Annotated in this window: 59 protein-coding genes and 1 pseudogene (1 of these 60 running past the window's edge); 27 read left to right on the top strand and 33 right to left on the bottom strand. The window is 65.8% G+C overall.

Annotation, left to right across the window (positions count from 1 at the left end; all coding sequences use genetic code 11):
- Positions 1-85: 85 nt before the first annotated feature.
- A pseudogene (locus GXN78_RS12305) lies at positions 86-693 on the top strand (nucleotidyltransferase family protein).
- A gap of 93 nt (positions 694-786) precedes the next feature.
- On the opposite strand, the gene GXN78_RS12300 reads toward GXN78_RS12305, so the two are convergent.
- A complete protein-coding gene (locus tag GXN78_RS12300) occupies positions 787-1,602 on the bottom strand; it encodes a hypothetical protein (protein ID WP_106560847.1) in 816 nt (271 codons plus the stop codon).
- A gap of 53 nt (positions 1,603-1,655) precedes the next feature.
- Positions 1,656-2,330, bottom strand: coding sequence for a hypothetical protein (locus GXN78_RS12295; protein WP_146163200.1), 675 nt, complete (start codon positions 2,328-2,330; stop codon positions 1,656-1,658).
- 602 nt (positions 2,331-2,932) lie between these two features.
- On the opposite strand from GXN78_RS12295, the gene GXN78_RS12290 reads away from it, so the two are divergent.
- The 3 genes from GXN78_RS12290 (at position 2,933) to GXN78_RS12280 (ending at position 5,070) form a co-directional block, all read left to right on the top strand.
- On the top strand, positions 2,933-3,343 hold the full coding sequence (locus GXN78_RS12290) for an SgcJ/EcaC family oxidoreductase (protein ID WP_106560854.1): 411 nt from the start codon (positions 2,933-2,935) through the stop codon (positions 3,341-3,343).
- Positions 3,344-3,427: 84 nt separating this feature from the next.
- Positions 3,428-4,402, top strand: a complete 975-nt coding sequence (locus GXN78_RS12285) for an ABC transporter substrate-binding protein (protein ID WP_164255434.1) — start codon at positions 3,428-3,430, stop codon at positions 4,400-4,402.
- A gap of 74 nt (positions 4,403-4,476) precedes the next feature.
- A complete protein-coding gene (locus tag GXN78_RS12280; RefSeq protein WP_106560844.1) occupies positions 4,477-5,070 on the top strand; it encodes a c-type cytochrome in 594 nt (197 codons plus the stop codon).
- A 15-nt stretch (positions 5,071-5,085) separates the two neighbouring features.
- On the opposite strand, the gene GXN78_RS12275 is transcribed toward GXN78_RS12280, so the two are convergent.
- Genes GXN78_RS12275 through GXN78_RS12260 form a run of 4 tightly spaced genes read right to left on the bottom strand, consistent with a single transcriptional unit; the run spans position 5,086 to position 8,725 of the window.
- The gene (locus GXN78_RS12275) at positions 5,086-5,586 is read right to left on the bottom strand and encodes an Lrp/AsnC family transcriptional regulator (RefSeq protein WP_106560843.1); all 501 of its coding nucleotides are present in this window, start codon (positions 5,584-5,586) and stop codon (positions 5,086-5,088) included.
- Positions 5,587-5,619: 33 nt separating this feature from the next.
- A complete protein-coding gene (locus tag GXN78_RS12270; protein WP_106560842.1) occupies positions 5,620-6,960 on the bottom strand; it encodes an aspartate aminotransferase family protein in 1,341 nt (446 codons plus the stop codon).
- A complete protein-coding gene (locus GXN78_RS12265; RefSeq protein WP_106560841.1) occupies positions 6,957-8,060 on the bottom strand; it encodes a phosphotransferase in 1,104 nt (367 codons plus the stop codon). Before GXN78_RS12265 ends, GXN78_RS12270 begins: the two co-directional genes overlap by 4 nt.
- Complete coding sequence (locus tag GXN78_RS12260; RefSeq protein ID WP_106560840.1) at positions 8,060-8,725, bottom strand: haloacid dehalogenase type II; 666 nt, start codon at positions 8,723-8,725, stop codon at positions 8,060-8,062. Before GXN78_RS12260 ends, GXN78_RS12265 begins: the two co-directional genes overlap by 1 nt.
- Positions 8,726-9,036: 311 nt before the next feature.
- Between GXN78_RS12260 and GXN78_RS12255 the strand changes: the two genes are divergently transcribed.
- From GXN78_RS12255 to GXN78_RS12240, 4 genes are all read left to right on the top strand, one after another.
- Positions 9,037-9,240 (top strand): hypothetical protein, encoded by a 204-nt coding sequence (locus GXN78_RS12255; protein ID WP_239142682.1) that lies wholly within the window; start codon positions 9,037-9,039, stop codon positions 9,238-9,240.
- A 148-nt stretch (positions 9,241-9,388) separates the two neighbouring features.
- Positions 9,389-10,870 carry an aldehyde dehydrogenase family protein gene (locus GXN78_RS12250; RefSeq protein ID WP_106560839.1) on the top strand — a complete coding sequence of 494 codons (1,482 nt, stop codon included), beginning with the start codon at positions 9,389-9,391 and terminating at the stop codon, positions 10,868-10,870.
- Between the two features lie 45 nt (positions 10,871-10,915).
- Positions 10,916-11,635 carry a cupin domain-containing protein gene (locus GXN78_RS12245; protein WP_106560838.1) on the top strand — a complete coding sequence of 240 codons (720 nt, stop codon included), beginning with the start codon at positions 10,916-10,918 and terminating at the stop codon, positions 11,633-11,635.
- A 21-nt stretch (positions 11,636-11,656) separates the two neighbouring features.
- The gene (locus tag GXN78_RS12240) at positions 11,657-12,982 is read left to right on the top strand and encodes an FAD-binding oxidoreductase (protein ID WP_106560837.1); all 1,326 of its coding nucleotides are present in this window, start codon (positions 11,657-11,659) and stop codon (positions 12,980-12,982) included.
- Between the two features lie 381 nt (positions 12,983-13,363).
- On the opposite strand, the gene GXN78_RS12235 is transcribed toward GXN78_RS12240, so the two are convergent.
- The 5 genes from GXN78_RS12235 to GXN78_RS12215 form a co-directional block, all read right to left on the bottom strand.
- Positions 13,364-13,552, bottom strand: a complete 189-nt coding sequence (locus GXN78_RS12235; RefSeq protein WP_146163199.1) for a hypothetical protein — start codon at positions 13,550-13,552, stop codon at positions 13,364-13,366.
- A 97-nt stretch (positions 13,553-13,649) separates the two neighbouring features.
- Positions 13,650-15,269, bottom strand: a complete 1,620-nt coding sequence (locus tag GXN78_RS12230; protein WP_106560835.1) for an ABC transporter substrate-binding protein — start codon at positions 15,267-15,269, stop codon at positions 13,650-13,652.
- A gap of 32 nt (positions 15,270-15,301) precedes the next feature.
- Positions 15,302-16,579 (bottom strand): FAD-binding oxidoreductase, encoded by a 1,278-nt coding sequence (locus GXN78_RS12225; RefSeq protein ID WP_106560834.1) that lies wholly within the window; start codon positions 16,577-16,579, stop codon positions 15,302-15,304.
- Positions 16,580-16,622: 43 nt separating this feature from the next.
- Positions 16,623-17,546 carry a GNAT family N-acetyltransferase gene (locus tag GXN78_RS12220; RefSeq protein WP_239142681.1) on the bottom strand — a complete coding sequence of 308 codons (924 nt, stop codon included), beginning with the start codon at positions 17,544-17,546 and terminating at the stop codon, positions 16,623-16,625.
- The gene (locus GXN78_RS12215; RefSeq protein ID WP_181360694.1) at positions 17,543-18,709 is read right to left on the bottom strand and encodes a DSD1 family PLP-dependent enzyme; all 1,167 of its coding nucleotides are present in this window, start codon (positions 18,707-18,709) and stop codon (positions 17,543-17,545) included. Before GXN78_RS12215 ends, GXN78_RS12220 begins: the two co-directional genes overlap by 4 nt.
- A gap of 160 nt (positions 18,710-18,869) precedes the next feature.
- Between GXN78_RS12215 and GXN78_RS12210 the strand changes: the two genes are divergently transcribed.
- Both GXN78_RS12210 and GXN78_RS12205 read left to right on the top strand, forming a co-directional pair.
- Positions 18,870-19,787: a LysR family transcriptional regulator gene (locus GXN78_RS12210; protein WP_106560833.1), complete on the top strand. Its 918-nt coding sequence runs from the start codon at positions 18,870-18,872 to the stop codon at positions 19,785-19,787.
- Between the two features lie 132 nt (positions 19,788-19,919).
- Positions 19,920-20,528, top strand: coding sequence for a TetR/AcrR family transcriptional regulator (locus tag GXN78_RS12205; RefSeq protein ID WP_106560832.1), 609 nt, complete (start codon positions 19,920-19,922; stop codon positions 20,526-20,528).
- A 51-nt stretch (positions 20,529-20,579) separates the two neighbouring features.
- Here GXN78_RS12205 and GXN78_RS12200 read toward each other — a convergent pair whose 3' ends face one another.
- On the bottom strand, positions 20,580-21,437 hold the full coding sequence (locus GXN78_RS12200) for an NAD(P)H-binding protein (RefSeq protein ID WP_106560831.1): 858 nt from the start codon (positions 21,435-21,437) through the stop codon (positions 20,580-20,582).
- 148 nt (positions 21,438-21,585) lie between these two features.
- Here GXN78_RS12200 and GXN78_RS12195 point away from each other — a divergent pair, with 148 nt between their 5' ends.
- Positions 21,586-22,398, top strand: a complete 813-nt coding sequence (locus GXN78_RS12195; protein ID WP_106560830.1) for a crotonase/enoyl-CoA hydratase family protein — start codon at positions 21,586-21,588, stop codon at positions 22,396-22,398.
- Between the two features lie 52 nt (positions 22,399-22,450).
- A complete protein-coding gene (locus GXN78_RS12190; RefSeq protein ID WP_239142679.1) occupies positions 22,451-23,221 on the top strand; it encodes a hypothetical protein in 771 nt (256 codons plus the stop codon).
- Here the strand turns inward: GXN78_RS12190 and GXN78_RS12185 are convergent.
- Positions 23,210-23,479: a hypothetical protein gene (locus GXN78_RS12185; RefSeq protein ID WP_106560828.1), complete on the bottom strand. Its 270-nt coding sequence runs from the start codon at positions 23,477-23,479 to the stop codon at positions 23,210-23,212. The two genes, GXN78_RS12190 and GXN78_RS12185, sit on opposite strands and share 12 nt — an antisense overlap.
- A gap of 210 nt (positions 23,480-23,689) precedes the next feature.
- Here GXN78_RS12185 and GXN78_RS12180 point away from each other — a divergent pair, with 210 nt between their 5' ends.
- A complete protein-coding gene (locus tag GXN78_RS12180) occupies positions 23,690-24,082 on the top strand; it encodes a phasin family protein (protein ID WP_106560827.1) in 393 nt (130 codons plus the stop codon).
- Between the two features lie 21 nt (positions 24,083-24,103).
- On the opposite strand, the gene GXN78_RS12175 is transcribed toward GXN78_RS12180, so the two are convergent.
- From GXN78_RS12175 to GXN78_RS12165, 3 genes are all read right to left on the bottom strand, one after another.
- Positions 24,104-24,997: a DUF72 domain-containing protein gene (locus tag GXN78_RS12175; RefSeq protein ID WP_106560826.1), complete on the bottom strand. Its 894-nt coding sequence runs from the start codon at positions 24,995-24,997 to the stop codon at positions 24,104-24,106.
- Between the two features lie 72 nt (positions 24,998-25,069).
- Positions 25,070-25,897: an NYN domain-containing protein gene (locus GXN78_RS12170; RefSeq protein WP_106560825.1), complete on the bottom strand. Its 828-nt coding sequence runs from the start codon at positions 25,895-25,897 to the stop codon at positions 25,070-25,072.
- A 114-nt stretch (positions 25,898-26,011) separates the two neighbouring features.
- The gene (locus GXN78_RS12165) at positions 26,012-26,365 is read right to left on the bottom strand and encodes a hypothetical protein (protein ID WP_239142678.1); all 354 of its coding nucleotides are present in this window, start codon (positions 26,363-26,365) and stop codon (positions 26,012-26,014) included.
- Here GXN78_RS12165 and GXN78_RS12160 point away from each other — a divergent pair.
- Together GXN78_RS12160 and GXN78_RS12155 are read left to right on the top strand one after the other, a co-directional pair.
- Positions 26,364-26,594, top strand: a complete 231-nt coding sequence (locus GXN78_RS12160; protein WP_164255325.1) for a hypothetical protein — start codon at positions 26,364-26,366, stop codon at positions 26,592-26,594. The two genes, GXN78_RS12165 and GXN78_RS12160, sit on opposite strands and share 2 nt — an antisense overlap.
- Positions 26,595-26,679: 85 nt before the next feature.
- Positions 26,680-27,538, top strand: a protein-coding gene (locus tag GXN78_RS12155) for an IS5 family transposase (protein ID WP_106561534.1) whose coding sequence is annotated in 2 segments (ribosomal slippage) — positions 26,680-27,092 and positions 27,091-27,538 — 861 coding nt in all. Because the reading frame shifts where the segments join, the coding sequence is not laid out codon by codon here.
- A gap of 4 nt (positions 27,539-27,542) precedes the next feature.
- Here GXN78_RS12155 and GXN78_RS12150 read toward each other — a convergent pair.
- Complete coding sequence (locus tag GXN78_RS12150) at positions 27,543-29,213, bottom strand: peroxidase family protein (RefSeq protein ID WP_204162217.1); 1,671 nt, start codon at positions 29,211-29,213, stop codon at positions 27,543-27,545.
- Between the two features lie 248 nt (positions 29,214-29,461).
- Here GXN78_RS12150 and GXN78_RS12145 point away from each other — a divergent pair, with 248 nt between their 5' ends.
- The 5 genes from GXN78_RS12145 to GXN78_RS12125 all read left to right on the top strand — a co-directional run bounded on the left by GXN78_RS12145 (position 29,462) and on the right by GXN78_RS12125 (position 33,433).
- Positions 29,462-29,854: a cupin domain-containing protein gene (locus tag GXN78_RS12145; protein ID WP_106559380.1), complete on the top strand. Its 393-nt coding sequence runs from the start codon at positions 29,462-29,464 to the stop codon at positions 29,852-29,854.
- Between the two features lie 106 nt (positions 29,855-29,960).
- Positions 29,961-30,428: a DUF6130 family protein gene (locus GXN78_RS12140; protein WP_106559379.1), complete on the top strand. Its 468-nt coding sequence runs from the start codon at positions 29,961-29,963 to the stop codon at positions 30,426-30,428.
- A gap of 49 nt (positions 30,429-30,477) precedes the next feature.
- The gene (locus tag GXN78_RS12135; RefSeq protein WP_204162216.1) at positions 30,478-31,131 is read left to right on the top strand and encodes a VOC family protein; all 654 of its coding nucleotides are present in this window, start codon (positions 30,478-30,480) and stop codon (positions 31,129-31,131) included.
- A gap of 74 nt (positions 31,132-31,205) precedes the next feature.
- The gene (locus GXN78_RS12130; protein ID WP_106559378.1) at positions 31,206-32,168 is read left to right on the top strand and encodes an alpha/beta hydrolase; all 963 of its coding nucleotides are present in this window, start codon (positions 31,206-31,208) and stop codon (positions 32,166-32,168) included.
- 227 nt (positions 32,169-32,395) lie between these two features.
- A complete protein-coding gene (locus GXN78_RS12125; RefSeq protein ID WP_106559377.1) occupies positions 32,396-33,433 on the top strand; it encodes an alpha/beta hydrolase in 1,038 nt (345 codons plus the stop codon).
- Position 33,434: 1 nt separating this feature from the next.
- Here the strand turns inward: GXN78_RS12125 and GXN78_RS12120 are convergent, their stop codons facing one another.
- Entirely contained in the window at positions 33,435-34,823 is a 1,389-nt protein-coding gene (locus GXN78_RS12120) for a LirA/MavJ family T4SS effector (RefSeq protein ID WP_146163141.1), read from the bottom strand.
- Positions 34,824-35,033: 210 nt separating this feature from the next.
- Between GXN78_RS12120 and GXN78_RS12115 the strand changes: the two genes are divergently transcribed.
- Positions 35,034-37,400: a phospholipase C, phosphocholine-specific gene (locus tag GXN78_RS12115; RefSeq protein WP_106559375.1), complete on the top strand. Its 2,367-nt coding sequence runs from the start codon at positions 35,034-35,036 to the stop codon at positions 37,398-37,400.
- Positions 37,401-37,468: 68 nt separating this feature from the next.
- Here the strand turns inward: GXN78_RS12115 and GXN78_RS12110 are convergent, their stop codons facing one another.
- Entirely contained in the window at positions 37,469-39,058 is a 1,590-nt protein-coding gene (locus tag GXN78_RS12110; RefSeq protein WP_106559374.1) for a hypothetical protein, read from the bottom strand.
- Positions 39,059-39,087: 29 nt separating this feature from the next.
- Entirely contained in the window at positions 39,088-39,261 is a 174-nt protein-coding gene (locus GXN78_RS12105; protein WP_164255433.1) for a hypothetical protein, read from the bottom strand.
- Between the two features lie 97 nt (positions 39,262-39,358).
- Here GXN78_RS12105 and GXN78_RS12100 point away from each other — a divergent pair, with 97 nt between their 5' ends.
- Positions 39,359-39,937: a molybdopterin-dependent oxidoreductase gene (locus GXN78_RS12100; RefSeq protein WP_106559373.1), complete on the top strand. Its 579-nt coding sequence runs from the start codon at positions 39,359-39,361 to the stop codon at positions 39,935-39,937.
- 12 nt (positions 39,938-39,949) lie between these two features.
- Here GXN78_RS12100 and GXN78_RS12095 read toward each other — a convergent pair whose 3' ends face one another.
- On the bottom strand, positions 39,950-40,363 hold the full coding sequence (locus GXN78_RS12095; RefSeq protein WP_106559372.1) for a GFA family protein: 414 nt from the start codon (positions 40,361-40,363) through the stop codon (positions 39,950-39,952).
- Positions 40,364-40,655: 292 nt separating this feature from the next.
- Here GXN78_RS12095 and GXN78_RS12090 point away from each other — a divergent pair, with 292 nt between their 5' ends.
- Complete coding sequence (locus GXN78_RS12090; RefSeq protein WP_204162250.1) at positions 40,656-41,267, top strand: hypothetical protein; 612 nt, start codon at positions 40,656-40,658, stop codon at positions 41,265-41,267.
- Here GXN78_RS12090 and GXN78_RS12085 read toward each other — a convergent pair.
- A complete protein-coding gene (locus tag GXN78_RS12085) occupies positions 41,264-41,401 on the bottom strand; it encodes a hypothetical protein (RefSeq protein ID WP_164255432.1) in 138 nt (45 codons plus the stop codon). The genes GXN78_RS12090 and GXN78_RS12085 overlap by 4 nt on opposite strands.
- Positions 41,402-41,543: 142 nt before the next feature.
- Between GXN78_RS12085 and GXN78_RS12080 the strand changes: the two genes are divergently transcribed.
- Positions 41,544-42,038 carry a hemerythrin domain-containing protein gene (locus GXN78_RS12080; protein ID WP_106559370.1) on the top strand — a complete coding sequence of 165 codons (495 nt, stop codon included), beginning with the start codon at positions 41,544-41,546 and terminating at the stop codon, positions 42,036-42,038.
- Here GXN78_RS12080 and GXN78_RS42195 read toward each other — a convergent pair.
- Positions 42,019-42,282 (bottom strand): hypothetical protein, encoded by a 264-nt coding sequence (locus GXN78_RS42195; RefSeq protein WP_164255431.1) that lies wholly within the window; start codon positions 42,280-42,282, stop codon positions 42,019-42,021. The two genes, GXN78_RS12080 and GXN78_RS42195, sit on opposite strands and share 20 nt — an antisense overlap.
- Before the next feature lie 151 nt (positions 42,283-42,433).
- Here GXN78_RS42195 and GXN78_RS12070 point away from each other — a divergent pair, with 151 nt between their 5' ends.
- Entirely contained in the window at positions 42,434-42,880 is a 447-nt protein-coding gene (locus tag GXN78_RS12070) for a hypothetical protein (protein ID WP_106559369.1), read from the top strand.
- A gap of 74 nt (positions 42,881-42,954) precedes the next feature.
- Here GXN78_RS12070 and GXN78_RS12065 read toward each other — a convergent pair whose 3' ends face one another.
- From GXN78_RS12065 to GXN78_RS12025, 9 genes are all read right to left on the bottom strand, one after another.
- Positions 42,955-43,980 (bottom strand): uroporphyrinogen decarboxylase family protein, encoded by a 1,026-nt coding sequence (locus GXN78_RS12065; RefSeq protein WP_106559368.1) that lies wholly within the window; start codon positions 43,978-43,980, stop codon positions 42,955-42,957.
- A 19-nt stretch (positions 43,981-43,999) separates the two neighbouring features.
- Positions 44,000-44,704: an ABC transporter ATP-binding protein gene (locus GXN78_RS12060; RefSeq protein ID WP_106559367.1), complete on the bottom strand. Its 705-nt coding sequence runs from the start codon at positions 44,702-44,704 to the stop codon at positions 44,000-44,002.
- The gene (locus GXN78_RS12055; RefSeq protein ID WP_239142677.1) at positions 44,697-46,394 is read right to left on the bottom strand and encodes a branched-chain amino acid ABC transporter ATP-binding protein/permease; all 1,698 of its coding nucleotides are present in this window, start codon (positions 46,392-46,394) and stop codon (positions 44,697-44,699) included. Before GXN78_RS12055 ends, GXN78_RS12060 begins: the two co-directional genes overlap by 8 nt.
- Before the next feature lie 150 nt (positions 46,395-46,544).
- Positions 46,545-47,411, bottom strand: coding sequence for a branched-chain amino acid ABC transporter permease (locus GXN78_RS12050; RefSeq protein WP_106559365.1), 867 nt, complete (start codon positions 47,409-47,411; stop codon positions 46,545-46,547).
- Position 47,412: 1 nt separating this feature from the next.
- Positions 47,413-48,630: an amino acid ABC transporter substrate-binding protein gene (locus GXN78_RS12045; protein WP_106559364.1), complete on the bottom strand. Its 1,218-nt coding sequence runs from the start codon at positions 48,628-48,630 to the stop codon at positions 47,413-47,415.
- A gap of 56 nt (positions 48,631-48,686) precedes the next feature.
- Positions 48,687-49,661: a tripartite tricarboxylate transporter substrate-binding protein gene (locus GXN78_RS12040; RefSeq protein WP_106559363.1), complete on the bottom strand. Its 975-nt coding sequence runs from the start codon at positions 49,659-49,661 to the stop codon at positions 48,687-48,689.
- A 27-nt stretch (positions 49,662-49,688) separates the two neighbouring features.
- On the bottom strand, positions 49,689-50,825 hold the full coding sequence (locus tag GXN78_RS12035; RefSeq protein ID WP_106559362.1) for a CoA transferase: 1,137 nt from the start codon (positions 50,823-50,825) through the stop codon (positions 49,689-49,691).
- Positions 50,822-51,628 carry a citryl-CoA lyase gene (locus tag GXN78_RS12030; protein WP_106559361.1) on the bottom strand — a complete coding sequence of 269 codons (807 nt, stop codon included), beginning with the start codon at positions 51,626-51,628 and terminating at the stop codon, positions 50,822-50,824. The genes GXN78_RS12035 and GXN78_RS12030 overlap by 4 nt, the downstream gene beginning before the upstream one ends.
- A 31-nt stretch (positions 51,629-51,659) precedes the next feature.
- Positions 51,660-52,544 (bottom strand): dioxygenase, encoded by an 885-nt coding sequence (locus GXN78_RS12025; protein ID WP_106559360.1) that lies wholly within the window; start codon positions 52,542-52,544, stop codon positions 51,660-51,662.
- A gap of 106 nt (positions 52,545-52,650) precedes the next feature.
- On the opposite strand from GXN78_RS12025, the gene GXN78_RS12020 reads away from it, so the two are divergent.
- The gene (locus GXN78_RS12020) at positions 52,651-53,559 is read left to right on the top strand and encodes a LysR substrate-binding domain-containing protein (protein ID WP_106559359.1); all 909 of its coding nucleotides are present in this window, start codon (positions 52,651-52,653) and stop codon (positions 53,557-53,559) included.
- A gap of 46 nt (positions 53,560-53,605) precedes the next feature.
- On the opposite strand, the gene GXN78_RS12015 is transcribed toward GXN78_RS12020, so the two are convergent.
- Positions 53,606-53,806 carry a hypothetical protein gene (locus GXN78_RS12015; RefSeq protein ID WP_146163140.1) on the bottom strand — a complete coding sequence of 67 codons (201 nt, stop codon included), beginning with the start codon at positions 53,804-53,806 and terminating at the stop codon, positions 53,606-53,608.
- Between GXN78_RS12015 and GXN78_RS12010 the strand changes: the two genes are divergently transcribed.
- A protein-coding gene (locus GXN78_RS12010; RefSeq protein ID WP_164255430.1) for an adenylate/guanylate cyclase domain-containing protein crosses the window boundary here: on the top strand, positions 53,805-54,184 show its 5' end (the start). The gene runs 3,007 nt beyond the window's last position; the window shows 380 of its 3,387 coding nt (coding positions 1-380); the start codon lies at positions 53,805-53,807; the stop codon falls past the right edge of the window. The two genes, GXN78_RS12015 and GXN78_RS12010, sit on opposite strands and share 2 nt — an antisense overlap.

The raw sequence follows: 54,184 nt of genomic DNA, 5'->3' as shown, positions 1-54,184 counted from the left end.
GTCAGTGGGTGCAGACGACCGACTGCAGGCAGTCTAAAGCCGCCATCCGACCCTCGACACAATGCCCATTTGCCTCCCGATTGCGATGCAAGCGCGCGTTTTCACCGACATCCTCAGCAACGCCCATAACCGTGCAATCCTCGACCGCTGGAGCGCGCTGGCCCTTCCCGACGGTTGGCTGGTCGCCGGCTGCCTGTTCCAGACGGTGTGGAACTTGCAGGCCGGCCGTGCGCCGGAGGCGGACATCAAGGACTACGACCTGTTCTACTTCGACGCCGGCGACACGAGCGAGGCCGTCGAGCGTGACGCGCAGGCCCGCACGCACGAAGTGCTGGGCGATCTCGGCGTGACCATCAAAGCGTCGAACCAGGCGCGCGTTCACCTCTGGTACGAATCGCACTTCGGTCAGCCCTATGCCGGGGCATGCGCAGCGTGCGTGACGGCATCGACCGCTTCCTGGTTCCCGCCACCTGTGTCGGTGTCCGACCCGGCGAACTCTACGCACCCAATGGCCTTACGCTGCTGTACGACGGTGTGTTGGCGATGAACCCGTTGATGCCGCATCGCGATCTGTTCGAGCGCAAGGCAGCGTCGTACCGCGCGCGTTGGCCGTGGCTGCGGATCCCGACTGACGCCGCTCACGCATCGAAGAGTCGAAACGGATCAAACCCACCAACGATGCACCCACGATGAGGGTCTTGTCAGTCCGTGAAGTGCTTCCGATGTTCAAAGCAATTGACCAGTCCAACACGGAGCTCGCCCAACGCGCAGCGCAATTGAAAGGCGTCAAGTCGGAATCGGCAACCCAGGCCTTCCAGTCACTCGACCAATGTGTGCAAACAAGTCGTTCATGTCGCGCGCGTTCTCCCATTGGAGAAGCGTTTCGCAGTAGCCCCCTAACAGATCTTTCGCGTCCCCAAGCAGTGGACTATCGATGCCGGCGATGATCGCGAATCGAGCAGAGCTCTCGCTTGCCTTTCTGGCCATGTCCAGCGTCAATGCCTTGGAGCGAGCATCATTCTTCTTGGCGTAGGCATTGCTGGTTCGAAGATCCAACGTCTCGATCACGTGCAGTTGCCCGTTCTGCATCGCGAACTCCGCGGTTGTCATGGGGCCGAGCGGGTGGCGCTCGACAACCTCATGTTTCAGGATATCCTTTCCCAGCCATCCTTTGCTGTTGAAGGCGATCTTCAAGTCAACATGCAAGCGCGAGACTTCATACCGTTCCCGCAGGCTCTTCTGGGGAGCCGCGACCAGATTGCGCAACGCGAGCGCGACACGGAGCAAATACTCCTCCTCCGAGGCATATGAGAACCGCCCCATGCTGCTCGACAAGGTCCACTGGCCGAAACTGCGGATGAAGCCAGCTGCGGCTTCCGCGTCCATGTTGCACACAAGCCGGGGAAGGCCGAGCTCCCAGGACCTCACGGCTTCCAGGTCCACCGTAGGATCGATTGAGCGCAGCTTCTTCAGGTCCTCTCCAAGATGAACTCGCACGCCGCCTTCGTCGATGAAGCAGACGATCCCGATGTGGACGTGCTCGGTCCGATGCGGTCGGGGGTAGTGGGAGAGAACGCCGTACTGGGCAATTCGCTTGTTCATGGTGTTAACAGAGCGACGACATGGTCGCTGCGTTCCGCCTTGTTCGCGTCCCACTAGACGGCGGCCGCGTCGATATCGAAGTTTCCGCGCCACTCGACTGGCGCCGCATTGAGGATAAGGGCGATCTTGTCGCCTGTGATCTCGCATGCACGGCCAAGTTTCGCCTTCAAAGCGCTCAGGTCGTGCAGCTTCTGATTCACGAGCCAGTTCCATGATGACCAACTCTTGCTCTCCCGGGGCCATGGCCACGGAGAGAAGATGCGGGTGCGGGACCGGTCGAAGGCGAGCGCCCTGAGCCTTGCCCCGGTATCTACGAAGAGCATGTTTCGAAAGTGCCGGTCTTCATTGGGCATGAATGCATCGAGCGCGAACATCCCGGAAATGTCTACTCTCGTCTCGTGGACCCATGTCGTGAATTGAGCATCGGAAACCCGTCCGGGTGAGAATTGTCGCGCGTTGCTTTCCCACTGAGAGCCAAACGCCAAGCTGCCGTCAATCCGAACGACGACCGAGTAGGCTGGAGTCAAGACGCCAATCTGGGCGCAAAGGTGATAGCACAGCCATTCGGTCAGCGGCAGTAGTGGGTTGCATGTCTCGACTGTCTTCAGCGCATAGCGCCTGTCCTGCTCGTCCGATCCGGTCCATAGCAGGTCTTTATCCAAGCTACGTTCATATGGCCGTTCGTCGACCAGTTGCACTGGAAGCAGCGAGATTTGACGTTCGCTCACCCTAACCTCCTTGGTGGCCCAATTCAAGCAACCGCCACTTCCCTGGACGACCGCGCGCTCGGATACTACACGGGCGCCCAAAGCAAATCGATGCCCACCTAGCCCAGCGCCGAAGCGTAGTATGGGTGGACTTCCATTTGTCGACGAGGTGATTCAGTGACAGCTCGGCGAGCGTTCATCGGCAGCGTTGCGGGTGGCCTTCTTGCCTCGCCTTCGTCACCTCCGCGCAGCAGCGCACGAACCCGCCCCGGATCGGAATTCTCGGCGGCACCTACGGGACAGCTTGGGACGGGTTCGAGCACCACGGGGTCAAGGTCAATCTGAACTGGTCCCTCTGACCTCCTGCAATTTCTCGGCGCTGGGAGCGCCAAATCGTCCTCGACCTGACCCATCCCGGAGAGGCCTTTCATCCAGCGTCGCCAGCCTCAGCATCCGAGCCGCCTTGCCGACTTACCTGTTTAAGGGTATATCGGCATACGTGAGGCATCCACCTTGTTTTCGTACGGTCGAGTCGCAGGCCGGAAGGAGCGCCCGTGAAGAAAGCCACCGTGTTTTCGCTTTTGGCCGCGGGCACCCTGCTCGCCGGTTGCGCCTCGAATCCGATGGGCTCCACATCTGCACGAACTGAGACCTGCAAGGCAACCAGCGAGCAAGAGGTCGCCGCATTGTTCGACCGCTGGAACCAGTCATTGCAAACCGGCGACCCGCGCAAGGTGATTGCAAACTACGCGGATAAATCCGTTCTGCTTCCTACCGTATCCAACACCCCGCGTTTCAATGCGGCGCAAAAGCAAGACTACTTCGAGCACTTTCTCAAAGACAAGCCGTTCGGCCGTATCGACTCCAGAACCATAGAGATCGGCTGCACCACGGCAGTGGATGCGGGTCTGTATACCTTCACCTTCGCCAGGACCGGTGCCGTAGTCAAGGCGCGGTACACCTATACCTACAAGTGGGACGGTAACAGGTGGCTGATCACCAGCCACCATTCTTCGGCCATGCCGGAGAAGTAAAGGGGCTGGCGCACGCACCGCTCTGCGTGCGTGTTGGGTTAGTCCGCAATCCGCTGGACTTCCATTTGTCGACGAGGTGATTCAGTGACAGATCGGCGAGCGTTCATCGGCAGGGTTGCGGGTGGCCTTCTTGCCTCGCCCCTCGTCACCTTCGCGCAGCAGCACGCGAACCCGCCCCGGATCGGGATTCTCGGCAGCACCTACGGGACAGCTTGGGATGCCTTTCGCCGAGTACTTCGCGAACTGGGCTACGTCGAAGGCCGCAATATCACCATCGAGTGGCGATGGGCGGAAGGGAAGGCTGATCGGTTTCCCGAGCTTGCTACCGAGCTCGTCGAACTGAAGGTGGACCTCATCGTCACATCGAGCACGCAGGCGGCCCTGGCCGCCAAGCAGGCGACAAGCGCCATCCCGATCGTCATGGCGATCTCCTCTTATCCCGAAAAAATGGGCCTCGCCGAGAGCCTCGCGCGCCCGAGCGGCAACATCACGGGATTCAGCAACGTCGCGCCGGAACTCATAGGCAAGCGTCTCGAACTGCTCAAGGCGATCGCACCCAAGGTCTCCCGTGTCGCCGTGCTGTGGAATCCGGTGAGCCGGATCGAGACATACGGATTCCGGGAGATGCTGGCGGGTGCTGCTGTGGTCGGCGTGGAGATCCAGACCATCGAGGTGCGTACGCCAGACGACTACCCCGCGGCCTTCGCGACCCTGACTGCCAGCCGAGCAGATGCCTTGCACGCCTTCGGCAATCCAGTCAGCTTCAAGCACCCGCAGCTGATTGCCGACTTCGCGTTGAGGAGCCTGCTCCCGAGCAGCTACGACGAGAAGCTGTTCGTTGACGCGGGCGGTCTTCTATCGTATGGGCCAAGCTTCATCGATCTCTTTCAACGCGCCGCAGGCTACGTCGACAAGATCCTCAAGGGTGCAAAACCAGGCGACCTGCCGATCCAGCAGCCAACAAAATTCGAGTTCGTGATCAACTCGAAAACGGCGAAAGCGTTGGGCCTGACGGTACCCAGTTCGCTGCTGGTGCTCGCAGACGAGGTCATTCAGTGACTCACAGCCGTGCCGCGCACCCAATTTCTGCAGGCTATTGCGCGACGTGCGTAAACGCCGACCCGGCACGCGACATGATCGCCGATCGTGCTCGGCAGGCAGCTGCAGCCGCTGCGCTGGTGGGCTGCCTGCTGGCCGCGCACGGCACGGCGGCCGCCGATGCTGCAGCTGGCGCGCGGCTCTCCGCGGCGCGCTGTGCATCTTGCCATTCGTCGACCGAAACGATCCACTCGACGGTGCCGTTGCTCGAAGGGCAGCCGAAGGCCTACTTCATTGCACAGTGGCGTGCATTCCGCGAGCGCAAACGTACTGCCCCGGTGATGGTGAACCTCGCCGGGGAGTTGAGCGAGAAGGACGTCGCCGACCTCGCCGAACACTATGCGGCACTGGCGCCCCCACCGGCCGCCCTAGCATCCGGCAGCGATACCGGACGCGCATTGGCCGATCGCTTGCGATGTGCCGCCTGCCACGGTTCGGCGTTGCGGGGGACTCACGCCGGCGCGGCACGACTCGCTGGGCAAAAGGTGCAATACACCACCTGGTCGTTGCAGTTGATGCGCAGCGGCACGCGGTCGCACGGAACCGCCGCGAAGCCGGATCCGCTGCTTGCCGACCTCAGCAACGCGGAGATCGAGTCGCTGGCAGCGCACTTGGCTTCGCTGCGCTGACCTCGCCCACGACCATCACTCCCACCGTTTCTGGGTCGCGATGATGCGCAGCGGATACCCGCGCCGGTCCAGCGACTGGCGCAGGACGATCCGGCTGGCGAAGCGCTCGATGCCGATGTCGTCTTCCAGCATCTTTTCCATCAGCGCCTGAAAATAGCCGACGCCGGGCGCCACGATCTTCAGCAGGTAGTCGTAACCGCCGCTGACGTTGTAGCACTCGACGATCTCCTCGTACTGCCGGGCGGCTTCCTCGAATTTGCGGAAATCATGCGGTCGGTGGCTGCTGATGGTGACCTCCGAGAACACGATGACGTGGTCCCCCAGCTTTTCCAGCGCGATGTCGGCGCTGTAGCCGCGGATCAGCCCGGTCTCCTGCAGCCGCTTGGTGCGCAGAAGACACGGGCTGGGGCTGAGGCCTACCGACTCGGCCAGATCGACGTTCGAGCAGCGCCCCTCGCGCTGGAGATGCACCAGGATCTTGAGGTCGAACCGGTCGAACAACACTGCTGATCTCATGGGGCGATCGTACTTTCAAGTCGATCCCGGCGACTAACGCTGCGCCTGGGTGAGCGATTCGTCGAGCGCCTCGATAACCATGCCGGCCTGTTCCGCCGACAGCACCAGCGGCGGACGGATCTTGAGCACGTTGTGCCCCTGGGCGCACGCGCTGAGCAGCACGCCTTTGTCGCGCATCAGATTGACCACCCGGCTGGTAAGGCCGCGGTCCGGCGCCCGCGTCGTCCGGTCCGACACGAGCTCGACACCCACGAAGAGCCCCGCCCCCCGTACGTCGCCGATGGCCTCGTGCTTCGCGACGAGCCCGGCGATGCCGTCGAGCAGCACCTTGCCGATCTTGGCTGCATGCGGCACCAGTCGGTCCCGTTCAATGGTCTCCAGCACAGCCAGGGCCGCTGCGCAGGAGACCGTGTTGCCGGCGAAGGTGTTGAAGTAGCGGGAGTTCTTGCCGAATTCCGCCAGGGCGTCGGCTGTCGCGAGGAGGCCCGCGATCGGCTGGCCGTTGCCCATCGGTTTGCCCATGGTGACGATGTCGGGAACGAGGCCGTGGCGCTGGAACCCCCACATGTGCTCGCCGGTGCGGCCGAAGCCCGGCTGCACCTCGTCGGCGATGAACAGGCCGCCAGCGCGCTTGATCGCCTCCACGGCGCCCTTCAGGAAGCCCGCAGGCTCGGGCAGGATGCCGTCGCTGGTGAAAAGCGAATCGACGATCAAGGCCGCCGGCTTGATACCGTGGCGCTGCAGGTCGGCAATCGCCGCCTCGACGTCGCGCGTGAAGCGCTCGCCGAGGTCGGCGCCTTCGGCGTGGTACTGGCGCGGCGCCGACACCAGGCGAACGTGCGGACCGAGGTCGACGGTCACGCCCAGCGATGGCGAGAACTGCGACACGGCGTCGGTGATGCCGTGGTAGGCCGTGTCGGTGACGATCACACCCGTGCCGCCCGTGCGCACCTTGGCGATGCGATACGCCAGGTCGTTGGCCTCGCTGCCGGTGCAAGTCAGCATCAGATGGGCCAGGTCAGTTCCGGGCACGCTGGCGAGCAGGCGCTCGGCCAGTTCGAGGATGGTGTCGTGGAGGTATCGCGTGTTGGTCGCAAGCGTGTTCACCTGGCGGCAGATCGCCTCGGTCACTGCGGGGTGGCAGTGACCGAGCGAGGTGACGTTGTTGTAGACGTCGAGGTAGCGGCGGCCTTCCGGGTCGATCAGCCACACGCCATCACCCCGCACGATGTGCAGCGGGTGTTCGTACATCAGCCGGTAGGCCGGGCCGAGCAGCGCATTGCGCCGCTCGATCATTGCCTCGGTGGCGGGCCCCACATTGGCACGGCCGGGGATGTAGGCGTTGACCATGTTGAAGTCAGCGGTGGCTTTCATGAGGAGGTTCCGTTTCGTGTTGGGGTCAATAAGCGGTCGCGCGCGTCGTGGCGGGAGAGGTCCGCCATCTGCGACAGTGCCTCCCAGGCCGCGGGGTTGTGGCGCATGATGTAGGCGCGGTTCTCGGGATAGCGCAGGGCGCGCCACTCCGATATCAATGCCGTGATGAGGTGGCGCGACGCCATGAGGTCGGCGACGACGTCCTGCTCCAGCTCGGTCAGCGGCAGGACGGCCTGGTAGGCGCCGACGAACTGCGCCGGTCCCTCGAACGGGTCGGCGCTGCCGGTCATGTGGAAGGCGGCAGCCGTCGCCACCTCGCCGACCAGTGGCGCATGGAGCATGTCGCCGAAGTCGATGATGCCGGTGATGCGCGCCTGGTCGTCCGGCGCGACCAGCACGTTGTAGAGGTGATAGTCGTTGTGGATCACCTGCGCCCTCAACGACGCAAGGCGGGGCAGCACATGGTCGGTGAACCGCATCATGAACGACCGGGCCAGCGCGCGTCGTGGTCCTTCAACCAGGCTGTCGAGCTGGACAGTCAGCCGGTGCGCGGCCGACACATTCCACAGCAGGTCGTGCGTGGCCGCAGGGTGAGTGAAGCCTCGCAGGGCAAGGTTCAGTTCAGCTAAACCCTTGCCCATTGCCACGCGCTGAGCGGCGGTGCGCGGTGTCTCCCGGATCTGGATGCCATCCAGGTAGGTGAGCATGCGCACGGTGGTCTGGGCGCCATCGGCGAGCGCCACGGTGTCACGCGCGCGGCCGTCCAGAGTCCGCACGACGCGGGGGACGGGCTGGCTGGGCGATGTGCGGGCGATGTGCTCAAGGGCGGCGATCTGGAAATCGACCAGCGACACCGACTCGGAGGGGTTGCTGATCTTGAACACGTAGCGCGTGCCGTCGGCGGATTCCACGGCGCAATTCTGGTCGCGCTCGCCAGCTAGAGACTTCACACTGCCGTCGATGCCATAGAGGCGCGCCACCAGCGCCTGCACCTCGGCTGGCGCCAGGTCGGGCGCTGGGGTGCTCAGCGCAGCGGCCTCGCTCGCGCCGCCCTCAGGCGTCGCCCCCTGAGGTCCAAGGTGGGGGTCGAGCATGAGCATCAGAGTCCGAGCAGTGCAGGAAGCTGGCGAACGTCTGTCAAGCGGCTCACGCCGTATTCGGTCGACGTGGGTTCGTGACCCCGGTCGATGAAGGCCTTGGCCATGAAGCCCAGGTCGGACGCCGTCATCAGGTCATATCGGAAGCTCGACGAGACATGCATCATCTGATCGGGCCCGCAGCCGAGCTGGTCGAACATGTATTCGAACGTCTGCATGCGCGGCTTGTACGCGCGTGCTTCCTCGGCGGTGTAGACCGCGTGGAAAGGGGCCTTGAGGTGCGCGACGCTGTGAGGGATGAGGTCGACCATCGAGTTCGACAGGATCACCAGCGGCACGTGCCGCGCGATCGCCTCCAGCGCCTCCACCACGTTCGGGTGCGGCTGCCAGGTTGGCACCGCGTCGTACAGAGCGAGCGCATCCGATGCCAGGCATTCGATGCCATGCGCCTTGCAGGCACGCTGGATGGCGTTCTCCACCACGTCGTAAAAGGGCTTCCAGTCGCCCAGTACCTCGTCGAGGCGATAGGCGCGGAAACTGTCCAGAAAGGCCGGCATCCGGTCGGCCGACACGCGGTCCTTGAACAGGACTTTTGCCGTCGGGCCCATCTCGAAGTTGATGAGCGTTCCATAGCAATCGAAGCTGATAAATTTTGGTTTGAAGATCATGGGTCCACCTGCTGCGTTGAGATGGAATAAGTCTAGGGTTGCCCCCCTTACAGGAGATGCCATATCGCAGCAGAACCCAAGCAGTTTCTTTGTCAATCCGGAGGGGGGCTGGCATTTCTGAGTGGTGCTGTTCGCGGGTACCGGATCAACGTGGCCGGATACTTCTGCAGCGTCCGTTGCTGCGACACGATGCGCTGTCGGAAGCTCGCAATCAAACATTTCCCACCTTTCATGGCATCTGCTTCGGCATCACCGCCGCAGTGCTTTCTTTAGCATAGGCCACCATCCGATCAACGCGATCAAGGTTTCACATGTCCAAGCTTCTTGTCCCCTTCAACTTCGACCAACTCGGCGACCCGCGTGAATATCGCCCGCCGGCAGAACGCGTCATCGAGGGCGATGTCGTATGCCGCAACTGGGACATCGACAGTGCGAAAGACGGCAAAGTGCGTGCAGGGGTATTCGCGTTCCAACTGCTCGGTCGAGATCAACTTGCGCACGCCCGCGAGCGATGAGCGCCGCTACCTTCGTACCTGCTCACATTAAGGTCTCCTTAGCTTTCGCTTTGTCGACCGTTAACCACCTGGGCCGCCTTGCGGCCGATACTTGCTGCCAGGAAGTCGGCTTGGCAAACCCCGTCGCCGCTGCAAAGGATAGCCCCGCATGAACACCGCCATCATCGAGCGCCTCGCCATCGACGGCCGTCTGGATCGCATCTTCATCGGCGGCGAGTGGGTCTTGCCTGCAGGGCAGGCCCGCAGTGCGGTCATCGACCCATCGACCGAAGAACCCGTCGCGGAGATCGCATTGGGCAACGCACAAGACGTTGCCACGGCCGTGGCGGCGGCGCGGCGCGCCTTGGCGACCTGGTCGGTGAGTTCGCCAAAGAGCAGGGCCGCGCTTCTCGACCGCGTCCACGGCCTGGTCCTGGAGCGGGCCGAGGCGTTTGCCCTGGCGATCTCGCAGGAGATGGGCTGCGCCATCAGCGTGGCGCGCGCCGCACAGGTGCCGATTGCGGCGGAGCACGTCCGCGTGGCCCGAGACCTCGCGGGCAGCTATCCCTTTGTCACGCATCGAGGCAACACCGCCATCATGCGCGAGGCCATCGGCGTGTGCGGCCTGATCACCCCCTGGAACTGGCCGCTCTACCAGATCACCGCGAAGGTGGGCCCCGCGCTGGCGGCGGGCTGCACCGTCGTCCTGAAGCCCAGCGAGCTGTCGCCCCTGAGCGCCTTTCTGTTCGCTGAATTGATGCACGACGCCGGCGTTCCCGCGGGTGTGTTCAACCTCGTCAATGGCGAAGGGCCGGAGGCCGGCGCTGCGCTGGCTACGCACCCTGACGTGGACATGATCTCGATCACCGGCTCCACGCGGGCCGGCGTCCTGGTGGCGCAGGCAGCCGCGCCGACCGTCAAGCGCGTGGCCCAGGAACTGGGCGGCAAGTCGCCCAACGTCATCCTGCCCGATGCTGATTTCGCACGCGCCATACCGGCCGCGGTGGCGGCGGGTTTGCGCAACGTCGGCCAGTCCTGCAGCGCCCCCACCCGCATGATCGTGCCCCGCGAACGCCTCGCGGACGTCGAGCGCATCGCGTGCGAGGCGGCATCCGCGCTTGTCGTGGGCGATCCGCGTTTGCCGCAGACCACGCATGGCCCGGTAGCCAACCGCGCGCAGTTCAACCGCGTGCAGGAAATGATAGGCGTCGGCATCGCCGAAGGCGCTCGCCTCGTCTGCGGCGGCCCCGGTCGCCCGCAGGGGCTGGAGCGCGGTTACTACGTGCGCCCGACTCTCTTTTCCGACGTGCGGCCGCAGATGCGGATCGCGCAGGAGGAGATCTTCGGCCCGGTGCTGGCCATCATTCCCTACGACAGCGTCGACGAGGCCGTCGCGATCGCCAACGGCACGGTCTATGGCCTGGGCGCCCACGTCCAGGGCCAGGACCTCGCTGCCGCTCGCGCGGTGGCTGCGCGAATCCGTTCCGGGCAGGTGCACATCAACAACCCGCCCTGGCGTCCCGATGCGCCCTTCGGCGGCTACAAGCGCTCGGGCAACGGACGCGAATACGGCGTCGAAGGCCTGGAGGAATACCTCGAGACCAAGGCCATCCTCGGCTACCTGGATGGCCCCGCGGCCAGTGCCGCTTGAGGGCGCCAACGCAATGAATACCCGCAACTCAAAGGACCAACGACCATGACCGTAGCCCTGCTGCTGCACCGCGCCGACGGCGCGCCGCTGTCGACCTCTTTCCGCAAGGCCGCCTTCGGCGCAGCCGATCCTTTCGCTCGCGATCGCGAGATTGCCTGGGAAGGACCGGACTCGATGAGCGCGGGCCGCGTCAACTTCATCGGCGATCTCGATGTCGCGCGCTTTCCCCACACCGAGACCATCGTCGTCTTGGACGGAGAGCTCAGCCTGACGGCGGCCGGCGGGGCGCCGCTCGTGCTTGGCCCCGGTGAAGGGGCCGTCATCGCTCGTGGCACGGCAGTTCGCATACTGACCGGATCGCGCACGCTGTTCGTGTCCTGCGCGGCAGCGGCAGAGGGGCCGAACAACTCCGGCATCACGCCGCTGCGCGCCGACGCCGCCTTCAAGCCGTCCACGCCGCCGCCGGCCGAGACGCTGCTGGGCCTGCCCCCTCAATGCCGCAGCGACAACGTCTTCACCGATGAGCAGGCGGAGTACCGCGCGGGCACCTGGGATTCGACGCCCTACCACCGCGTCGTTCGCCCGCATCGCCTCAACGAGTTCATGTACCTGCTGGCCGGCGGTGTGCGATTCGCCAGCCCCGATGGCAGCGTGCTGTCGGCAAACGCCGGCGATGCGCTCTTCGTCGCGCAGGGCGCGCCGATCGGGTGGGAGAGCAGCGAGCGCGTCGCCAAGTTCTACGTCGTGCAGAGCGTGCAGTCCTGAAACGACGACCGAGCTCCAGCCATGTCACAGCCACTGCGCCTTGTCGAGACTTCGCCCAACCCGCCGGCCCGTGCCGACGTCGTCGTGATCGGCGGCGGGATCATCGGTGTGTTTACCGCGTATTACCTGGCCCGGCGTGGGCTTTCGGTCGCCGTGGTTGAAAAGGGCCGCATCGGCGCCGAGCAATCGAGCCGCAACTGGGGCTGGTGCCGCCAGCAGAATCGCGACGCCCGCGAACTGCCGATGGCGACCCGGAGCCTTGAGCTGTGGGAGCAATTTGCCGCCGACACCGGCGAAGACACGGGCTTCTCCCGCTGCGGATTGTTGTATCTCAGCGATGACGAATCCGAACTGGCGCGCTGGGCCCGCTGGCGCGATTTCGCAAAGACGGCGGGCGTGACCACGCACATGCTGAGCGGCCGGCAGGCCTCGCAGCGGGGTCAGGCGACCGGCCGCGCATGGAAAGGCGGCGTGTTCTCGCCCAGCGACGGCACTGCCGATCCCGCCAAGGCGGCGCCTGCCGTGGCAGCCGCGCTGATGAAGCTGGGCGGCAGCGTCCACCAGAACTGCGCAGCACGGGGCATCGAGCTCGAGGGCGGCCGGGTCAGCGGCGTGGTCACCGAAGCGGGGACCATCAAGACCCGCACGGCTGTTCTCGCAGGTGGTGCGTGGGCGTCCTCGTTCTGCCACCAGCTCGGCGTGCGGTTTCCGCTCGCCACGGTGCGCCAATCCATCGTGCGCGTGTCCCCGCTGGAACAGCGCCTGCCGGACGCCCTGGCGGGCCCGGGTGTCGCCGTCACCCGGCGCCCCGACGGCAGCCACATACTGGCCATCAGCGGCCGTGGGCGCGTGGACCCAACGCCGCAGCTGATGCGCTTCGCGCCGCAGTTCGTGCCCATGTTCGCCAAGCGCTGGCGCAATGTGTTTCCCGGCGGCCTGGAAGGCATCCGGTGGGGTCATGAAACCCGCGCGCGATGGAAGCTGGACGCGCCCACGCCCATGGAGCGGGCGCGCATCCTCGATCCCAAGCCCGACCCGGCGGGCGTGCGCGAGACCCACCGCCGTGCCGTCGACTTGTTGCCCGCACTTGGCAAGGCTCCCATCGCCAGTGCCTGGGCGGGTTACATCGACAGCACGCCCGACGGCGTCCCCGGCGTCGGAGAAGTGCCGGAGGTGCCCGGATTCATCCTGGCCGCGGGCTTTTCCGGGCACGGCTTCGGCATCGGTCCAGGCGCCGGCCACCTGATCGCCGACCTGGTCACCGGCGCAGAGCCGATCTTCGATCCCGCTTCTTTCCGACCTGACCGGTTCAACAAGTCGGCGTGGGGCAAGGTGGCTGATTTCTAGAGACTGCAAGAAAGTCGCAAGCGACTTACCCCGCACGCGCCAGCACGGAGCAAGAGTCGTCTTTCAGCTCGCTGCGCAGCCGATCCGCCTCGGCAATGAGGGCATCGACAGCGCGCTGGTTCCGGGCGAGCAGGAGGCGGTCGCCACCGAGCGTGCCTGCCGCTTGCTGCACCCCGCCAATCGGCCGCCGCGCTCCGCTGTCGTGGAGGTTCGCGAATGGATCGTGGAGGAGATGCGGTCGGACGTGATCGCGATCGACCGGATGTACCCCGCGCTGCAGCTTTCGAAGCTGGCGGGCTGTGCATAGGCCGCGTCGGCCGTGGGCCTCACGCGCTTCGCTGCTGCCTCAGACCGAGCGCTAGCTTGGCACCCGCACCCACCTCAGCCCGCCACCCAGAACATGCCCGACACGCCGATGAGGGCTCCGGCCGCGCCGATCATGACGCCCGCCACGACAGGTCCCAGGACATTCGACAGGGCCAGCCCGATAGCCAGCCAGGCAAGCGCCTTCCGCTGCGCCGCCATCCGCGCGCCGGTCACGCATGCGTTGAGGAACAGCTGGGCGAGCATCAGTCGCGCCAGCTCGCTGCCTTGGCCCTGGGGCCCAGGCAGCCGCGGTTCGCCCATCAAAGCCCGACCAGCGCGGAGAACTCGCTGCGGGAGGAGGTCATGCGTCCAGCCAGACGTGTTCGGCGAAGCTGGAGCCCATCATCCCGCCGAGCGGTATTTGCGACAGGCCCTTGAGCTTGCTGGCGTGCCCATCGATGCTGGAGACGAACATCGGGATCCCGATGCCGCCTTCGTTGTGGATCATCACCTGCATGTCCGCATACATCTGGGCGCGCCTGGCCGCGTCGATCTCGCCGCGCGCGGCCACCAGCAGCTGGTCGAACTTCTCGTTCTTCCAGGCCGCTTCGTTCCAGGGCGCATCGGACTTGAAGAACAAGGTCAACGCCAGGTCGGCGCTGGGGCGTGTGTTGACGTTGCCGAAACCCACTGGGTGCTTCATCCAATGCGTAGACCAATACCCGTCGGCAGGCATGCGCTTGACCTCCAGATTCAGCCCGATCTGCTGGGCCGCGTTCTGCAGCACCAGGGCCATCTCCACCGAGTTGACCGCGGCGGGCGAGACCACCACCGGGACGGGGGCGCTGCCCAGGTTGGCCCTTTGAAGGTGCCACTTGGCCTTCTCGGGATCGTACGCACGCTGCGGCAGGCCCTTGAAGTGGAAGCGGCTGGCCGGGCCGATGGGCTGGTCGTTGGCCACCACGCCATAGCCCTGCGAGATGGTCTTGAGCATCTGCTCGCGATTGAACAGGTGCTTCATGGCCAGCACGAAATCCGGGTTGGAGCCGGGGCTGCGATCGAAGCGCATGACCAGGTCCGTGTACGACACCGCCTTGGACTCGAAGATCGCGTGCTGGCCGGTGGCCTTCACGCGTTCGACCGAGCGCGGGTCGACCGCGCTGATCAAGTCCAATTGGCCCCCCAGCAGCGCGTTGACGCGCGCCGACTCATCGGTGATGGCGAGGAACTCGATCTCGTCCAGATACGGTCGGTTCGGCTTCCAGTAGTTCTCGTTGCGCACGGCGATGGAGCGCACGCCGGGCTTGAACTCCTTGACCTTGTAGGGACCGGTGCCGATGCCGGCACTGAAGTCGGTCGTGCCTTCCTTGACGATGTGGAAGTGGTAGGTGCCCAGGATCACGGGCAGGTCTGCGTTGGGCGAGGTCAGGCGGAAAGTCACCTCGTTCGGGCCGGTGGCCGTCACTTGCTCGATCTGGTCGGCCAGGACCTTGGCCTTTGATGCGGTCGCCGGGTCCTTGTGCCGCATCATCGAGAACACCACATCGGCCGGCGTCAGCGGCTTGCCGTCGTGGAAGCTCACGCCCTTGCGCAGCTTGAACACCCAGGTCTTGGCTTCCTTGGTGCTGAACTCCTCGGCCAGCGACGGCTGCGCCGCCAGGTTGCCGTCCAGCGAGGTCAGCCCGTTGTAGAACATGAAGCCGCGGGCGTAATCGGTGCCGTTGGACTGCCTGGCCGGATCGAGTGTGTCGTTCACGCCCGAAGCAGTACCTGCGACCCGAATGCGGCCGCCCTTGCGCGGCGTCTGCGCATGTGCCGTGCCGGCCAGCGTCGCGACGCTGCCCGCGAGCGCCGCCTGCATGCCGCCGGCCATCAGCATCGCCAGCACGTCGCGCCGGTTGGCGCCGCGCTGCAGCTGGCCCATCAGGCGCGTGCTTTCCTCGGCCCCGATCAGGCCCCTGAGATTCGTGTGCTCGTTCATGGTTGACTCCTCGATTAGTGGCGAGATCGGCTTCAGGCGAGCTTGTCCTTGAGCCGGTAGTAGGCCCCTACCAGCGGCAGGAACCACGGGGGTCCGACATGGCCCGGGATGGCCGGCCAGTCGAAGTCTTTCCAGGGATTGAGTTCGGCGCGCCCGTCCATGACTTCCGCCATGATCGTCCCCATCAGGGTCGACATCTGGGTGCCGTGGCCGCTGTAGCCCATCGAGTAATAGATGCCGTTGCGCTCGCCGGCGCGTGGCAGGCGGTCACGCGTCATGTCGACCATGCCGCCCCAGCAATAGTCGATGCGCACGTGGCGAAGGTCGGGAAAGACCTCGTGCAATGCCGTCTGCAGGATCGCGCCGCTCTTCTCGTCCGAGGTCGGGTTGGAGACAGCGAAGCGGGCGCGTCCACCGAAGAGCAGCCGGTTGTCGGGCGTCGTTCGGAAGTAGTTGACCAGGTTCTTCGTATCGACCGCCATCCGGCGCCGCGGCAACAGCCGGTCGAGCGTCTCTGTCGGCAGTGGCTCGGTGACGATGAGAAACGCGCCGACCGGCACGATGCGGCGTCGAATCCAGCCCAGCGGCCCCGTCTGCGAAGTTCCGCTCGCCAGCAGAACCTGCTTGGCGTGGAGCCGGCCCTTCGGTGTCTCGAGCTGGTGGCCGCCGCCGGGGGCGGGTCGCAGGCCCGTCATCGGCGTGCGCTCGTGCATCTCGACGCCGCGCCGCGCTGCCGCTTCTCCCAGGCCGCGGACGAAGCGCCCGACATGCATGCCCGCGCCTTTGCGGTAGATCAGCCCGCCGTGGAAGCGGTCCGAACCCACCTCGCGGGCCAGGTCGGCACGGCTCACCATCTCCGTGTCGGGATCGACATTGGTCGCCAGCAGTTCCTGGCTGCGCGCCAGCTTGTCGTAGTGCTCGGGCTTGGCCGCGAGCTTGATCTTGCCAACGCGCGCGAAGCTGCAGTCGATTTTCTCTTCCGCCACCAGGCGCTCGACCGTATCGACGCCGGCGTCGAAGGCTCGATAGAGCCGGTCGGCGACTTCCTTGCCGAGTTTGGCCGACATCGTGCCGTAGTCCTGGGCAAAGCCGTTGTTGCACATGCCGCCGTTGCGACCGGAGGCGGCGTGCCCGATGGTCTCGGCTTCCAGGAGCACGACGCGTGCCCCCTTCTTGGCAAGCGCCAGCGCAGCCGAACAGCCGGTCAGGCCGCCGCCGATTACCGCCACATCGCAGCTGCCCTGCACCGGTCCTGCAGTGGCACTGCGGAAGGGCTCCGAGGTGTCCAGCCAATACGAGGTCAGCTTCATAGCGGCCTTTCCAGCGTCTTCGAGCGCGGCATCGTGATGTCTCCTAGTTGAACGACTGGTTGGCCAGCGCGAACATGCGTGCCGGCCCCGCCGGCGGAATGTCGGGCCCCTTGACCATCGTGATGGCGTCACCGACCTGGCGCAGGCCGATGCTTTCGAGCCAGTCCCCGAGCTGCGAGGTGGCAGCCGTGTCGACGCGGACGAAAACCTGGCCGAGACGTGCGAGCGCGGCTTCGATCAAGGCGCGCGCATCGGCCGCACTTTCGGCGACCACGGGACCGATGACGTGCCCGCGGCCGAACAGGCGTGAAATGGCATAGCCGCGTGGCTCGCCGTCACGCACGAGCACGTGGCCGTCACCGGCCTGGATGAGCCGATCCAGCATCTGCCGCCTGGCCCAGCCCGTGGCCTGCCGGTCCAGACGCGCGACCGCCTCGACGTCCGATGGTGCCATCGCCCTGACCAGGCTGGCCGGTGGCGCCTGGTGGCCCTCGTCGGGAACGCCTTGATGCTGTTGGATGACGCCGGTGCGGACAAAGCCGCGCCTTTCATAAAGCGCCAGACCTTCGGCCGTCGAGTTCAGCGTGATGGTCCGCGGGTGCGCCGCTGCCAGCAGCGCATCCATCAGCCGGGCACCGTGGCCGCGGCCTTGGGCAGCCTTGGCGACGATGATCATCCCGGCTGAAGCTTGGGTCCCGCCGTAGGCCCACCAGGCCGCGGTCGCGATCACTGTACCGGCGCCGTTGCGGAGCACGAAGCCCTGGCCGAGCTCGAGCGCGAAGGCCCAGTCCTCGAGCCGATAGGGCCAGGACATCTCCTGCGAAAGCTGGAGGGCGCTTTCCAGGTGTTCCGTGGCAAACGGCACTAGCGCCACATCGTCGTGGTCGTGGTGGCCGGGCCGAGTCGCCATGGCGGTCATGGTTTGCGCACCGGGAGGGACACCGGTCACGAACTGCTCGCCGCTCATCGCCAGCCCTCGAAACGCGACCACTCGACTTCGACCCGATCGGATGCGCCGCGAACGACGTGATAAGCCCGATGCTGGGCGCCCGTGGCGCAGGCGTGGTTCGGCAGGATTCGCACACGATCACCGATCGCGAGATCGGGCAGCTTGCCCCCCGAGCCGGGACGCACCGTGATGATCCCGTGCTCCTGGTTGGCGTCCGCAACGATCAGGTCGGGGTAGGGCACGCCGGCGGCGTCGCACACCAGCCCATAGCCTTGGTCGACCGCCTGCCTGCGAGTGCCGCGGTCCTGCGACAGCGCCATCCAGCCGGCGTCGACCACGATCCATCCCTTGTCGCGCTGGTGGCCGATCACCGTCGCCAGCACCGACAGCGCGATGTCGTCGACTTGGCAGATACCGATCCCGGCCATCACGAGATCGAAGAACACGAACACGCCGGCCCGGACTTCGGTGACGCCGGTGAAGTCGGCGGCGTTGTGCGCGGTCGGTGTGGAGCCGACGCTGACCACCGGGCAGGGCAAGCCCGCCTCGCGCAGGATGGTGGCGGCATCGACCACGCTGCGGCGCTCGACCTCGGCACATTGACGCAAGGCCTCGGCCCCACGGGCTGAATAACTGGCGCCGGCGTGCGTGATCACGCCCCGCAGTTCCGCACCGTCTTCGAGGGCGCGGCCGATGTCCAGCAGCAGCTGCCGGTCGGTCGGCAGCACCCCGGAGCGGTGGCCGTCGCAGTCGATCTCGATCAGCGCTGGAATGCACGCACCGGCCTGGCGCGAGGCCTGGGCAACGGCTTGCGCCTGCTCCACAGTGTCCAGCACCACGGTCACGTCGGCGCCCCCGGCGCGCAGCGCCAGCACCTGTGCCAGTTTCGATGGTGCAATGCCGACGGCGTAGACGATGTCCCGCACGCCGGCCGCCGCGAACTGTTCGGCTTCAAGTAGCGTCGAAACGGTCGCCGGACCCGACGGCGACGTCATGACGCGCCGCGCGACGTCCACCGACTTGGACGTCTTGAGGTGGGGACGCAGCGTGACGCCCAGCGCGTCCAGCCTGGCTTTCAGCCGTGCGATGTTCCTCTCCATCCGCGCAGCGTCGAGGACGAGGCAAGGCGTCGCCAGTTCCCCCAGTGTCGTTGCGATCTGTTCGGCTTGCGTCTGCTTCATGGCTATGGCCTGGCCCAATGTCCTGCTCCGAGTTGTGCTTGTCCAATGCGGCCTCCTGGATGCGGGGCCGGCACCGACCAAGTGAGATGGCCGGATGTTGCGCCTGATCGATTGAACCTACAATTTATCGAACCTGCATAGTGAGTTAAGGCTCCACTAAATGATCAGCTCTGAGGATCTGCGCTTCTTCAACGTGCTGGCCCAGTCCGCGTCGCTCGCTGAAGCTGCCCGGAAGATGGATGTCACGCCGCCGGCCGTCACTCAGCGCCTGCAAGCACTGGAAGCACGGATTGGCATCCGCCTGATCGACCGCTCCGGCCGCAGGATGGTCCTCACCGATGAAGGCGATCTGGTCGCATCGCACGGGACAATCGTGGCCGGGGCGATGGAGGCGCTGTCCGAGGCATTGGCCAATCGCAAGAAGGCCGTCAGCGGGCATCTACGCATAGCCGCCCCGCATGGCTTCGGCCGGCTGCATGTCGCACCCGTGGTCGATGCGTTTGCAAAAGCGCATCCTGGCGTGACGGTCACCCTGGACCTTGCCGACCATCCCGGCGCGCACCTGGTCGAGAGCAGCGACGTCATCGTCCACATCGGACCGCCTGGGGCCCAAAACCAGATCGTCACGACGCTGGCACCGAACCGGCGCATCCTCTGCGCCAGCCCGGACTATCTCGCCGGTGCTTCGCCGATTCAGTCGCCTTCAGACTTGCTGCGGCATCGATGCCTTGTGGTGAGAGAGAACGACGAAGACGTCACGCTGTGGCGCTTCGTGCACGCTTCGCGCGAGCCGGAGACCGTCCGGATCCGTCCCACCATGTGCACCAATGACGGCGCGGTGGTGCGCGACTGGGCGGTCACGGGGCAGGGTGTCGCGATGCGGTCGGAGTGGAACGTCGCTGCCGATCTGGCAGCCGGTCGGCTCAAGCGGGTGCTTGCGAGTTGGGAGGTTCCTGCCGCCGACGTCGTCGCCATGCTGGGCACCCGTTTCGGGCGAAGCGCGCGGGCAACGGCCTTTCTGGCGATGCTGCGCCAATCTCTTGCGCCGCCGCCTTGGAGGCGAAGGACTGCGCGATGACGCCGGGGTCTCAGGGGGCGGGCCACCATCGACCGGCCTCGCAGCAGTTGGCGGGCTGGCGTGATACCAGTGCATGGGCGATACCTACTGACCAGTAGATAATTCCCGCTTTCGTACCAAAGGATCTCTTCCATGCTAGATCGCGAGCTTGCCGACGCCGCACACAGGCGGAGGCTGGCCCCTGAGGAACGACGCAAGAAGATCGTCGAAGCGGCAGAACGAGTTTTCGCCGAACGCGGCTTCACAGGCACGTCGATGGACGAAGTCGCCCGGCTTGCGGGGGTGACGAAGCCCGTGCTCTACGACCATTTCGAGTCGAAAGCGGCACTGTTCTTCGCGGCTGCCGAGGGCGCTCGCGATGAGCTTCTGGCGCGCGGAAAGGCTGCTGCTCTTGCCGGCGATCTGGAGGCACGGTTTCGCGCTGGCATCGAGGCCTTCTTCCTGTTCGTTGAGGAGCGCCCGACCGGTGCCCGATTGCTCTTCGTGGTGCCGAAGTCTGACCCCGTGGCCGCCGAGGCCGCCGCAATCGTTCAGCGCCAGGCTCGCGAGACGATCGCGGCCCGCTTCTCACCACTGTTGCGTGGCCGAAAGCCCTGGCAGAAGGATCTGGCAGCACTCCATTTCCAGAAGGGCCTGCATGCGCTGGCCGAGTGGTGGCTGGACAATCCCACGATTCCTCGCAGGGATCTCGTGGACGCAGCCTTCTCGTTGAGTTGGCACGGATTCGGACCGCGCGAGTAGGCGAGCCAACGGATCGAGCGGCTGGCGTCTGCAAAGGCAATCATTCGCGTCTCACATGTGCGGCGGAATCGGCGTGTTTCGGACCTTGCCCTTGGGCTCATCCGCGTGACCCAGAAGCCAGTCGCGCCATGTGACGCTGCCCTTGCATCCATTCGCGGCAACGAATCCCATGCGCCTGGCCTTCTCTTCCGATATGTCGAGGCGGATCAGCCTCCGCCGCAGGCCCCGGATGTCGAGATATTGCTGCGCAAACACCGGAAACGGCTTGGCCTCCGGCCCGCCGATTTCATCGTGCATCCCTCTGTCCGGGCTGTCGGCGCACCTGATCAGGTACGCGGCGACGTCGGTCGTGGCTACCGGTTGCATGACCGAATTCGGGAGCGGCCACCAGGGCAGCCATCGCATGCTTCGCAGGAGGCAGGCCATCAGGTAATGGAAAGGGGCCGCACGAACGATGGACCACGGCAGATCCGACTGCCGTACCAGGTTCTCGCCTGCGAGCTTGACTCGGTTGTAGGGCAGTGAATTCTTAGGATCGAGCCCGACGATCGAGACGTGCACGAAGTGCTCGACACCGGCTCGCTCGCTCTCCTGCAGAAGGTGGCGTGTTCCATCGACATCCACGGCGCGAGGGGTTCGGAACAAGTCAATGAGTCGAACGTAGCCGCGCTGCGCGATGGGCGAGAACGTCGCCGCATTGATGACCGTCGTCACGCCGTCGAGGGCGTCGCGAAGACCATCGCCGTTCGACAGGTCGCCGCGCGCCCAGTCGATGCGCGCGTCGGACCCGGGCTGTCGCGCAAGCACGCGAACCCGCCTCCCGGCAGCGAGCAGTTGCTGAACCAGGTCTCTGCCGAGATGGCCTGTTCCTCCGGTCACGAGGGTAAGTCCAGTTTCCTTGTTGCTCATGGGGTCGAGTCGTCCTGGTGGAGTTTCGGGGGGAAGCCTCGGTGAATGCGAGCTTGCTGCCAAGGCCCTGGTGCAACCTACTGTATAGTAGGTTATCATGAACCACGCACCACAGGAGTAACGGCGGCAGCAACATCGGAGCGAAGTCATGCAAGATCGAATGCAAGTACTGATGGCCAACGCAATCGCGGATGTCCGCTTCGACCGGCCCGGCAAGATGAATGCCATCGATGCCGACATGCTCTGGGCCCTGGCCGAAACAGGCGAGTCGTTACAACGTGATCCGACTCTGCGTGCGATCGTGCTTTCCGGCAACGGTGCGGCCTTCTCCGCCGGACTGGACTTCGAGGCCCTCAGGGGCCTTTCGACTGGCGACACGCGGCTGCCGTTCACTGATCTTGCGGAGCGATCACACGGAATAGCCAACTGGGCGCAGCATGTCGTGTGGCAGTGGCGGGAGATGCCGGTTCCCGTGATTGCGGCCATTCACGGTGTGGCCATCGGCGGTGGCTTTCAACTGGCCCTGGGCGCGGACATTCGCTATGCCGCGCCCGACGCGCGCTTCGCGATCATGGAGACGAAGTGGGGATTGGTTCCGGATATGGCCGGGACCCAGCTCATGCGTCACCTGGCGCGCGAGGACGTGGTGCGTGAGCTGACCTACACCGCACGGATGTTCTCGGCCGAGCAGGCCCGCGATTTTGGCTTCATCACCCGCGTGACCGAAGATCCGCATGCCGTTGCGATGGAGACCGCGCGCGAGATCGCCGCCCAAAGTCCGGATGCGATTCGTTCGGCCAAGCGGCTGTTGAATCTGGCCGTCGCATGCGATGCCGCGAGCGGTCTGATCGCCGAAACGCGCGAACAGAAGGCGCTGCTCGGTACGCCCAACCAGCTCGAAGCGGTGATCGCGGGCCGCGAGAAGCGCGCCCCACTGTTCATCGATCCCCGGGACAAGTAGTCCACCTGCCGTCCGCAACCATTGAAAGCGAACACCGGCTAGCATGCCCGCCATGAGCAACACCTACGTCACCGTCGAAGAAGCGATCCTCCTCCGCGGGCTCCGGATGGTCGTCGTGGGCCAGGTCCCCAGCCCGTGGTCGGAGGCAGCGAAGGGCATCTTCCACGTCAAGCAGATTCCGTGGACGGGAGTCCACTTGGCTTACGACAGCCAGGCGCTCAAGGACTGGGCCGGCCAGCGCAGCGCGCCCGTCGTCGTCTACGACGACGAGCCACCGCTCTCCGGGTGGGCCGAGATCCTGCTGCTGGCGGAGCGCCTTGCACCTTCGCCGGCGCTGCTGCCCAAGGACCCAGCCGATCGGGCGCTGGCGTTCGGGCTGGCCCACGAGATCATGGGGCAGCAAGGCTTGGCCTGGTCGCGCCGGCTTCAGCTGGTCGAGGCCGGGCTTCTCGGGCTGGGCGGATTCCAGTCGAAGGTGGCGGCGTACATCGGCAAGAAGTACGGCTACAGCCCGCAAGCCGGCGCCGCGGCAACGTCCCGGGTCGTCGAACTGCTGACCATGCTGGCGGCTCGGCTGAAGGCACAACACGCAGCGGGCAGCCCTTACTACATCGGGGCGGGGCTCACCGCAGTCGACATCTACAGCGCCAGCGTCCTCGGGTTGCTACGCCCCCTGCCGCAGGATGTCTGCCCCATGCACGCCGGCACACGGGCCGCCTTCGAATTCAGCGAGCCGGCCACCGAGGCGGCCCTGGACGAGGTCCTGCTGCGGCACCGGGACATGATGTACCAGCGCCACCTGGCGTCGCCCTTATCGCTTTGAAGGCTTCCTTGGCGACGTACGGCGATACATCGCCCACTTCAAAGTCAAGATGTCTGCGGCGATCTTGGCCGCGTTGACCCCCGCATACGATTCGGCCGGATCGAATTGGAATGCCTCTTGGTATCGGGTGATTTGCGCATAGTCCTTGTCGAAGACCATCGGCCCCGTGAGGTCGCTCGGATCGACGCCGGCCGGAATCGCCAGAAACTTCTCTGGATTGGTAGCACTCTGGTAGAGGTCCACGCTCAACAGGTTCATACATCGGCCCTCGACATTCTGAGAATGGTGGAAGCGAGCCCTGGCGCTGCCGCACGGGCTCGACGAATAATCACCCGCCTCCGCGCCGCGTGCAATCAGCGCGGGCCTACATGGCGAGCGTGAAGTGCACCGAGAGACGGCGCCCTATGCAATGATGCTGCGCCGGCGCAGCCTTTATGCCGGGCCCAACCCACCACCAGGAGACATGCCATGGCAACAGATCCGTTTGGCGATATGAAGAAGATGCTGGAGCAGTTCAAGATGCCAGGTGTCGACATGACGGCCATCCTCGAGTCCCAACGAAAGGACGTCGAGGCGCTGGTGGAGGCAAACAAGTCGGCCTACGAGGCCATGCAGGCCATCGCGCGCAAGCAAACCGAAATGATGGCCGAGTCGGTGCAAGTCATGCAAGAAGCTGCGAAGAGCGCCGCAGACCCGGCGAAGCAGACCGAGGTGGTTCGCAGCGCCTTCGAAAAGACGATCGCCGACATGAAAGAACTCGCCGAGATGGCGCGCCGTTCACAGTCCGATGCGATGACCCACATCACGCAGCGTGCCGCTCAGCACATGGAGGAGATCAGGAAAATGATGCTGCCCAAGTAGGTTCTGGGCGGACGTCGCCCTTCACCCATACGCCAGCAGCATCTTCATGAACGCGATCCCATTGCGCTGCCCCTTGTCCTCATCGCAGTTGTTGAAGATGACATGCGCATGCTTGACCTTGTAGGCCAGGCGAACGACTTCCGCCATGATCTCCCGCAGCTCTTGATCCGGATAGTCGTAGTCGAAGCGCTCGGCCGCCGAGGCCGCCCCTTTCACGTTGTAGGTGTCCACGTTGCGCCCGTGCAGACGCACCAGCGCGTAGTCGGAGTTCGTGGTCTCGGCCAGCATCGGCACGCTGTTGGCGAAGCCCTGCGGTCCATCGACGATGGTGTGCACCGCGCGCAGCTCGCGCAGGAAGTCGATCGTGCCGCCGCGGTGCGCTTCGGTCCACCACGACTCGTGCCGGAACTCGACGCTGCAGACATGGCCCGCCATCATTTCGATGCAATGCAGGGCATGCGCATGGCCTTCGCGATTGCATTGCAGCCAGGGCGGAAACTGGAAATGCACCAGGCCAAGCTTGCCGGCGCCCTTGAGCGGTGAGATCGCGTCGATGAAGCGGCGCCACAGCTCGTCGCGGATCTCCGCTGGGGTGCCGCGGTAGTAGAGCGTCTTCGTCGAGCCCAGCGCTTCCTTGATGTCCTTGGGAAGGACCTTCGGGTCGGTCTGGTGGCCCGTGAAGAGGCGGAAGGCCTTGACGTTGAAGGTGAAGTGCTCGGGCGTGCGCTCGGCCCAGTTGTTCGCATTGGCGGGCGCGGGGATGCCGTAGTAGCTCGAATCGATCTCGACCAAGGGGAAGACCGACGCGTAGTAGCGAAGCCGCGCCTCGGGCGTCTTCGCTTCCTTGGGGTAGAAGCGCCCGCAGTCGATGAGGGTCTTGTCAGTCCACGAGGCGGTTCCGACCAGGATGCTCATGACGGGATGCTAATGGCTCGAGCCATTGCGTGCCAGCCTCGTCAGGCGCGCCTTCCGCAGGCCTGCGGCGAGCTAGCGCAGGCGCAACTGATGATCGGATTCGCCTTTGCGCATCTCCACCACCGCATCGAGCGCCTTCACCATCCCCACGAAGCTGTCGTACGCGTGATCCTTCGGATCGAAGGTCGGATCGAGTCGCTTGATCATGTGCCAGGTCGCCCCCTTGCCGACCCAGGCCTCCCCCTTGGTTTCAGAGAGCAGGCGCACCGCGCGTTTCAGTATCTCGGCGGCCGGATCGACTGGCGCGGGCGGTGGTTGGACTGGTTTCTGAGCTTCGTCCTCCGCCGCAATCGCCGGGCTCTCATCGACTTCCTCGACGAGGTTCTCGTAGTAGCGGAACTCGTGGCAGCTCTTGGCCCAGTGGCGGTTGGTATTCTTCCTCGTGCCGATGCCAACCAGCGTGCGGCCTGCGGCCTTGATCTTCTGGGCCACGGGCATGAAGTCGCTGTCGCCGCCCACGATGATGATCGTGCCGATGTGATCGAAGCGGCTCATGTCCTCCGTGGCATCGAGGCATAGCTTGATGTCGGCCCCATTCTTTGCCGAAGCACCGGGCGAAAACAGCTGGATGAGTTCGACGCCACCCTGAAGCAGCGCATCCCGGTAACGCCCGAAAAACTGCCAATTGCAGTAGGCGCGATTGATCGCCACCGGCCCGAAAGAAGCCGCAAGCTCCACGACGGCCTGAATGTCGATCAGCGGCTCCTGCGGCTTGAAGCGCGAATCGCTGCGCCCGTAGAAGCCTTCGCCAAACTTGACCTCTGCCAAGCCAGCGTGAAGGTTCTCGAAATCCCAGTACAACGCGACGGAGCGGCTCTCTTCGCTGTCACTTCGGTTCATCTCTGGCTCCTCTGTTCTGGGGGCCATAGTATGGCCAACCTGAAGTGCAAGCCCGCAGGCGACCCGCGTCATGTCGGGCGAGGCGGGCCATCGCGCAGACTGCTTGCAAGCCGTTCAAAGCGCCTTGACCATCCCGATGCAGATCAGAACCAGCTGCGCAACGTTGAGGACCATGCCCCACACATGGAGCCAGCGAAACCGGCGGATACGGGTCGTGTCGGTCCCAGTCATTGCTTCGCGCAGCCGGTCCATGCGCGAGAGAATGCCCCGGCTGCTGGCGAACGCGATCAAGGCGATGCCTGCCATTCCCATGGCAATGACGGGACGTTCGGAAACTGTGTGGGTCAGCGCGCCGGCGGCGGCCGTCACCATCACGGCCTTGTAGTACACATCGAAAAGGCCGCGGATAAAACGAGCGTCCAGGGGCGTATCGTGCTTCAGGATCATCAGCGGCAACGAGCCGAACATGAAGAAACCCATCCAGACAAGGAGAATGACGATGGTGGCGAACGGAGCGACGGTGGTTAGCATTCGAACGCGGCAGGTTGTCGTTGGGCCCGACATTTTGCTGCGGGACATCCGAAAGCGGTGTGCTGCGATCGGCAAGTCGGTCGCAGCAGGCGCGACCATGGCGCTGTTGATCGCCTGCACAGCGCTCTGGCGGGAAGTGCCGATCCGCTTTGTCGTCGTGAACTGAGGGCCCGGTCCGCTTCTTAGAGCTTATCCGTAAATAGGTAAACTATCGATCTGAGCCGCATTGGGCGCGGTGCTGGATCGAGATCTTGGCGAAACGTGTTGAGTCATGGGTAGTGACCGATGAGTTCTGGCAGCGGGTGGAGCCGCTGATCCCCGCGCGCTCGGCGGCGGACAAGATCTATGTGCGCAAGCCTGGGGCTGGCCGGCCGCCAAAGCCGGCTCGACTGGTGTTCGAGGCGATCGTCTACGTGCTGCGCACCGGTTGCCAGTGGAAGGCGCTGCCCAAGGAACGCTTCGGCAGCGCAAGCGCCGTTCACAAGCGATTCCTTGAGTGGGAAGCTGCCGGCTTCTTCGAAGACTTGTGGAAGGCGGGCCTAGCCGAGTACGACCAGATGGAGGGCATTGCCTGGCGCTGGCAGAGCGTTGACGGCGCGATGATGAAGGCGCCGCTGGCACAGGAAGCCGTCGGCCGCAACCCGACGGATCGGGGGAAAAAAAGGCAGCAAGCGCCACCTGTTGGTGGACGGCCGTGGCGTCCCGTTGTCGCTCGTCGTGACCGGGGCCAACGTCCATGACTGCAAGCGGCTTGACGACGTACTCACCACCATCGTCGTCAGGCGCAAGGATCCACGACATCGGCGACACAAGCATCTGTGCGCCGACGCGGGCTACCGGGGAGCCGGGCACCTTCGCACCATCGAGGACCACGGCTACATCCCGCACGTCGTTGGTCGACGCACCGAAGCCGACATCAAGCAGCGCGATCCAAACAAGAAGGCGCGGCGCTGGGTCGTCGAGGTCTGCCATAGCTGGTTCAACCGCTTCCGCAAGTTGCTCGTGCGCTACGAGAAACTCGAGCGCAGCTTCGTCGCGCTCAACCATCTCGCCGCCGCCATCATCGCCTTCCGCAAGGTGCCTACCGATGTCAACATAATTTACGGATAAGCTCTTAGTCTTTCGTCGGATTGAGCTTCTTCGGATCGCCGTCGTAGGCATAAAAGAGCAGGTCGGGCATCTCGAAGCGATTGCTGCCCTTGCCCGGGCCGAACTCGACCTGGAATGGGCGGTTGAGCAGCGAGATCTTCGAGGCCTGCATCGCACGATGGAAGGTCTCGGCGACGATCCGGGCGCCCACGCCGGCGAGCTTGCCGCTGCCGAATTCCGCCTCCCGAAGAATGTAGAACCACAGCGGTGTCTTGCCCTTCATCTCGTCCAGGCGCGGGATGTCGGCCTTGGTCAGCACGACACCCACGTTCGGCGTACCGGTTCCGTTGTTGATGTCGGATTCCGAGAGCGGATCCACGTCCAGGCCCAGCTGGCTCATGACATCGAACAACTGCTCGCCGCTGGGCAGGCCGAGCATGTTGCCCCGGACCATGTTGCGGAAGGCAAGATTGCGCTTGCTGGCCACGGAGCTGGTCGCGCCGAACGAGCCGGCCGGAAGCGACTCCAGCGGGTTCACCAGCGTCGTGTCCATGAACGCCGCAAAGTTGAATTCGTTCGGAGCTCGCGCACCCTCCGCGTCGGGAATCTTCGCGAAGTCGAACAGACGAGGCCAATCGGCCACCCAGTTGCTCGGCAGGGCGGTGCCGAACGGGCCGCTCTCCAGGTTGTCGATATCTTCCTGGCTGCCGGGCGGGTGCTGGGTCGGCAGCAGCGTGCCGCTGGTGCCGCTGAAGCGGAAGAGCCGGAAGATGTGGCCGTCCCGGAACCCCGGAAAGATGCTGTTCCAGCTGTAACCCCCACGGATCATGCTGTGGCCCAGACGGAACGCCGCGCCCGAGAACTCGACCGGCATGGTGGCATTGAAAGGGTCTCCGTCCACTTCGAAGACCTTGCGGCCGTTGTCGTAGACATCGTCGACCACCGCCTTCTTGGCGATGCGCGGAAGATAGTCGGTTCTCAGGAGGAACTGGTAGTGCAAGACGACCTTTTCCTGGGCCCGCTCGAACAAGCCCGCGCTGGGGCTGCCGCTGGCGATCAGGTCGTCCACCACGCGGTTGTGGAATCGAATGAACGCGAGGTGCACCTGGGCGACGGCCAGGTTCTCGTCGTTCCGGCCATCCGGAATGAGTGCCTGCCTGGCAGGCCCGGCGGCGCTGTCGACTTGCCTGCGCGGCAGGTCGAAGCCCTTTTGCGCGGCCAGTGCCGGGATGCCAGGCACGGGAAAGGGTGCATGCGTCTTGATGTGAAGCTTGTCGGCTTCGTAGATGTCCGGATCGAGATCCGGGCCTCGGCCATAGAGGCTGTCCAGGTCGAGCGTCGGTGAACGCAGCGACTGCAGGTCCCTGATGGGCGTGGCGTTGATGTCCAGCTGCGTCGGATCCAGCGTCATGTCGTGATCGACGAACTGCCCGAGGTAGGTGTAGCCGGCCGGGATGTCGCCGGCCTTGGGTTGATTGGCCGTGCTGGTCATCTTTGCGGCCACGCCGGCCAGCAGCTCGATATGCAGCGGTGTGCCCACCACCCCGTCGCCGGCGAAGTGCGAGAAGCGGAACTGTGTCGACAGATCTAGCGTGCTGGCTTCCGCGCACTTGGGCGTTCCGTCCTCCTGCATGGTGACCAGCTTCGTACCGATGAGATAGCTCTCCCGGCCATGACGTCCACGTTGTCCCATCATCGTCTTCTCCTTTGCTTGCAATACGTTGACCAGATGCGAGCAGCGAAGGTACGTCCCGGACGTGCGTCGGCACATCCCCCGCACTATGGATGTGGATCCAGGCCGCCAGTTTTGTACGCCACTGTGTCTAGCAGGCGTACAAACACACCGGAACGCAAATCGGCCGCCGTTCGACAAATCACGGATACGAACGCCGCTTTCAATACATCCATCGTTTCTTGTTCGATCTCAACCACGAAGGAAGTCATATGAAAGCGACACGCATCCTCGCAGCAGCACTGCTGATTGCCGTAAACGGCTTGACACTGGCCCAAGCCCAACAGCCCGCCATCGGGCGCACCGAAGTCGTCCGGCACGACCTCGCCACGCCGGGACGCGAGGCCATCCAGGTGCGTGTCGACTTCGGCCCCGGGGCCTCGTTCGGCATGCACACGCATCCGGGCGAGGAGATCGCCTATGTGCTGGAAGGCACGCTGGAATACCAGTTCGAAGGCAAACCGCCGGTCACGCTCAAGGCCGGCGACTCCCTGTTCATCCCGGCCGGCGCGGCGCACGCGGCAAGGAACGTGGGCAGCGGCAAGGCATCGGAGCTGGCCACTTACCTCGTCGACAAGGGAAAGCCGCTCGTCGTGGTCAAGTGAGCGCGCCGAAGAACGCCCCCTGATTCAGTCACTCGACGGCCGGCCACCGAGACGCCAGTTCATGCAGCGCGCAGCCGGCACGCGCTACCCACAAGGAGACAACACCATGCGATCCCTCTTCAAGCACGTTGCCGTCGCCGCCGCCGGCGCGATTTTCTGCCTCACAGCCGTGGCGCAGACGGCCACCGAGGCCGGCCGTCCCGCAGCCGTGCTTCCGCTCGCAGCGGAAGCGCCGCCCAAGCTCGTCGTGTACCCGCCGCTGGCTGATCCTTTGGCTCGGGGCGTCGTCATCCTCCAGTACCGGACCGAGAACGTGCGGGTCATTCCGGTCTTCGGCATGGGCGCGCTGGAGGTGTCGCCGCGTGTGGGGCATCTGCACGTGACGGTCGACGACCGGCCCGGCACGTGGGCTCACACGAGCGGCGATCCGATCATCGTCGTTGGCCTGGAGCCGGGCGTGCACAAGATGCTGATCGAAGTGGCCGATCCGGTCCACAAGATCTTGACCAGCGAAACGATCACCGTGACGGTGCCGACGCAGCCGGGAGCGGCCGCCATCTCCCACAAGCACTGACCGCAGCATTTCCACCCGTTCGAACCCACCACTATCCAAGGAGCTACACATGAGCGTCATCCACCAACCCGAAGCCAGCAACCAGAACACCGCCGACCTGCCGCGGTTCGACATGAAGCTGGAAGTCGTCACCCTCCCCGTCTCCGACGTCGAGCGCGCCAAGCGCTTCTATGAAAGCCTCGGCTGGCGGCTCGACGCCGACGTCCAGGGCGAAGGGTTCCACGTCCTGCAGTTCACGCCGCCGGGCTCTTCATCCTCGGTGCATGTCGGCAAGGGCATCTCTTCGGCGGCGCCGGGCTCCGTTCAGGGACTCTTTCTCGCGGTGTCGGACATCGAAGCGGCGCGGGCCGACGTGGCCCGGCGAGGCATCGAGATCGGCGACATCTTCCACCGCGCGCCGGGAGAGGTGCCCGGGACCGGGCCGCACCCGACCCGCCGCACGTACTCCTCCTATGCCGCGTTCAGCGACCCGGACGGCAACGGATGGCTGCTGCAGGAGGTCACGTCGCGCTTGCCGGGCCGTGTCGACACGGACGCCGTGACATTCGCCTCTCGCGCGGAGCTGGTTGTCGCGCTCCGGCGGGCTTCCGTCGCGCATGGAGAACATGAGAAGCGCATGGGTGGGCAGTACGACGTCAACTGGCCCGATTGGTATGCCGACCATGTCTTCGCTGAGCAGACTGGCGAATCGCTTCCGACCTGAACGCCTACGTGAGCGCGCGAGGGGAAGCCACTTCCGCTCGCGCGCTCCTGCCAGAGACCCTACGGAGCAGTGAAATGTCGAAATTACCCATAGCCAGGCTCGTTGCCATCGTTTTTGCCTTCGGCTTCTCGATTCTTGCCGGGTGCGCTCTATATGCCCGCAAGCAGGACCCGAAGACGGAGATCGGTTTCCTGCAAATCGATTCCGACATCAAGCTCAGAAGGATGGTCGTTCACAACTCGAAACCGAAAGGAGTCGTTCTCTTCCTGCATGGATTTCCCGAGACCGTTTATGCCTGGAAGGAGATCGCACCCGATCTCGCCCGAGACTACGAGGTCCATGCCTTCGATTGGCCGGGATTTGGCCTTTCATCAAGACCGCCTGTCGATAAATTCTCTTACGCGCCCAAGGACTATGCGCGCGTTTTGAAGGCGTACATCGAGAAGGCCGGCATCGACAAATCAAGACTGGTCATCTACGCCACCGACATTGGCTCCTTGCCGGCGCTTCTTCTTGCCTTGGACGACCCCAATCTTGCCAAGTCGATGATCGTTGGAGATTTCGCCCCTTTCAACAGGCCTCAGTACATGCAGGACAACCTGCAGAATCTGAAGTCGAAGCCGTCTTCCGACCTGGTTCGCGCTGCCCTGAACAAGAATCGCGACGAAATCCTGGAAAACGCGTTCAGAAGAGGTTTGCCGAAGGATGAGCAATTCGATCTTCCTCAAGAATTCAAGGACGACATGTTGCGAGGATGGAATCAGGGCGACATGACATCGGCTGACGCCTTCTATCACTACTATTCGAATTTCACCCGTGACCAGGACTACTTCGAGCTCAACCTGGCCAGGCTCAAGACGCCGGTCAAGCTTATTTGGGGTGAAAAGGATTTTTATATCGACAAGCAAATGGGCGTCGAGTTTGCCAAGAAGGCAAGCCTGGAATTTCATCTTCTGCCCGACCTTGGGCACTATCCGCATCTCCAAAGCCCAAGACGAACGATCGAAGAAGTTCGAGCTGCGTTCGGTAGCAGGTAGCTTTCAAGAGCGGACTGAGCGGCTTCGGCAGGATCTCGCGTCCGACGACGCGCGAGGCATCAGGTCAAGGCCGTCGGTCCCGACCGGCAGGCTGATCACGAACTGAAATTTATTGTGCTGAAAACCGGCCCGGATACACAGCCATACAAAGGCTGCGCTCCAGGCCATGTTCCGGCACAACAATTCGCTCCGCCAGTCCCCCTTGCATCCCGTACGAAGGACCTTCCATGCCAGACACGTTCCACTTGCCTAGGCGCTCGTTCCTCGGCGTCGCCGCGATCGGCGTTGCGGCCTCTCAACTTGCCGCCAGCCCCGCGTTCGCACAGTCCACCGATTCGGCGAACACGCGCCGCGCATCGCCGCAGAAGCGCCTCGAGCCCCTGAAGAGCGTCGATGCCGGCGTGCTCAACGTGGAGTACTTCGAAGCCGGCCCGGCCAACGGCGCCCCCGTGATTCTTCTGCACGGCTGGCCTTACGACATTCACACCTACGTCGACGTCGCGCCGCTGCTGGCCGCGGCCGGCCATCGGGTGATCGTTCCGCACCTGCGCGGCTACGGCAAGACCCGCTTCCTTTCGGACACGACGCCCCGCAACGGCCAGCAGAGCGTGGTCGCCGCCGACATCATCGCCTTGATGGATGCCCTGAAGATCGACAAGGCAACAGTGGCAGGCTGCGACTGGGGCGCGCGCACGGCCTGCATCATGGCCGCGCTGTGGCCGGTGCGCGTGAACGCGCTGGTCTCCGTCAGCGGCTATCTGATCGGCAGTCAGCAAGCCGGCAAGGTCCCGTTGCCGCCGGAGGCCGAACTGCAGTGGTGGTACCAGTACTACTTCGCCACCGAGCGCGGCCGCCTGGGCTACGAGAAGAACCGCAACGAGTTCGCCAAACTGATCTGGCGGATCGCATCGCCGAAGTGGGCCTTCGACGCCGCCACCTTCGAACGCAGCGCCACGGCCTTCGACAACCCGGATCACGTGAGCATCGTGGTCCACAACTATCGCTGGCGGCTCGGCCTGGCGGAAGGCGAAGCGAAGTATGGCGACCTGGAGACGCGGCTTGCGCAGGCGCCGGTCATCGGCGTGCCGACCATCACCCTGGAAGGGGACGCCAACGGCGCACCGCACCCGGAACCCAGCGCCTACGCCAAGAAGTTCTCGGGCCCCTACCAGCACCGGAACATCACCGGCGGCATCGGGCACAACCTGCCTCAGGAGGCACCCGAAGCCTTCGCAGCCGCCGTGATGGACGTGACGCGCCTTTGACTCAGCGCACCTCGTCGTTGCGCAGATACCAGACCAGCGCATATCCCGCATCCTGCAGGGTCCGCATCTCCTTCGTCTGCATTGCGGTCCCTGTCTCCACGCGCTTGACTTCGTTCACCACGGTCTTGATCTTGATGGGCATCACGCCCGGCTGTTGATTCGCGGGCGTGGTGAACACGGTCTTCGGAACCGTGACCTCCTTGTAGCTCTTCACTTCCTTCTGCATCGACGCCGAGGAGATCACGGCGGCCGTCTTGTCGTTCATCATGCGGGTGCTGACCTTGTCCACGCCGCCGAGGCCGCCCAGGCCTTCGCTCTGGTCGAAGCGCTTCTTCCAGCGCGTGGCCAACAGGATGCGCAGGCACCAGAGGTTGTCGCAGTTGTTCGCGTCGTAGGCGTTGCGCTCCAGGAACTCCGAGCTGATCAGCGCCTTGTTCATGCTCTCCGGGCAGGTGTAGACCGACAACCCGCCCTGGCAAGCCAGCGTCTTGAGCGCTACCGCGCGATCGGCGTTCTCGGCCGTGTCGAACAGCGCCTGCCAGATCCACAGCTGCTGCGCGCTGCCCTTGGGGATGACTCCGCCGCCGTCGGTGTCAGGCGCCTTGGCCGAGAGGTAGCCCATGCTCTTGTAGATGTCGAGCGGCGTGTTGAAGAGGAAGATGTCGTGCACTGCGGCGGCCGCCGTGATGGCGTACCACTGCAGGCGGTGGGTGTACTCGCCGTGGTAGGCGCCCGCGCCCACGTCCTTGAACTGGTAGCCGTGGCGCAGCAGCGGATTGAAGGCCAGTGCGTCCAGGTCGCCGACGACGGTCGGCACCCCTTTGGGCAGGGCGACCTTGGCCAGCTCGGCCGGCTTGGGTTCGCGAAACTTTTCGCCTTCCTTGACCTGCGGCGTGATGCGCTTCACTAGGCCGCTCGCGTTGGCCGTGGCGGCCGTGGAGAACAGCGTACCGGTCTTGGCGTCGTCGAAGAATTTTCCGTTCTGGATCTTCTCGTGGTTGAAGCCGGATTCCGACTCGAACTTGCGCAGCGCGTTCGACAGCAGCTTGTGTGCCTTGAGGTATGCGTTGGCGGAAGACACGCCGGGACTCGCGAACTTGCTGGGCGTCGTGTACGGCTTGGCCGCTGCCGCCGTGGCGGGCAGCGTCATGCCCGACTTGAGCTTGGCGCGGATCTCGCGCTCCAGCGGGACCAGGAAGCGCTCGACCCGCCTCGGGTCGGAAAGAAAGCCTCCGATCTCGGCATAGTCGAACGGCAGGAAGTACGCGTAGGGGATGGTCTTCAGCGCGTTGTTGCCGGCGATGGCCTGGTCCAGGTTGGGCCAGTAGTGATCGATGATGTCTCTCTGGAACGCAGGGACCGACATCCTCTGCGTGACGGGAAATGGCATGGCACTCCTCCGGGTCTGTCGGCGGAACGGCGCCGGGCGGCCCTGGCTTGGCGAGGGCGGCTGTGATCTTAGGCAGTCGAGGCCGCCCCTGCGATCCGACGAAAGAAGTAGGCCTTGCCCGAAGACGGACGGCCGGTCGTCCCACACATCGCGTCACGGTTGTGACATCGCGCTTTCCTAGGCTCGAAGGGCACACCGCACGCGAACAACATGACCACGAACTCACGCCGCAAATTCCTCCAGAGCACCGCCACCACCGGCATCGCCGCCGCCACCCTGGCGGCCTTTCCCCCCAGCATCCGCCGCGCGCTGGCCATCCCCGCCCACCACGACACCGGCACCGTCAAGGACGTCAAGCACGTGGTGCTGCTGATGCAGGAGAACCGCTCCTTCGACAGCTACTTCGGCACCTTCAAGGGGGTGCGCGGCTTCGGCGACCGCTTCGCCGTCCCGACGCCCAACGGCAAGAACGTCTTCCACCAGACCTACACCAAGACCACGCCGCCGAGCACCTTCGTGCCCTACCACCTCGACGAGAGCAAGGGCAACGCGCAGCGCGCCGGCAGCACGCCGCACGCCTGGTCCGATTCGCAGGCGGCGTGGGACCACGGCCGCATGTACAAGTGGCCGGACGCGAAGAACCAGCTGTCGATGGGCTACTACGAAGCCGCGGAGGTCCCGTTCCAGCGCGCGCTGGCCGATGCCTTCACGCTGTGCGACCACTACCACTGCGGCATGCACACCGGCACCATCGCCAACCGGCTGTTCTACTGGAGCGGCACCAATGGCCCGAACGGCGTCAGCCCGGTCGACGGCAGCAAGGTGCAGGTCGCGGCCTTGAACAACCAGTTCAACGCCGGCAACGACATCGGCGCCTCCACCCAAGGCTGGACCTGGACCACCTATGCCGATCGGCTCGAGAAGGCCGGCGTGAAGTGGAAGGTCTACCAGAGCCTGATCGACAACTTCGGCTGCAACGAGATGATGGGCTTTCGCCATTGGCGCACCGCCGTCGAGCAGATGCCGCCGGCCCGCCGCCCCGTCTACGTGCCGGCCACCGACATCACCCAGCCCGTGACCGCGGCCGGCCCGTTCTACGACCCGGTCGTCGACGACGCGCTCAGCCCGCTGGCCAAGGGCTTCCACAACACTATGCCCTACGGCTTCCTGGAGACTTTCCGCGAGGACATCCAGAACGGCAAGCTGCCCGCGGTGTCGTGGATCATCGCGCCCTCGGCCTACAGCGAGCACCCCGGCCCGTCGAGCCCCGCGAAGGGCGGCTGGTACGTGCAGCAGGTGCTGGATGCGCTGACGGCCAACCCCGAGGTCTGGAGCAAGACCGTCCTCTTGATCAACTTCGACGAGAACGACGGCTTCTTCGACCACCTGCCCTCGCCCTCCGCGCCCTCGCGCAATCCCGATGGCACGCTGGCCGGCGGCACCACGATGGCAGAGGCCGACGTGGCTGTCGAATATCACAACTACACGCCCGCCACCACGAGCCAGCCCGCCATCGATGGCCGCCCCTACGGCCCCGGCCCGCGCGTGCCGCTGTGGGTGGTGTCCCCGTGGAGCCGTGGCGGCTGGGTCAACTCGCAGGTCTGCGACCACACCTCGACGCTGCTCTTCCTCGAAAAGGTCTTCGGCGTGGCCGAGCCGCAGATCGGCGCCTACCGCCGCGCCGTCTGCAGCGACCTCACCAGCGCCTTCAACTTCGAGCGACCCAACGACGAGCCGCTGCCCACCCTGGCGGGCCGCAGGACCAAGGCCGAGGTGGATGCGCTGACGGCGGCCCAGCAGGCGCTGCCGAAGATCGTGCCTCCGACCGACCTCGCCCTGCCGCTGCAGGCCACCGGCGTGCGTCCCTCGCGCGCCCTGCCCTACGAGCTGCACGCCAGCGCGCGCGCCGATGCGCTCAACGGCCGCGTCCAGCTGCAGTTCGCCAACAGCGGCCGCGCCGCCGCCGTGTTCCACGTCTACGACAAGCTGCACCTGGCAGACCGTCTGCCGCGCCGCTACATGGTCGAGCCGGGCAAGCAGCTTAGCGGCGACTGGGCCGCGATGACCGACGATGCCGGCCTGTACGACCTGTGGGTGCTCGGCCCCAACGGCTTCCATCGCCACTTCAAGGGCGACCTCAACCGCTTGCGTGCCGGCGGCGCGCCGCTGCCCGAGATCCGCGTGGGCTACGACGCGCGCAAGGGCGACATCTACCTGAAGCTGCGCAACGACGGCCGGCGCGATTGCCGCTTCACCGTGCAGCACAACGGCGCCTATCCCCGCCTCGATGGCCATGGGGCCGGCGGCAAGGACGGGCGCGACGATCATGATGACCGCCGCCACGATGATCGCGACGATGACGGTCGCGGCCACGGGCCGCGCGGCCCGTGGAGCGTCCGCCTCAACGGTGGCGACGACGCCACCATGCGCTGGAGCCTCGACGCCACCGGCAACTGGTACGACTTCGTGGTGACCTGCGATGCCGACGCCGCCTTCTACCGCCGCTTCGCCGGTCGGGTGGAGACGGGCGGGCACTCGGTGAGCGATCCGGCGATGGGGCTGCCTGAGCGTTTCTGAACGAGACCGGTGCGACGCACAAGAGCGCGGCGGGTATCGAGCACCGCGCGCGCCTTTGTCGTTGCGCCTCAGGTGGCTGGAGCGTTGGGGTCTTTGGCGGTGAACGCCGCGATGATGCGGTCCATGAAGGCGAAGACCAGCTCGATGCCGTAGCCGGCGACGAAGGCGAGGGCCCAGATAGGCAGCTTCTTGGCCTGTGTGGTGCCACCCACGACGGCCTCCTGGGCCGACAGGAGGCTGCTGACGGATTCCGGCGTCAGCAGCCACGTGGACGCGAGTCCTGCCAGCGCGCCAAGACCCAGGCGAACCAGGTGGTTGAAACCAGAGCCCTTGGCAAAGGTCCTGGCGGTGATCTCCTTGCTCATCCTGCGCAGGATGAAGGCATGGGCGCCAAGCCAGCCCAGCAGCAACGGCAGGTACACGTCGCTCAGGCGCGAAGCCACCGTTCGAGCCTGCTCCACCTTGGCGGCGTCGGATGGCCCGGGCGTCGAGAGGACCGCGAATGCCATCCCGCCGCCGGGATGGGATGCCGGCGTTGTGCTGACATCGGTGGTCGGCAGTGCGGCTGCACGTCCTGGAGCGGGACCAACGCGCTCCGGGGTCCGTTCCGCACGGGCCTTGGCTTGGTCCCCTTTGGCTTTTTCCACGTCGCTGCACAGCACGAGCTTCGCAATGGGGTTCGAGTCCAGACAGGAACTGGCGGCCCAACTGGCCAGCCGGTCGGGAATGGTTGCGAGTTCCTCTTTTGCGCGAGCAAGTTCGAGGGAAGCGATGGTCACTGCGATCGTGGCATCCGACGTGGCCTTGTTGGCGGCCTCAAGCGACGTGGCGGCAGTTCCGCCTTGGCCCGCTGTCGCTGCAGGGGCGGCCGCAGGGGTTGCCCCAACGCGGGGCGCACGCTTGTCATTGAATGCGGCAGTCGCGACGCCCGTGGCGCCGGGGGCGATAGGTCGGGCCGCTGCCTGAAGAGCGGCCTTCATCACGGGAATGTCGCGCGTGAGCTTGACGACGATTTCCTGCAGCTCCTTGTACCGGTTCAATGCGAACGAGCCCTGGAAGTAGAAGCTCAACGCCACGCAGGTCCCCCACAGCACGCCCATGAACACCAGCACGCTCAAGATGCGCCCCAGGGTCCAGGACTGCAGCTTTTCCAGCCCTTTCGCCTTGTAGAGTCCAACGACGGTCGGCAGGCGGGTCGTCGAGGCGTCCAGCGTTTCTTCGGTAATGGGCGCCAGCGCGATCGTCAGCCCTTCATACGCCTTCATGAACTCCTGCTCCTGCTCCGCAGTCGGCATGCCGCTGTCGACAGCGGCACCGATGAGCACCAGGGGCTTGCGGATTTCGTCCTCCACCTTTCGGCCATTGCCGGCGGCAAAGGTCAGGAGGCGCTGCGCGGCATCGGCCAGGGGCCGCATGCGGGCGACGCGGCTCACCTGTGCGCGAATGTCGCCCGGTGTCGTGTTCAAGCCCGCCACCGCATCGCCGAACGCCCGGTAGAAGGCATCGCGGTCCGCCGCACCGGGAACTGCGATGGCGGCCTGGTTCCTTCTGGCGGCCAGGAGTACGTCAGCGGTGCCTGCCGGCAATGCGACGTTCTGGCGCAGCGCGTGTTGGGCGAGTACCTCGGCGTCGGCAATCATTTCGGACAGGCTGGGCATGATGTTCTCCTCGGACTTGGGGCCGCGAACTACCGCCTGGTACCCGGCCGCAGCCGGCGCATCGGATGCTGCAGGTACACGCTGTTGTCGATGTCGGTTTCGACGGTGCTGTGGTGTACCGCGATCGGCGAGACCGCACCTCCACCGGAGAGAGGACGCCGCGGCTTCGGTGGCGCGCCGCCGAAGCCCAGGCGCTTTGGCACGGCCTCTTGCTTGATCGCCGCGACGTCGCCAAAACCGAACTCCCGTCGGCGGCACGAAGTGCTTCCCCGCGATGGCGCCTCACTCCACAATCGCCCGATGAACAAACGACATTTCCTCGGCACCGCGGCACTCGCCGCATCGTTCTCTTCCCTCCACGCGTCGGCGGCAGACAAGACCCCGAAGGGCCCCGGCCTCCTCACCGTCAGCGGCGCAGTCGGCAAGACCAACCGCGGCCCCGTCGATCCCGCGCTCGACCAGTTGATGGCGAAGCACGGCGTCAAGTTCGACAAGGCCTACGTCTTCGACGCCGAGGCCTTGCGCCGCCTGCCGGTGGTCCGCATCAAGCCGACGCTCGAGTACGACGCCAAGGTGCACGCGCTCGCCGGCCCCTTGCTGACCAGCGTGATGGAGGCCGCGGGCGTCGCCGCCGACGCGATGCTGGCCCTGCGCGCGGTGGACGGCTATGTCGTGCCCATGCGCATGGCCGACGCACGCAGCTACCGGATGATCGTGGCCACCGAGATGGATGGCGCCCCGCTCGCGCTCGGTGGACTGGGGCCGTTATGGGCGATCTTCGAGGCCGATACGCTGGCCGCGTTCAAGGACAAGCCGCTGAAGGAACGCTTCGCCCTGTGCCCGTGGGGTCTGTACAGCGTCGAGGTCACGCGCGGCTGAGGGCGCCTGCCCTCACATCGGCGGCATCCTGTCGAACTTCGGCAATGCCGGATCCAAGGAATCCCATTCGTGCCCTCGCACGGCATACGTGACCACCTGCGGCCGATAGCGGCCGGGATCGTCGAGGCTCGCGGCGTGCACGGTGAAGACGTCGGGCATCGCTGCGAAGGTCATGTACACGGGTGAGCCGCAGGTCGGACAGAACGCCCGGGTCTTGACGTTGCCGCTGTCGCCGACCATGTTCCACAGCGTGGCCTGGCCGCTGTGCTTCACGCCGCCGCGCGGGAAGGTGAGGTACGAGCCGTGGCCGGTGCCGCTCTTGTGCTGGCAGTCGCGGCACTGGCAGTGGTTCTGGAAGATCGGCTCGCCTGAGATCTCGTAGCGGATCGCGCCGCACGCGCAGCCGCCGGTGTAGGCCTGAGTCATTTCTCTTGTCCTTTCAAAGTCATCGGGCTTCGATGCGAACAAGTCTCTCCCGAACGGGAGCGCGGCCGGGAGTAACAAGATCGTCGCGAATCGCGGCGGGTCTTCCGGGGGCAACCCCGCTGTTCAACCCCGCGTGCCGCTCCCATAATTCGCCCAGCCTGAAGCAGGTCGCCGAGCCACGGCGCGAACAACAATCCATCGACGAAGGAGACGAACCATGGCAAAACGTCTTTCCTGGCCCCTGCGGGCCGTATTGATTGGCCTCCCCCTTGCCGTTGCAGCGTGTACGGCGATGAAGTCCGGCGGGATGGGAAGCGCAGGGATGGGTTTCTTCGTGACCAGCGTCGGCGCCGGCAAGGGCGCCGATCTGGGCGGGCTGGAAGGGGCGGACCGCCATTGCCAATCGCTGGCGTCGGCGGCCGGTGCGGGCGGCAAGACCTGGCGCGCCTACCTGAGCACCCAGGGCAAGGACGGCGTGCCCACCGTCAATGCGCGCGACCGGATCGGCAAGGGTCCCTGGAGCAACGCGAAGGGCGATTTGATCGCACGTGATGTCGATCAATTGCACGGCGCCAACAACATCTCCAAGCAGACCGCGCTGAACGAGAAGGGAGAGCTCGTCCTTGGGCGCGGCGATACGCCCAACCGCCACGACATCCTGACGGGTTCGCGCGCGGACGGAACGGCCTTCTCGCCGAACGACACCGACATGACCTGCGGGAACTGGACGCGCAGCGGCGCCGAAGGGGTCACCATCGTGGGCCATCACGACCGCTCGGGCCCGACGACGGACCCCTGGTCCACGTCGTGGAACTCCTCGCATCAATCGCGCGGCGGGTGCAGCCAGCAGGCCTTGCGCGGAACGGGCGGGGACGGCTTGCTGTACTGCTTCGCCACGAACTAGGGCAGGGAGATCTCGCGGCCCCGGAGCAGTGCCGCGAAGCCGGCGTCGGCAAGCCTCTCCGGCGTGGCGAACACGAGGCGCGCCGAGCCGTCGCGAACGGCTTCCTCGCCCGAACGGATCTCGTCGGCTTCCACACGGCTGAGTTGGCGGCGAAGCGCTGCGTTCCCGCCCCTTCCGCTTTGTCGATATTTCTCCCGCGGCGCGTTCCTACGCGAGGCCCGATCACGTCATCACAAGCTGTGCTTCCCCGCAACCACCCCACCATTGGAGCCCACGATGCCCACCACCAAACGCCCAGAGCCCGACGCCTGCAGCCTGCTCGACAGCGACCACCGCAACGTGAGGAAGATGTTCAAGGAGTACGAGACGCTGGCTAGCTCGAAGGCGGCCAGTGCGTCCCAGAAGAAGCGCGACCTCGCCAACCAGATCTGCATGGAGCTGACCGTGCATGCGCAGATCGAGGAAGAGATCTTCTATCCCGCCCTGCGAGAGGCCATCAAGGACACCGACCTGCTCGACGAAGCCGAGGTCGAGCACGCGAGCGCCAAGGACCTGATCGCACAGATCCAGGACGCGGCCGAGGTCGACGACAAGTTCGACGCCAAGGTCACGGTCCTCGGCGAGTACATCGACCACCATGTGAAGGAAGAGCGCAACGAGATCTTCGTCAAGGCGCGCGCGGCCCGGGGACTCGACCTGGTCGCCATGCGCGAGCAGCTGGAGACTCGCAAGGAAGAGCTGATGGGCGAGCTCACCGGAGCGGCCGCCTGACCTGGACGCCGCAAAGAAATCGAGCGGACAGCTTGCGGTTCGGATCGCGGTGCGCGAGGCCATGCTCGAAGCCGACTTGGCCCTGCCCCCTGCGGCGCGTGGCATTGTGCTGTTTGCGCATGGCAGCGGGAGCAGTCGATTCAGCCCACGCAATCGCGAGGTGGTCCAAGAGCTCAACGCGGCTCGCCTGGCCACCCTGCTGGCGGACCTGCTGACCGCCAAAGAAGAAGCGGTCGATGAACACATGCGCCAGCTGCGGTTCGACATCGGGTTGCTCGCCGATCGTCGCTCGCGCGCGACTGGTTCCTTCGCCATCTCACCCACATTGACGATGACGCTGAAGTTCAAGCAGGAACATGGGGTCCCTACAACCTGTCGGCGTCGAGGAGACCATCATGAAAAAGCTGTTGTTGATGTTCGCCATTGCATCTTCGTGCCTGGTTGCCGTCCAGAGTGGCGCGCAGGTCAGCACGCCGCCACCGCCACAGCCGCCGGCGACGCTCGGCCCGGCCGACGCCGCGTACAAGGCCGACCGCGACAAGATCGCAGCCGAATACAAGGCGGCCAAGGCTCAGTGCGACACCATGAAGGGCAACGCCAAGGACGTCTGCACCGAGGAAGCCAAGGGCAAGGAGAAGATTGCCAAGGCTGAACTCGACCAGCAGCGCAAGCCCAGCGACAGCAATGCGCGCAAGGTCGCCGAGGCGAAGGTGGAGGCCGTCTATGGCGTCGCCAAGGAGAAATGCGACGACCAGAAGGGCGATGCCAAGGCCGCTTGCGTGAAGCAGGCCAAGGCAGAACAGGCGAAGGGAAAGGCCGACATCAAGGCCATGAAGAAATGAGCGTCAGCCGCAGCGGTGCCTGCCAGGGCGCATCCGGAGAGGCTTGCGCGTCCGAGCTGCCTGCGCGCGAGCGGCTACGTCGCGTGCTCCTCGCGCAGCACGCGCGCCGCCGCGACCATCGCCCGCAGCTTGCCGATCGCCGCCTCCCGCGGCAAATACTTCATGCCGCAGTCCGGCGCCAGGATCACGTTCTCTGCCTTCACATAGGGCAGCGCACGCCGGATGCGCTCGACGATGGTCCCGACCGACTCCACCTCCGGCGTCGACAGGTCGATGCAGCCCACCATCACCCGCTTGCCGTCCAGCGCGGCCAGTGCCGAGCAGTCCAGGTGCGACTGCGCCGTCTCCACCGACACCTGCCGGCAGCTGCACTGCGCCAGCTCGGGCAGAAAGGAATACCCGCTCGGCCGCTCGTGGATGATCGCCGCGTAGCCGAAGCAGATGTGCACCGCCGTCGTGCCCGTGATGCCTTCGAGCGCACGGTTCAGCGCCGCCAGCCCGTACTGCCGTGCCTTCTCGGGCCGCGCCTGCATGTAGGGCTCGTCGATCTGCACCACGTCGGCGCCGGCGGCGAACAGGTCGCGGATCTCCGCGTTCACCGCCTCGGCATAGTCCATCGCCGCCTCTTCCTCGGTCTTGTAGAAATCGTTCTGCGCCTGCTGCAGCATGGTGAAGGGGCCGGGCACGGTGATCTTCACCTGCCGCTCGGTATGCGCGCGCAGGAACTTCAGGTCCTCCACTTCCACCGGATGCCGCCGCCGGATGCGCCCGACGATGCGCGGCACCGGGTTCGGATGCCCCGAGCGGTCCAGCGCCGTTCCGGGGTTGTCCAGGTCCACGCCGTCGAGCGCGGTCGCGAAGCGGTTCGAATAGCTCTCGCGCCGGATCTCGCCGTCGCTCACGATGTCCAGTCCGGCCTCTTCCTGCGCGCGGATCGCCATCAGCGTCGCGTCGTTCTGCGCCTCTTCCAGGTACTGCGGCGGAATGCGCCACAGCTCGCGCGCCCGCACCCGCGGCGGGAAGCGGCCCGCCAGCTTGGCGCGGTCGATCAGCCACTCGGGCTGCGGAAAGCTACCGACGATGGTGGTGGGGAACAACATGGGCTTCTCCATATAAAACTCAGACGCCGAGGTACACGCGCTGGATCTCCGGCCGCGCCAGCAGCTCCTGCGGCAGGCCTTCGGCCACCATGCGGCCCTCCTCCAGCACATAGGCGCGCTGCGACACTTCCATCGCCATCGCGACGTTCTGCTCCACCAGCAGCACCGACACGCCGTCGGCATTGATGCGCCGGATGGCCGCGAACATGTCGCCCACGATGCGCGGCGAGAGGCCCAGCGATGGCTCGTCCAGCAGCAGCAGGCGCGGCCGCGCCATCAGCGCGCGGGCGATCGCCACCATCTGCTGCTGCCCGCCCGAGAGCTCGCCGGCCGGGCTCGCGAGCTTCTCCTTCAGCGCCGGAAACAGCTCGAGCACTTGCGCCATCGTCTGTTGCCGGTGCGCCTTGGCCTGCGGCAGCAGGCTGCCGAGCTCCAGGTTCTCCTGCACCGTCATGCCGGTGAAGAGCCGCCGCCCCTCCGGCACCAGCGCGATGCCGGCCTCGCAGAAGCGATGCGCCGCCAGCCGCGTGATGTCCTTCCCGTCGAACACAATGCGCCCGCTGCGCGCGCGCAGCATGCCGGCCAGCGTGGCGATCAGCGTGGTCTTGCCGGCCCCGTTGGGCCCGACCACGCACAGCAGCTCGCCGCGCCGCAGCTCCAGCGACACGCCCCACAGCGCATTCGCCGCGCCGTAGGCCACCTGCAGGTCACGCACTTCAAGCATGGGCGGCCTTTCCGAGATAGGCGCTCATCACCTCGGGCCGCTGCATCACGTCGCGCGCCGCGCCCTCGGCCAGCAGCTCGCCGTGGTTGAAGACCACGATGCGGTCGGTCAGTGCCATCACCGCGCGCATCACGTGCTCGACGAAGACGATGGTGGAGCCTTGCTCACGGATGCGCCGGATCAGCGCCACCGCATCGTCGATCTCGCCGGGCGTCAGCCCGCACAGCACCTCGTCCAGCAGCACCAGCCGCGGGCGCGAGGCCAGCGCGCGCGCCAGCTCCAGGAATTTGCGCTGGTGCAGGTTCAGGTCTTCGGGCCGCGCGTCGCGCTTGGCCTCCAGGCCGGTGAATTCCAACCAGCGCATCGCCTGCCGCTGCGCGTCCGAGGGGTCGCGCACGGCGCCGCCGAACATCGTGGCGATGGCCACGTTCTGCAGCACGCTCAAATGCCCGAAGGGCCGCGGGATCTGGTAGGTGCGCGCGATGCCGCTGCCCGCGATGCGGTGGGCCGGCAGGCCGTTGAGGCTGCGGCCCTCGAACTCGATGTGCCCGGCGGTTGGGGTGTAGTGGCCGCTGACGACATTGATAAAGGTGGACTTGCCCGAGCCGTTGGGGCCCAAGAGTCCCAGGATCTCGCCGCGCCGCACCTCCACGTCCACACCCGACAGCGCACGCACGCCCTTGAAGGACTTGCTCAGCCCCTTCACGCGCAGCAGCACCTCGCCTTGCGGGGCCGCGCTCGCCACGGCCGGCGGGGCGAGGACCGCCGCCGCGGGCGCAGGCGCCACCACTGTTCCTGCACCCGGCGCACGCCGCCACAGCCGCCGCACGCGTTCCAGGATGCCGTCGGGCATGAAGAGAATTGCCGCGATCAGGATCACCCCGATCAGCGCCTTGCCCGCCACGGCATGGTCCGCCGCGGTAAAGCTGTAGAGCAACCCCGTGATCGCCACCGCGCCGATCGCCGGCCCGGCCCAGTGGCGCGTGCCGCCGAGCACGCTCATCAGCACCACCGTCAGCGGCACCGTGATGGTGAACACCTCGCCCGCCGTCACGTACGACAGGAACAGCGCGTGGATGCCGCCCGCCACCCCCGCCAGCCCGCACGACACGGCCAGCGCCATCAGCTTGTAGCGGTAGGTGGGCACGCCCAGCACCTCGGCCGCTTCCTCGTCGTCGTGGATCGCGAACAGCCCGGCGCCGAACTTCGACACCTGGATGCCCCAGGCGATCAGCAGCGTGACCACCGCCGCGGCCAGCGCCAGCAGGTAGAAGGTCGACGAGGCCGTGGGCCCGACCTTCGGCACCGTCACCGCCGCCAGCGAGACGCCGTTGCCGCCATCGAGCGGCGTGTTGACGACGATGGTGCCGATCACGAAGGTGATCGCCAGCGTCAGCAGCGCGAACAGCTCGCCGCGCACGCCCTTCACGCGGAACACGATCGCGCCCAGCGCCACGCCCAGCACCATCGCCACCAGCGCTGCGGCGGGCAACGTCCAGAGGAAGGGCCAGTCGTAGCGCGCCATCAGGTTGGCGCTGGTGTAGATGCCGGCGCCGAAGAAGGCGCCGTGGCCGAAGGAGAAATACCCCGAATAGCCCGAGAGGATGTTCCACGAGGTGGCGAGCACCACCCAGTGCAGCATCAGGTAGAGCAGGGAGTCGTAGAAGGCCGGCAGGCCGAGCTGGGGCACGAAGGCGAGCGCGATGCCTGCGAAGAGGATGAGGAGCGGGGTCAGCCTCTTCCCCGTTGGGCGCGATGCGATCGCGTTCGTTGCCCCCGCTCCCTCTCTTGCCCTCTCCCAGAGGGAGAGGGAACCAAGTCCGATGCTTTGCGGCTTCATCTAAGCACTCTTTCCCGGCCTGAACAGAAGAATCAGGATCAACAGCGTGAACGACACGATCGGCGCCCACGAAGGCGCCGTCACCGCCATCGTCACCGCCTCGCTCACGCCGATCAGCACCCCTGCCACCAGCGGTCCGAGCGCACTGCCCAGCCCGCCCAGCATCACCGCCGCGAACACCACGCCGATCCAGGCGTACATCTGCGAAGGCGTGAGCGTGAAGCTCAGCGCCAGGCACACGCCCGCGATGCTCGCGAGCGCCGCGCAGGTACCGGCCAGCAGCAGGCCCAGCGCCTTCTCGTTGACGCCGAAGGCCGAGGCCACCGGCCCGTCCTGCGCGGCAGCGCGCAGGGCGCGGCCCAGGTCGGTGTAGCGCAGCACGCCCCACACCGCGAAGGCGAGCGCCACCGCGATCACCAGCGTGATCAGCTCGGGCACCGGGATGTACAGTCCCGCGAGCTTGAACTTCTGCTCTCCGTAGTGCGACTCGAGCTTGCGAAAGTCCGCCGTCCAGATCGACTGGATCACGCTCTCCGCGATGCCCGTCAGCCCGAAGGTCAGCAGCAGCGAGTTGAAGGGCGTCACCGCAAAGCGCGCCATCACCCAGTGCAGCCCCGCGCCGAGCGCGAAGAACAGCGGCACGATGACGAAGAGCGTCAGCAGCGGGTCCATGCCCATCGACGCCATCTGGTAGCAGAGGTAGGCCGCCAGGAAGGCGAACGCGAAATGCGCCAGGTTGATCAGGCGCAGCAGTCCCCAGCTGAGGCTGAGCCCCAGCCCCATCAATCCGTAGAGCGCACCGACGAAGATGCCGGAGAGAATGGACTGGGACAGCAGCGAGATGCTGGGCAGCGTGAAACCGCTCATGTCAGGGCACGATCATCTTGGCGCCGCCGGAGGTCACTTCCTTCGGCCACACCACCACCCACTTGCCCCCCTGAATCTGCTTGATGCGCATCAGGTCGTCGCCGAAGTTGCCCGTGCCGTCGAAGCGCAGCTTGCCCTGCAGCGTGTCGACCTTGTTGGCCTTGAGCCAGGTGCCGATGGCCTTGTCGTCCAGGCTCTTGGTGGCGACCACGCCCGCTTCCAGGATCTGCCACGCGGTGTACGAAGCCGCGGCCTGCGTCTCGACCGAGGTGTCGGGGAAGCCGGCCTTGGCGGCACGCTCGCTGTAGAGCTTGACGAACTCCGCCGCGCCCTTGTTGGCGATAAAGGGCGGCTGCGCCTCGAAGATGGTGGCCGAGAGCGCGTTCTTCGCATCCGGCGACGCGAGCAGCGGCCCCGGCGCCGGGTACAGGTAGAAGTGCTGCGGCGGCGAGTAGTCGATCTTCTTCATCGCGTCGAGCAGCAGGTTGCCCTCCAGCCCGATTGCGCCGACCCACACGAAGTCCGGCTTGGCATCCTTCACGCGATTGGCGATCGGCCCGAAGTCGCGGTTGCCGAAGTCCCATTCGAGGAACAGCACCTCGGTCAGCCCGCGCTTCTTGATCACCTCGCGCGCACCCGCGCTCATGAACTGGATCGAGGGGAACTTGCTCGTCACCACCGCCACCGTCTTCGGCGGCTTGGGCGAGGCCGCAAGCGCATCGAAGAGCGTGTTGGGTACCGTGGTCGCCGGGTCCGAGCCGATCGACCAGGCCGGGAACTGCATGTCGTACTTGGCCAGCGAGGGAATGCCCAGCGTGTGGTGCACCAGCACCTTGTTGTAGCGCTGCGCCACGCCCATGGCCGAGAGGATCGCGCCGGTCGCGTAGGGCCCCATCAGCAGGTCGACCTTGTCCGCGGTCACCAGCTGCTCGTACAGCGTGCGCGCCAGGTCGGGCTTGGACTGGTCGTCCTTCACCACCCACTCCACCGGCCGGCCCAGCAGGCCGCCGCGCTGGTTGAGCTGCTCGACGTAGATCTCGCCCACCAGCTTGTGGATCTGCGCCGTCGCCGAGAGCGGCCCGGTGAGTGCCAGCGTGCTGCCGATGCGGACCGGCTGGCCCGCCGGCTGCTGTGCCAGCGCGAAGCCGGCCGCGGCCAGCGCGATGGCGCCCACGGCGGCGCGCCGCCCGATGCCTCGAAGGTTCTGCTGCGTCTTCATGGTTCCTGTCTCCTATAAATTCTTGTGAGCGAAACGAACAAAAAAACGAAAGCCTTTCAGTCGACTTGAGCCACCGAGCGCTTCACGAGCCCGGCCCACTTCCCGAGCTCGATCTTGTTGAAGGGCTGCATCTCCTCCGCGCGCATCGGCCGCGACTCGATGCCCTGCTCGCGCAGCTTGGCCATCACCTCGGGCTGCGCGAGCGCGGTGGCGCCGGCCGTGCGCAGTTGCGCCAGCGTGGCCGCCGGCGTGGCGGCGGGTGCGTACAACATGAACCACGCGACCAGGTCGAAGTCGGCGATGCCCTGCTCCATCAGCGTCGGCACATCGCTCGCCGCCGCGCTGCGCGCCGCGCCGCTCGCGCCCAGCGCGCGCAGCTTGCCCGCCTTGATCTGCGGCATCACCGCGGCCGGGTGATAGAACATGAAGTCCACCTGCGATGCGATCACGCCCGTCAGCGCCATTGCGCCTTCCTTGAAGGGCACATGAATCATCTTTCCGCCCAGCCGCTGCGCCAGCAGCTCGCCCGCCAGGTGGCCCGAGGTGCCGTTGCCGGCCGAGGCGAAGGTCACGCCCTGCGGCTTCGCGGCGGCCTGCGCCAGGTCCTTCAGCGACTTGATCGGCGAATCCGCCGCCACCACCAGCAGCGTCGGCGTGTAGCCGACAAAAGCCACCGGCGCGAAGTCGCGCATCGGGTCGTAGGGCAGCTTGCTGAAGAGCGCGGCGTTGATTGCGTGCGTGCCCACCGTGCCCATCACCAGCGTGCGGCCGTCGGGCGCCGACTTCGCGACCAGGTCGCTGCCGGTCGAGCCGCCCGCGCCCGCGCGGTTGTCGACGATCACCGGCTGCTGCAGCGCCTTGCCCAGCGCCTCGCCCACCACGCGCGCCACCGTGTCGGTGGTGGTGCCGGCGCCGAAGGGCACCACCATCTTGATCGGGCCCCCTTTGTCTTGCGCCTGGGCCTGCCCCACCGCGCCCGCGAGCAGCACGCCCGCGGCGAGCAGGGTGCGCATCGTTGTCCTGAAAGTCATTCGCTTGTCTCCGTCTTCTTTGTCTGTCTACTTGCGCTTCAGTGCCGCGCGGATCTCGTCGTTGTGCTCGCCCAGCGTCGGCGGCGGCCGCACCTGCAGCGCGCGCTCGCCATCGAAGCTCACCGGCGAGCGCACCGTGCGAAAGAGCCCCATCACGGGATGCTCGGCCGAGGTCATCAACTGCAGGTGCTTGGCCTGCGGGTCTTCCAGCGCCTCGCTGGTGTCGTACATCGGCGCGTTGGGCACGTCCTCGCGCTGCAGGCGGCGGCACCATTCGTCGCGCGTCTGCGTGGCGAAGCGCGTGCCCAGCAGCGCGATCAGCGCCTCCTGATTCTCGATGCGCGCATCGCGCGTGGCAAAGCGCGGGTCCTCGAAGATGTCGGGCTGCTCGATCGCCACCGCCAGCCCGCGCCAGAACTTCTCGGGCGACGACATGTGCAGCGCGATCCACTTGTCGTCCGCGCAGCGCAGCACGTACGACTGCGACACGCTCGGCCGGCTGTACGGCCCCATCACCTCGTCCACCTGGAAGAAGTGCGTGAAGGCATCGAGGTTGAAATGCGCCATCGCCTCCAGCATCGACACCTCGACCTTGCGCCCGACGCCCGTGCGGCCGCGCTCGTACAGCGCGCCCAGCACGCCGTAGGCCGCGTAGAAGCCGGTCAGCGAATCGGCAATGGCCGGCCCCACCACGCGTGGGTTCTCGGGGTTCACCAGCAGGTTGAGAAAGCCGCTCGCCGCCTGCGCCACCGTGTCGTAGGCCGGCCTGTTCGCGGCAGGGCCCGTCGAGCCGAAGCCGCTGATCGCCACGTAGATCAGCTTCGGGTTCAGCGCCTGCAGCCGCTGCGCGCCCACGCCCAGCTTCTCCGCCACGCCGGGGCGGAAGTTCTGGATGTACACGTCGGCATCGGCGATCAGCGCGTCCAGCACCTCGCGGTCTTCGCTGCTCTTGGTGTCCAGCGTGATGCTGCGCTTGTTGCGGTTGTAGGTCTGGTAGTGCGGGCTGTACAGCCCGTTCTTGAAGGCGCGAAAGGGGTCGCCCGTGCCCGGCTGCTCCACCTTGATCACGTCGGCCCCCAGGTCGCCCAGCAGCATGCCGGCCGCCGGCCCCGTGATGAAGGTGCCCTGCTCGATGACCTTGAGGCCTTGCAGCACAGGGATCATGCGTGCTTCCCGAAGCCCGGCGGCACGTCGCCGTCGTATTCCATCTCGCGCGTCGCCTGGTAGGACAGCGCGAAGCCGATCGGCTGGCGGATCTCTTCCACCATGTGCGCGATCAGCCCCGCGGTGCGCGCCAGCATCGGTATGCCCTTGAGCGCTTCGACCGGGAAGCCCGCGCCCAGCAGCACCGAGGGGATTGCGCCCGACACGTTGAGCTTGAGCGACTTGCCCAGCAGCTCGGGCAGTTGCCGCTCGCAGGCTTCGGCGATCTCGACGAAGTGCAGGCTCGTGCCGGCTGCCTTGGCCGCATCGAACAGCGCACCCACGCGCGCGTCGCGCTCCTTGTGCAGCGGATGGCCGTAGCCGGGAACCGAGCGGCCCGCCGCGCGCCAGGCCTTCATCACCGCGAGCGACGCCTGGTCCATCGCCATGCCGGCCTGCATCTTCTCGTCGATCTCGACGTACATGCGGCCCGCCGTTTCCGACGAGCCCAGCACCACCGAGCCGCAGCCCAGGATGCCCGCCGCGACCGCGCCCTGCATCGCATCGGGCGCCGCGGCGAAGGTCATGCGCGCGGCCTGCACGCTGGGCACCAGCCCGTGCTCGGCGATCGCCACGAGCGTGGCGTTCAGCACCGCGGTCTGCCCCGGCGTCGGCATCTGCCCCGTCAGCAGCAGGAAGAAATGGTCGACGAAGGAGATCTTGCCGATCAGCTCCTTCGAGAGGTCGCGCCCGCGGATCACGATCGTGTGTTCGTCCGAGGTGCAGATGGCCGTGCGCGGCACGGTGGCCTTGCCGATCTTCATGAGGGTCCTTGCAAAAAAAGAAAAAAGGGATTCAGGCCGCAGGTGCAAGCCTGACGTCGAAGCTCGCCGAGTAGTACGGCTCGCGCATCTCGCGCCCGTCGACCGCCTTGCCCGGCGCGTGCTTCTCGAAGTCGACCACCAGGCTGTCGCGCTTGCCGAAGACGGCGTCCTGGTCGATGTAAGGGCTGCCGGCGACGAAGACCTGCGTGGTCAGCGTCACGTGCCCCGGTGCCGAGACCTGCAGATGGATGTGGCCCGGCCGGTAGATGCTGCGCTCGGTGCTGTGCATCATCTGCCCCACCGGCCCGTCGTCGGGAATCGGGTAATAGGCAGGCAGGATCGACCAGAACCAGTAGCGTCCCTGCGCATCGGTGCGGAAGCGGCCGCGCGCCGCCATCGTCGGCTCGGTGCTCAGCTGCACGTCGTACTTGCCCTCGCCGTCGCCCGACCACACGTCGAGCAGGGCGCCTTCCAGCGGCGCGCCGTGCACATCGGTCACGCGGCCCATGTAGAAGGTCGGTTCGCCGCGCGCGCTGCCGCGGATGTCGGCGCCCAGCGGCATGTCGGGCGCGCCGGCCCAGTAGAACGGGCCTTCCACCGTGGCCTCCGTCGCCTCGGTCGCGCCCTTGGCGCCGCCGCTGGCGCGCGCCTGGTCCAGCGCCACCACCATCATCGACAGGCCCAGCGTGTCTGAGAGCAGGATGAACTCCGGCCGCTTGTCGGTCGAGATCTGCCCCGTCGCCTCGAGAAACTTCATCGCCGCGAGCCATTCGTCCGGCTTCAGGTCGACCTCGCGCGCGAAGGCGTGCATGTGCTTCACCAGCGCGCTCATGAGCTCGCGCAGGCGCGGGTCGGGCGTCTTCGCGAAGGCGTCGAGCACGTCCTGCGTGATGCTGTCCTGGTTGTAGTCCGCCATGTCTTGTCTCCTGTTCTGGCCGGACGATAGGCCGCGAAGGAGGCCGCGACAAATGATGAATTTCCATCGATATCATCGATGGCATCGATCATTTGCAGGGGTTTGTATGGAGATGAGGCATCTGCGCTACTTCGTCGCACTGGCCGATTGCCTGAGCTTCACGCGCGCCGCCGAGCGTGTGCATGTGACCCAGTCGACCCTCTCGCACCAGATCAAGCAGCTCGAGGAAGAGCTTGGCCAGCCCCTCTTCGAGCGCATCGGCAAGAAGGTCGTGACCACCGAGGCCGGCGAGCTGCTGCGGGGCTTTGCCTCGCGCGCCCTGAAGGAGGTCGACCAGGGCGTGGCGCTGCTCAAGCCCGGCGCCGGCAACCTCACCGGCAAGGTGCGCATCGGCGCCACCCACACCTTCAACATCGGCCTCATCCCGGAGTGCGTGGCGCAGTTCCTGGCGCGCCACCCCACCGTGCGCATCAGCGTCGAGGAGCTGGCGGCCGAGGTCATCGCCGCCCGCCTCGCGGCAGGCGAGCTGGATCTCGGCATCTCCTACCGCCCGCAGGACCCGACCGGCCTGTGGTTCGAGCCGCTCTACAACGAGGAGATGGTGCTGGTCGTCTCCACTGGCCATCCGCTGGCCGGCCGCAAACGCATCCGCATGGTGGAGCTGCACCGGCAGGACCTGGTGCTCGTCTCGTCCAGCTTCTCGACCCGCACCATGCTCGACGAGTGCTTCCACGCCTGCGGCGCCGAGCCGACCGTGGTGGCCGAGATGTCGACCGTGGCGCCGATGCTGGCGCTGGTGGCGCGCACCATGATCGGCTCGATCGTGGCCATCAACGCCGTGCCGGAGGCGATGGCGGGGCTGAAGGTGATCCCGCTGGAGAGCCCGACGCCGGTGCGGACGCCGGGGATCCTGTGGCGGCTGGGGGAGAGCAAGCCGGCGGCGGTGCAGTCGTTTGCGGTGATTTTGAGGAAGACGGCGTTGAGCAACAGCTTGCGGCGGGAGGGGCCTGGGTGATATTCACTGCACAGCCAATATTCACTGCGCAGTAAATATGCCGTTTTCAGTGAATATCGAGCTGTTTCAAGCAGTTGCCCGCGCTCGAACCTGGCCTGAAAAGAAGCTGCGCGATCTGAGGTGCGGGCGTATCCTCGAAAGCGCTTCCCCAACGCGACAACCAACCGGACGATGCGTGCGTGCCGAGCCCCGTCGCGGCGCGCGCCCATCGAACGGCCGTCGACAGGTAGCGAATGATGAAGACCATGCTCCAGTGGCTTGCCGAGATCGGCATGGAGCACTATGCGCCGATGTTCGAGGCGCAGCGCATCGAACTGGACGTCCTGCCTGAGCTCACCGACGCAGACCTCAAGGAGATCGGCATCGCCGCGTTGGGCGATCGCAAGCGCATGCTGCACGTGATCGCGCAGGGCCATCAGGAAGCCCCCGCCAGTAGCCCCATCGCCCCACCCGCCGCCAGCCCGTCCGCGACATCGCAAGTCGCCGAGCGCCGGCAACTCACGGTGATGTTCTGCGACCTGGTCGGCTCCACCGAACTCGCCGCCCTGCTCGACCCCGAGGACCTGCGCGCCGTCATCGGCGACTACCACGCCGCGGTGACGGCCGCCGTGGCGGCGCACGACGG

Source organism: Variovorax sp. WS11 (genome assembly GCF_010499245.1).
Classification (GTDB): domain Bacteria; phylum Pseudomonadota; class Gammaproteobacteria; order Burkholderiales; family Burkholderiaceae_C; genus Variovorax.
This window is presented reverse-complemented; position numbering and strand designations above follow the sequence as displayed.

Coding starts and splice junctions, on each gene's coding strand:
- GXN78_RS12300 (WP_106560847.1), bottom strand. CDS start 1,602: ATGAACAAGCGAATTGCCCAGTACGGCGTTCTCTCCCACTACCCCCGA.
- GXN78_RS12290 (WP_106560854.1), top strand. CDS start 2,933: ATGGGCTCCACATCTGCACGAACTGAGACCTGCAAGGCAACCAGCGAG.
- GXN78_RS12280 (WP_106560844.1), top strand. CDS start 4,477: ATGATCGCCGATCGTGCTCGGCAGGCAGCTGCAGCCGCTGCGCTGGTG.
- GXN78_RS12275 (WP_106560843.1), bottom strand. CDS start 5,586: ATGAGATCAGCAGTGTTGTTCGACCGGTTCGACCTCAAGATCCTGGTG.
- GXN78_RS12270 (WP_106560842.1), bottom strand. CDS start 6,960: ATGAAAGCCACCGCTGACTTCAACATGGTCAACGCCTACATCCCCGGC.
- GXN78_RS12265 (WP_106560841.1), bottom strand. CDS start 8,060: ATGCTCATGCTCGACCCCCACCTTGGACCTCAGGGGGCGACGCCTGAG.
- GXN78_RS12260 (WP_106560840.1), bottom strand. CDS start 8,725: ATGATCTTCAAACCAAAATTTATCAGCTTCGATTGCTATGGAACGCTC.
- GXN78_RS12255 (WP_239142682.1), top strand. CDS start 9,037: ATGTCCAAGCTTCTTGTCCCCTTCAACTTCGACCAACTCGGCGACCCG.
- GXN78_RS12250 (WP_106560839.1), top strand. CDS start 9,389: ATGAACACCGCCATCATCGAGCGCCTCGCCATCGACGGCCGTCTGGAT.
- GXN78_RS12245 (WP_106560838.1), top strand. CDS start 10,916: ATGACCGTAGCCCTGCTGCTGCACCGCGCCGACGGCGCGCCGCTGTCG.
- GXN78_RS12240 (WP_106560837.1), top strand. CDS start 11,657: ATGTCACAGCCACTGCGCCTTGTCGAGACTTCGCCCAACCCGCCGGCC.
- GXN78_RS12235 (WP_146163199.1), bottom strand. CDS start 13,552: ATGCTCGCCCAGCTGTTCCTCAACGCATGCGTGACCGGCGCGCGGATG.
- GXN78_RS12230 (WP_106560835.1), bottom strand. CDS start 15,269: ATGAACGAGCACACGAATCTCAGGGGCCTGATCGGGGCCGAGGAAAGC.
- GXN78_RS12225 (WP_106560834.1), bottom strand. CDS start 16,579: ATGAAGCTGACCTCGTATTGGCTGGACACCTCGGAGCCCTTCCGCAGT.
- GXN78_RS12220 (WP_239142681.1), bottom strand. CDS start 17,546: ATGAGCGGCGAGCAGTTCGTGACCGGTGTCCCTCCCGGTGCGCAAACC.
- GXN78_RS12215 (WP_181360694.1), bottom strand. CDS start 18,709: ATGAAGCAGACGCAAGCCGAACAGATCGCAACGACACTGGGGGAACTG.
- GXN78_RS12210 (WP_106560833.1), top strand. CDS start 18,870: ATGATCAGCTCTGAGGATCTGCGCTTCTTCAACGTGCTGGCCCAGTCC.
- GXN78_RS12205 (WP_106560832.1), top strand. CDS start 19,920: ATGCTAGATCGCGAGCTTGCCGACGCCGCACACAGGCGGAGGCTGGCC.
- GXN78_RS12200 (WP_106560831.1), bottom strand. CDS start 21,437: ATGAGCAACAAGGAAACTGGACTTACCCTCGTGACCGGAGGAACAGGC.
- GXN78_RS12195 (WP_106560830.1), top strand. CDS start 21,586: ATGCAAGATCGAATGCAAGTACTGATGGCCAACGCAATCGCGGATGTC.
- GXN78_RS12190 (WP_239142679.1), top strand. CDS start 22,451: ATGAGCAACACCTACGTCACCGTCGAAGAAGCGATCCTCCTCCGCGGG.
- GXN78_RS12185 (WP_106560828.1), bottom strand. CDS start 23,479: ATGAACCTGTTGAGCGTGGACCTCTACCAGAGTGCTACCAATCCAGAG.
- GXN78_RS12180 (WP_106560827.1), top strand. CDS start 23,690: ATGGCAACAGATCCGTTTGGCGATATGAAGAAGATGCTGGAGCAGTTC.
- GXN78_RS12175 (WP_106560826.1), bottom strand. CDS start 24,997: ATGAGCATCCTGGTCGGAACCGCCTCGTGGACTGACAAGACCCTCATC.
- GXN78_RS12170 (WP_106560825.1), bottom strand. CDS start 25,897: ATGAACCGAAGTGACAGCGAAGAGAGCCGCTCCGTCGCGTTGTACTGG.
- GXN78_RS12160 (WP_164255325.1), top strand. CDS start 26,364: ATGAAGAAACCCATCCAGACAAGGAGAATGACGATGGTGGCGAACGGA.
- GXN78_RS12165 (WP_239142678.1), bottom strand. CDS start 26,365: ATGTTCGGCTCGTTGCCGCTGATGATCCTGAAGCACGATACGCCCCTG.
- GXN78_RS12150 (WP_204162217.1), bottom strand. CDS start 29,213: ATGATGGGACAACGTGGACGTCATGGCCGGGAGAGCTATCTCATCGGT.
- GXN78_RS12145 (WP_106559380.1), top strand. CDS start 29,462: ATGAAAGCGACACGCATCCTCGCAGCAGCACTGCTGATTGCCGTAAAC.
- GXN78_RS12140 (WP_106559379.1), top strand. CDS start 29,961: ATGCGATCCCTCTTCAAGCACGTTGCCGTCGCCGCCGCCGGCGCGATT.
- GXN78_RS12135 (WP_204162216.1), top strand. CDS start 30,478: ATGAGCGTCATCCACCAACCCGAAGCCAGCAACCAGAACACCGCCGAC.
- GXN78_RS12130 (WP_106559378.1), top strand. CDS start 31,206: ATGTCGAAATTACCCATAGCCAGGCTCGTTGCCATCGTTTTTGCCTTC.
- GXN78_RS12125 (WP_106559377.1), top strand. CDS start 32,396: ATGCCAGACACGTTCCACTTGCCTAGGCGCTCGTTCCTCGGCGTCGCC.
- GXN78_RS12120 (WP_146163141.1), bottom strand. CDS start 34,823: ATGCCATTTCCCGTCACGCAGAGGATGTCGGTCCCTGCGTTCCAGAGA.
- GXN78_RS12115 (WP_106559375.1), top strand. CDS start 35,034: ATGACCACGAACTCACGCCGCAAATTCCTCCAGAGCACCGCCACCACC.
- GXN78_RS12110 (WP_106559374.1), bottom strand. CDS start 39,058: ATGCCCAGCCTGTCCGAAATGATTGCCGACGCCGAGGTACTCGCCCAA.
- GXN78_RS12100 (WP_106559373.1), top strand. CDS start 39,359: ATGAACAAACGACATTTCCTCGGCACCGCGGCACTCGCCGCATCGTTC.
- GXN78_RS12095 (WP_106559372.1), bottom strand. CDS start 40,363: ATGACTCAGGCCTACACCGGCGGCTGCGCGTGCGGCGCGATCCGCTAC.
- GXN78_RS12090 (WP_204162250.1), top strand. CDS start 40,656: ATGAAGTCCGGCGGGATGGGAAGCGCAGGGATGGGTTTCTTCGTGACC.
- GXN78_RS12080 (WP_106559370.1), top strand. CDS start 41,544: ATGCCCACCACCAAACGCCCAGAGCCCGACGCCTGCAGCCTGCTCGAC.
- GXN78_RS12070 (WP_106559369.1), top strand. CDS start 42,434: ATGAAAAAGCTGTTGTTGATGTTCGCCATTGCATCTTCGTGCCTGGTT.
- GXN78_RS12065 (WP_106559368.1), bottom strand. CDS start 43,980: ATGTTGTTCCCCACCACCATCGTCGGTAGCTTTCCGCAGCCCGAGTGG.
- GXN78_RS12060 (WP_106559367.1), bottom strand. CDS start 44,704: ATGCTTGAAGTGCGTGACCTGCAGGTGGCCTACGGCGCGGCGAATGCG.
- GXN78_RS12050 (WP_106559365.1), bottom strand. CDS start 47,411: ATGAGCGGTTTCACGCTGCCCAGCATCTCGCTGCTGTCCCAGTCCATT.
- GXN78_RS12045 (WP_106559364.1), bottom strand. CDS start 48,630: ATGAAGACGCAGCAGAACCTTCGAGGCATCGGGCGGCGCGCCGCCGTG.
- GXN78_RS12040 (WP_106559363.1), bottom strand. CDS start 49,661: ATGACTTTCAGGACAACGATGCGCACCCTGCTCGCCGCGGGCGTGCTG.
- GXN78_RS12035 (WP_106559362.1), bottom strand. CDS start 50,825: ATGATCCCTGTGCTGCAAGGCCTCAAGGTCATCGAGCAGGGCACCTTC.
- GXN78_RS12030 (WP_106559361.1), bottom strand. CDS start 51,628: ATGAAGATCGGCAAGGCCACCGTGCCGCGCACGGCCATCTGCACCTCG.
- GXN78_RS12025 (WP_106559360.1), bottom strand. CDS start 52,544: ATGGCGGACTACAACCAGGACAGCATCACGCAGGACGTGCTCGACGCC.
- GXN78_RS12020 (WP_106559359.1), top strand. CDS start 52,651: ATGGAGATGAGGCATCTGCGCTACTTCGTCGCACTGGCCGATTGCCTG.
- GXN78_RS12015 (WP_146163140.1), bottom strand. CDS start 53,806: ATGGTCTTCATCATTCGCTACCTGTCGACGGCCGTTCGATGGGCGCGC.